The organism is Citrobacter amalonaticus, from assembly GCF_018323885.1.
Taxonomy (GTDB): Bacteria; Pseudomonadota; Gammaproteobacteria; order Enterobacterales; family Enterobacteriaceae; genus Citrobacter_A; species Citrobacter_A amalonaticus.
Genome location: NZ_AP024585.1, coordinates 3,570,674 through 3,626,544 on the forward strand (window position 1 = coordinate 3,570,674; position 55,871 = coordinate 3,626,544).

A 55,871-nucleotide genomic window follows, 5' to 3' on the forward strand; every position below is an offset into this window, starting at 1 on the left:
AGGACGGCGTTTATGAGCGCTTTGCGGAGAAGCTGCAACAGGCGGTGGAAAAACTGCATCTCGGTGACGGTCTGGCACCCGACGTCACTACCGGCCCACTGATTGATGAGAAAGCGGTCGCCAAAGTGCAGGAGCATATTGCCGATGCGCTGGAAAAAGGGGCGCGCATCATCACCGGCGGAAAACCGCACGCGCTGGGCGGTAATTTCTTCCAGCCCACCATTCTGGTGGACGTGCCAGACAACGCAAAGGTCGCCAAAGAAGAGACCTTCGGTCCATTGGCTCCGCTGTTCCGCTTTAGTGATGAAGCCGACGTGATCAGACAGGCCAACGACACCGAGTTTGGTCTGGCGGCCTATTTCTACGCCCGCGATTTGAGCCGCGTCTTTCGCGTTGGCGAGGCGCTGGAGTACGGCATCGTCGGCATTAATACCGGCATTATCTCGAACGAAGTCGCGCCGTTTGGCGGGATCAAAGCCTCCGGTCTTGGCCGTGAAGGTTCCAAATACGGCATCGAAGATTACTTAGAAATCAAATACCTGTGCATTGGCCTTTCATAATAAATCAACTGGAGAACACCTGATGAGCACCAATAACGAATTAATGCAGCGTCGCGCTCATGCCGTCCCGCGTGGCGTAGGACAAATTCATCCGATCTTTGCCGCGCGCGCGGAAAACTGCCGGGTCTGGGATGTGGAAGGCCGTGAATTCCTGGATTTTGCTGGCGGCATCGCGGTGCTGAACACCGGACACCTGCACCCGCAGATCGTCTCGGCAGTCGAAGCGCAACTGAAAAAACTGTCCCACACCTGCTTCCAGGTGTTGGCCTATGAGCCGTATCTGCAACTGTGCGAAATCATGAACCAGAAAGTGCCGGGCGACTTCGCCAAGAAGACCCTGCTGGTCACCACCGGTTCCGAAGCGGTAGAAAACGCTGTGAAGATCGCCCGCGCGGCAACGAAACGGACGGGGACGATCGCCTTTAGCGGTGCATACCACGGTCGCACTCACTACACCCTGTCGCTGACCGGGAAAGTGAACCCGTACTCCGCCGGAATGGGGCTGATGCCGGGTCACGTCTATCGCGCGCTCTATCCGTGCGCCTTGCACGGCATTAGCGAAGATGACGCCATCGCCAGCATTCACCGCATCTTTAAAAATGATGCCGCGCCGGAAGATATCGCCGCCATCGTGATTGAACCAGTACAGGGCGAAGGCGGTTTTTACGCCGCCTCTCCGGCCTTTATGCAGCGCCTGCGCGCGATTTGCGACGAACACGGGATCATGCTGATTGCCGATGAAGTACAGAGCGGTGCGGGGCGTACCGGTACGCTGTTTGCGATGGAGCAGATGGGCGTGGCACCGGACATCACCACCTTCGCCAAATCCATTGCCGGGGGCTTCCCGCTGGCGGGCGTCACCGGACGCGCCGACGTCATGGACGCCATCCCGCCGGGTGGACTGGGCGGCACCTATGCCGGTAACCCGATTGCCTGCGCCGCCGCGCTGGCGGTCCTGAACATTTTCGAGCAGGAAAATCTGCTGCAAAAAGCCAACGAACTCGGCAAAACCCTGCGCAACGGTCTGCTGGCGATTGCCGAAACGCATCGTGAAATCGGCGATGTCCGTGGAATGGGGGCGATGATCGCCATCGAACTGTTTGAAGACGGCGACCACAACAAGCCGGATGCAAAACTGACGGCAGAGATCGTCGCGCGCGCCCGCGACAAAGGTCTGATCCTGCTCTCCTGTGGGCCGTACTACAACGTGCTGCGCATCCTCGTTCCGCTCACCATTGAAGAGGCGCAAATCCGCCAGGGGCTGGACATTATCGCCCAGTGTTTTGATGAGGCGAAACACGGTTAACACGCCTGTAGCGCTGCCGGACAAGATGCCTCGGCGTCTTGTCCGGCCTGGAAAACCTCTCCTCTGAAGGTCGGATAAGGCGGAGCCGCCATCCGGCAAACGGTTCAATAACAATAAAGAGGTCATAAGATGGGGCAACTGTCGCAATCACATGATTTAGGGGGCGGGCTGAAATCACGCCACGTCACCATGCTGTCTATTGCCGGGGTTATCGGCGCAAGTCTGTTTGTGGGTTCCAGTGTGGCGATAGCCCAGGCCGGGCCCGCGGTCCTGCTGGCCTATCTGTTCGCCGGGTTACTGGTGGTGATGATTATGCGGATGCTGGCCGAAATGGCCGTCGCCACGCCGGACACCGGTTCCTTTTCCACGTACGCCGATAAAGCCATCGGACGCTGGGCAGGCTACACCATCGGCTGGTTGTACTGGTGGTTCTGGGTGCTGGTGATCCCGCTTGAAGCGAATATCGCCGCCATCATCCTCAATTCCTGGGTCCCCGGCGTCCCGATCTGGCTGTTCTCGCTGGTCATCACGCTGGCGTTAACCGGCAGTAATTTGCTGAGCGTCAAAAATTACGGTGAGTTTGAGTTCTGGCTGGCGCTGTGCAAAGTGATTGCCATCCTCGCCTTTATCGCGCTGGGTGCCGCGGCGATCAGCGGTTTTTACCCTTACGCTGAAGTCAGCGGTATTTCGCGCTTGTGGGATCACGGCGGCTTTATGCCGAACGGCTTTGGCGCGGTGCTAAGCGCCATGCTGATCACCATGTTCTCCTTTATGGGCGCTGAGATTGTTACCATCGCCGCTGCCGAATCCGACACGCCGGATAAGCACATCGTCCGCGCCACTAACTCGGTCATCTGGCGTATTTCGATCTTTTATCTGTGTTCGATCTTTGTCGTCGTCTCCCTGATTCCGTGGAACATGCCGGGTCTGAAAGAGGTAGGTTCCTATCAGTCGGTGCTGGAACTGCTGCATATTCCGCATGCCAAACTGATCATGGACTGTGTGATCCTGCTGTCGGTAACCAGTTGCCTGAACTCTGCGCTGTATACCGCGTCGCGAATGCTCTACTCCCTGAGCCGCCGTGGCGACGCGCCAGCCATGATGGGTAAAATCAATCGCAGCAAAACCCCCTGGGTGGCGGTGTTACTCTCGACAGGCGCGGCGTTTTTAACCGTAGTCGTGAACTATTATGCCCCGGCAAAAGTGTTTAAGTTCCTGATTGACAGCTCCGGCGCCATCGCCCTACTGGTATATCTGGTTATCGCCGTTTCTCAGCTGAGGATGCGCAAAATCCTGCTGGCGGAAGGCGGCGAGATCAAACTGAAAATGTGGCTCTATCCATGGCTGACCTGGCTGGTGATTGGCTTTATCATCTTTGTGCTGGTTGTGATGCTCTTCCGCCCGGCGCAACAGCTGGAAGTGATTTCCACAGGGTTGCTGGGGCTGGGGATTATTTGCACCGTGCCGATTATGTCGCGCTGGAAAAAACTGGTATTGTGGCAAAAGACACCGCTGCAAAATACCCGTTAAATGATTTCCCGGCGCAGGCCGGGAACACGATTCAGGAGTAAGACCATGACCGCCATTTCCCATCCGACGGCCATAGATGGATACCGCTGGCTGAAGAACGATATTATCCGTGGTGTTTATCAACCTGATGAAAAACTGCGCATGAGTTTATTAACTTCACGCTATTCTCTTGGCGTTGGGCCGCTCAGGGAGGCGCTTTCTCATCTGGTGGCGGAACGGCTGGTCACGGTGGTGAATCAAAAAGGGTATCGGGTGGCGTCCATGTCAGAGCAGGAACTGCTCGATATTTTCGACGCCCGGGCCAATATGGAAGCCATGCTGGTAAGTCTGGCGATTGAACGCGGCGGTGACGAATGGGAAGCTGAGATCCTCGCCCGCGCCCACATGCTCAGCAAGCTAGAGGCCAGCGACGCCAGCGAACACCTGCTGGATGAGTGGGATTTACGCCATCAGGCATACCATACCGCTATTGTTGCCGGATGCGGTTCGCAGTATCTGCTGCAAATGCGTGAACGGTTGTTTGATCTCGCGGCGCGCTATCGGTTTATCTGGCTGCGAAAAACGGTCTTGTCGGTTGAAATGCTGGAGGATAAACACATTCAGCATCAGACGCTAACGGAGGCAATTCTGGCGCGCGATGCGACGCGCGCCAGTGAACTCATGCGCCAACATTTACTGACGCCGATACCTATTATCCAGCAGGCCATGACCGGTAAACTACTGGCGCAAAAATCCTGACGGCGCTTATTCTTCCGGAATACGCAGCACCTGGCCGGGATATATTTTATCCGGGCTTTTAAGCATCGGCTTATTCGCCTCAAAAATTTTGTTATACAGGTTGGCATTGCCGTAAACCTGTTTCGAAATAGCGCTCAGGGTATCGCCGGATTTCACCGTGTAGAACTGACTCTCGGCGGCAGGCGCGTCGGTTTTAACCTGATCATCCACGCTGGCAATCCCGGAAATATTCCCGACCGCAATCAGGATTTTTTCTTTCGCTTCCTGACTTAATCCGTCACCCGTCACCGTCGCCTTGCCATCAGCAATTTGTACATTCACCTTGTCAGCGTCCGGAATACCGGTTTTATGCAGATGGTCCTGCACCTTTTTTGCTAAATCGTCTTTATCGTGATTACCGGTTACTGCATCCCACAGTTTTTCCCCGGCGTCTTTTACAAAGTTGAAAAGTCCCATATCCACCTCGATCGTTGACAATAAACACTCAGGAAGTGTAGCAGAAAGTTTCGCTTAAAATTCTGACGGCGCGGCGACCGGTGTGGCCCGATAACGTCACGCTATCGGGCGGTATCATGGCGGTTAAGAAAGAGATGAAGGACGGGTTTGCACCCAGAACGCGTGAATTAAACCCGGAATATAGCCCAGTAAGGTCAGAACGATATTAAGAATGAACGCCCAGCCGAATCCTTTACCCAACAGGACCCCCAGCGGCGGCAGAATGATCGTAAATACAATTCTCCAGAAACCCATATACACTCCAAAAAGAAAAATTACTCATTGTTTAAAAAGGGATTTTATCCCTAAGCGTAGCGAGCTTAGCGGAGATTGCCAGTTATCACTCTCGCTTTTACCCTCTTTTACGATTTTTACACTGGCAGTCGCTTCATTTTTATTTTAGACTTTACTTAATTTAGAAAACACTAAAATAAATATGAGCGAACTCGAACAACTCCAGGCCAGCGCGGAACAGGCGGCGGCCCTGCTGAAAGCAATGAGCAACCCTAAGCGACTGCTGATCCTGTGTATGCTTTGCGGCTCACCGGGCACCAGCGCGGGCGATCTGGCACGCGCCACCGGGTTAAGTCCCTCGGCCACTTCACAGCATCTGGCAAAAATGCGCGAAGAAGGGCTGATTGGCAGCCAGCGCGATGCTCAGCGCATCCTCTATTTCATTAAAAATGCAGCGGTGAATTCACTCATTGCCACATTGAAAAACGTCTATTGTCCATAAGGAGTGAACATGACCATCGGGACGATTTCCCCGCGCGACGCAAAGGCCCGTATTGAGCAAGGCGCCAGACTGATTGATATTCGCGATGCCGACGAATATCTGCGTGAACATATTCCGCAGGCCCATCTCGCACCGCTGAGTACGCTCGAACAGGGGGGCTTTCCTGCCAGGCTGCGAGGTGAATGCGTCATTTTCCATTGTCAGTCCGGAAAACGAACGCAAAACAATGCGGCTACCTTGCAGGCTCTTGCCGCACCGGCTGAAGCTTTGTTGCTGGAAGGGGGCATTGACGGCTGGAAAGCGGCGGGTTTCCCCACGGCAGAAGATAAATCACAGCCGCTTCCGCTGATGCGTCAGGTACAAATTGCCGCAGGCGGGCTGGCCTTACTGGGCGTAGTGTTGGGATATAGCGTCAACAGCGGCTTTTTCCTGCTCAGCGGTTTTGTAGGTGCGGGGTTGCTGTTCGCCGGACTGACTGGTTTTTGCGGCATGGCGCGATTGCTCGACAAAATGCCGTGGAATCGCCGTCCTCAATAATCACGGGAAATAAGCGGTGAGGAACACCTCACCGCTTACAGAATTAGATCAGAAAATCGTCCAGCGATTTACCTGCCGCCAGTGCCTGGGCAATCGGTTTTGGCGTACGCCCCTGACCGGTCCAGGTTTTACTTTCCCCGTTAAGATCGGTATAGCGATATTTCGCCGGACGCGGCTGGCGTTTTTTACCCACTCGCATGGCCGCGGCGTCATTACCGAACAACTCTTCCGGGCTAATTCCGTCGGCCTTCATCAGTTCCAGCAAAGTATTAATTTTCTGCTGCTGTTCAGCGCGCTGACGCTGTAACTGTTCTTCTTCTTCACGTCTTTCTTTAGTGACGACCCTGAATTTCTCCAGCATTTCTTCAAGAACGTCAATGGAGAATTCGCGAGCCATGGCGCGTAATTTACGAATATTATTTAAGTTCTGTAACATCAAATTCATAATAATTAAAATCCTTTAACGCAAAAAAATTATTACACTGTGCAGTCTATTATATTATTAGAACATTTTCCAGCCCCTGGAATATAACAGAGGAAATACCACCTCCCGTTAATATACGCTAAATAATATTCCGGCTCATTTTCTCATTCTCTGACGAATAACCTCCATACCGGCTCATCGAACATAGAATGCGGTTTTTGCCTTACAGGGAAATCCCTCAATCAGAACACCAACATAACATCTTGATTTTTAATGATTTAAAATACACAAACAACAAAAACTCTATCCGGTACAAAAATCAGGCGGTTACAGAGTATTTTATCGACAAAAAGCGTCAAAATAAAAATATTTCGCTAGTTGATAGTTACAATGCAGCAATATACTCTAGCATTAAGCAAAAACACCACAACAAAACACTAACACGAACTTATTTAACGGCAATTTTACCCCTTATTTACAAGGAGCATTAGCATGTTCTCACCACAGTCACGCTTGCGTCATGCTGTAGCAGACACGTTCGCGATGGTTGTTTATTGTTCTGTCGTGAACATGTTGATCGAGATCTTCCTCTCCGGAATGACCTTTGAGCAATCACTTTCGTCCCGATTGGTCGCCATTCCGGTCAACATTCTGATCGCCTGGCCCTATGGAATGTATCGTGATCTCTTTATGAAGGCGTCGCGTAAAGTGGGTTCTGCGGGGTGGCTGAAAAACCTGGCGGATGTACTGGCTTATGTCACCTTCCAGTCCCCGGTTTATGTCGCTATTCTGCTGACGGTGGGCGCTGACTGGCATCAAATTACCGCCGCAGTCAGTTCTAATATCGTAATATCGATGATGATGGGGGCGGTATATGGCTATTTCCTCGATTATTGCCGCCGCCTGTTTAAGGTGAGTCGCTACCAACAGGTTAAAGCCTGAAACGACTTTGCGACTGGCTGTGCCAGTCGCTTAATTAACTCGCCTCGCCAAACAGTCCATTCAAATAACGCTCAAGCGCAATACGCGAACTAAAGCCGTGAGGAATGCCGTAGTGTTCGTGGGTGTCCCCGGCTAAATAAAGCGGAAAATGCTGATAATGGTCGCAGGTTTTAATTTCAGATGCCGGTTCAGCCAGCGAAGAACTGCGCTCTTTTAATGTCGGATGAATCACCAGCGCAGTGCGTCCCATACGCGCTTCGCGATTAACATAGACATAATTCTCGCCACGTCGATAACCGTACGTTTTCTGTGTTACCACATCAACGGTAAACCCCACTTTTTCAAGTACGCGCGCCACCTCGTCAGGTCGTAAATACATATTTTTTCCTCGTTATCTTTTACTGCGGGCTTACCTTACCTGATTCAGCATTGGCAACGCTTTCAGAAAAGTCCATAAACGCGCAATAACGCCGTGAGGCGTCTCAGAAGTTAAAAATATCGACTAAACTGAAAGTCACATCGAAATCACTGGAGGATCATATGTTTAACCGACCGAACCGAAACGACGTAGATGATGGCGTGCAGGATATTCATAATGACGTCAATCAATTAGCCGACAGTCTGGAAGCCGTACTGAAGTCATTGGGCAGCGATGCGAAGGATGAAGCAGATACCGCACGGCGTAAAGCACAGGCCCTACTGAAAGAGACGCGTGCGAAAATGCATGGCCGGACGCGCGTGCAGCAAGCCGCCCGTGACGCCGTAGGCTGCGCCGATACGTTTGTGCGTGATAAACCCTGGTGTAGCATCGGTACGGCGGCGGCGGTGGGGATCTTCGTCGGTGCGTTGCTGAGTCTTCGTCGCTAAGGATGAGGCCGGTGCCGGATAGCGTTTACGTATATCCGGCCTGGCATAAACTCGACTAAAGCGCTGACTGAATGGCCTGTCGCAACCGCTTTGCCACCTGTCTTGCGATTTCAGGCGAAGCGATGTTAGTGAACGACAGCAAAATCCCTCCCATCCCCGATGTATTCAACCGCCAGCGACTCAGGGCCTGGACCGCCAGGCCCGCCTCATTGGCTTTGCGTACCGGCGCGATATCGTCACCGTCAACAGTAATCACCAGCTGTATCCCGCCCTGTTGGGGTACAACGTGAAATCCCTGTTCGCCGAGTGCCCTTTCCGTCCATTGCCTTCGCTGCGCATAGTGCTGACGCATTTTTTTCAGATGCCGCCAGAAATGCCCATCACGGATAAAATCCGCCAGCGTTTGCTGCCAGAGCAGCGGCACGCTACAGGCCATCCGTACCGCCTGCTGACGAAAACGACTCACCTGGTTTACTGGCACCACCAGCCATGCACAGCGCAAGGCGGGAAACAGCGATTTGCTGAACGTACCGGCGTAAATTACCCGCTGTGGCGCATCCAGACTTTTCAGCGGCGGCAGCGGTTTACCGTGATAACGAAACTCGCTGTCGTAATCATCTTCAATAATCCACGCCTGGGTATGTGATGCCCACTCCAGCAGTTGATGACGCCGGGCTAACGACAGCGCGACGCCAAGCGGGCTTTGATGGGCCGGAGTGAGTAGCGCAAAACGCGCATCCGGATAATCGCGGATCCCGGTCGCCACATTCAACCCGTCGTCATCGATCGGAACCGGCAGCAGCGCGACATTTTCCTGCTCAATCACCGGACGGATCAACGGAAAGCCGGGATCTTCAATCCACATGCCATCGCCCGGCTTGGCCAGCGCACACAGGATGAGGGTCATCGACGCCGCATAGCCTGAGGTGATAAAAATCTGCTCGGGCAGACAGTCAATACTGCGCGACACGCGCAGATAGTCCACGATTGCCTGGCGTAACACGGCTTCACCGCAGACGTCGCCGAGAGCCAGATCAAAACGCGTCTGCGTGCGCAGTCGTCGCCCCATCACCCGCGCCCAGATGTCTCGCGGGAAGAGATCCAGTGCAGGAAGCCCCATCTGAAAGGGCTGAGGAACGGTACTTTCTCCGGCAAAGACCACCGGTTCGCTGTACGTCTGTTCCGGATGCAACTGTGCGCTGACAAACGTTCCCGCCTGCCCTCGCCGCTCCAGCCAGCCCTGTGCCACCAGCTCCGCATAAGCGTTTTCCACCGTCGAGCGCGAAATACCCAGCTCCTGTGACCAGGTACGACTGGACGGTAGTCTGGCTCCGGGCTGGAGTTCCCCACGTTCAATGGCCGTTTTTAACTGACGGGCAATTTGCTGATAGCGCGGCATATGGTCTGCTTTTTTCGTAAAAATATGGCTCTCTTTTGCAGTCCATTATAGTGCTACATTGCCGGCCATCAACACGAGGAGAAGCACCATGACGACGTTACGCCAGCCCTACTATGAACTCAGCCCTGAAGTCTATAACGCCCTGGTACAAGCGAAAACGGCACTGGAAAACAGCGCGCTGGATACCACGCTGATGGAATTGATTTACCTGCGTATTTCGCAGATCAACGGCTGCGCATTTTGCCTGGAAATGCACAGCAAGGCGCTGCGTAAATCGGGTGTCACGCAAAGTAAACTGGACGCGCTGGCCGGCTGGCGAGTGAGTCATCATTTCAGCGCGCAGGAACAAGCGGCGCTGGCGTGGGCTGAATCGGTGACCGATATCGCCAGAACCCATGCTGAAGATGACGTTTATCTGCCGCTGCTTACGCATTTTAGCGCTCGCGAAATCAGCGACCTGACCTTTGCGATCGGTCTGATGAACTGCTTCAACCGCCTGGCCGTTAGCATGCGGATGTAATCCGGCGATTTTTCAGCACAAACTCCCGCTCCCCGCCAGGCTCATCGGTGGGGAGTAATTAATCGATAATTCCCATATCTTGTATGGTTGAAACTTATTTCAACTACATCTAGTATTCCCTCTATCAGTACACACCCAAACCGACGCGTCTTATCGCGCCGTTCTTTCATTTTAAATGGAAATACGAATCATGCGCATTACTATTTACACTAGAAATGATTGTGTTCAGTGCCACGCCACTAAACGGGCGCTGGAAAGCCGTGGATTTGAATTTGAGATGATAAACGTCGATCTGGTGCCGGAAGCAGCGGATACCCTGCGCGCAGAAGGTTTTCGCCAGTTGCCGGTGGTCATTGCCGGCGAAACCCGTTGGTCAGGATTTCGTCCGGATATGATCAACCGTCTGCATCCAGAGCCTCGGGTAGCCAGCGCATGAACCCGCTCGTCTACTTCTCCAGCAGCTCCGAAAATACGCACCGTTTTATGCAGCGTCTGGGGCTGCCCGCCATTCGCATTCCGCTGAATGAACGCGAACGGATCCGGGTAGACGATCCCTACATTCTGGTGGTGCCTTCCTACGGTGGCGGCGGCACGGCTGGCGCAGTGCCGCGACAGGTGATCCGCTTTTTAAATGATGCTCACAACCGGGCGTTAATTCGCGGCGTCATTGCCTCTGGCAATCGTAACTTCGGCGAGGCGTATGGTCGCGCAGGGGAAGTGATCGCCCAAAAATGTGCCGTACCCTGGCTCTATCGTTTTGAACTGATGGGAACCCCCGCCGACATCGACAACGTTCGAAAAGGAGTAAGCGAATTTTGGCAACGACAAACGCAGAACGCGTAACGCAGGAATCGCTGGATTACCATGCACTGAACGCCATGCTGAATCTGTACGATAAAGCAGGCCGTATTCAGTTCGATAAGGACCGGCAGGCGGTCGACGCCTTTTTTACCGCCCATGTTGGCCCCCACTCTGTCACGTTTAGCAGTCAGGAGGAACGTCTGCAAACGCTGGTACGCGAAGGGTATTACGACGAAAGCGTTCTGGCACGCTACGATCGCGCTTTCGTGGTGTCGCTGTTTGCCCGCGCTCACGCCAGCGGTTTTCGTTTCCAGACCTTCCTCGGTGCCTGGAAGTTTTACACCAGCTACACGCTGAAAACCTTTGATGGCAAACGCTATCTGGAACACTTTGAAGACCGGGTGGTGATGGTTGCGCTCACACTTGCGCAGGGGGATGAAGCGCTGGCGTCACAACTCACCGATGAGATGCTCTCAGGGCGTTTCCAGCCCGCCACGCCCACCTTCTTAAACTGCGGTAAACAGCAGCGCGGCGAACTGGTCTCCTGCTTCCTGCTGCGGATTGAAGATAACATGGAGTCGATCGGTCGGGCGGTGAACTCCGCGCTTCAGCTCTCCAAACGCGGCGGCGGCGTGGCGTTTTTACTCTCTAACCTGCGCGAAGCCGGTGCGCCCATCAAGCGCATCGAAAACCAGTCCTCCGGGGTGATCCCGGTGATGAAGATGCTGGAAGACGCCTTTTCCTATGCCAACCAGCTAGGCGCGCGTCAGGGGGCGGGGGCGGTCTATCTGCATGCGCATCATCCGGATATTCTGCGTTTCCTCGATACTAAACGCGAAAACGCCGACGAAAAGATCCGCATTAAAACGCTCTCACTAGGGGTAGTGATCCCGGACGTCACTTTCCGCCTGGCCAAACAGAATGCGCAGATGGCGCTGTTTTCACCGTATGACGTCGAGCGTCTTTACGGTAAGCCCTTCGGCGATATCGCCATAAGCGAACGATACGACGAACTGGTCGCCGACGAGCGAGTGCGCAAAAAATACATTAACGCCCGCGACTTTTTCCAGACACTGGCAGAAATTCAGTTTGAATCCGGCTATCCCTACATGATGTATGAGGATACGGTGAATCGCGCCAACCCGATTGCGGGTCGCATTAATATGAGCAACCTGTGCTCGGAAATTTTGCAGGTCAACAGCGCCTCTACCTACGAGGAGAATCTTGACTACGCCCAGACCGGGCATGACATCTCCTGCAACCTCGGCTCGCTGAATATTGCCCACACCATGGATTCTCCGGACATTGGCCGGACGGTCGAAACAGCGATTCGCGGGCTGACGGCGGTATCAGATATGAGCCATATCCACAGCGTCCCGTCGATTGTCGCCGGTAATGCCGCCTCCCACGCCATCGGACTGGGACAGATGAACCTGCACGGCTATCTGGCGCGCGAAGGCATCGCCTATGGTTCGCCAGAAGGACTGGATTTTACCAATCTCTACTTTTACACCATTACCTGGCATGCACTGCATACGTCGATGCTGCTGGCACGCGAGCGTGGGCAGACCTTTGCCGGATTTGCGCAGTCGCGCTACGCCAGCGGCGAGTTCTTCACGCAGTATCTGGAGCAGAACTGGACGCCGAAAACCGAGAAAGTCCGGACGCTGTTTGCCCGTAGCGGCATCACGCTGCCGACGCGTGAAATGTGGCTGTATCTGCGCGACGAAGTGATGCGCTATGGCATCTACAACCAGAATTTACAGGCGGTGCCACCGACCGGTTCGATCTCCTACATCAATCATGCGACGTCGAGCATTCATCCGATTGTCTCGAAAGTGGAGATTCGCAAAGAGGGCAAAACCGGGCGCGTCTACTATCCGGCCCCGTTCATGACCAATGAGAATCTGGATATGTATCAGGACGCGTATGAAATCGGCGCACAGAAAATCATTGATACCTACGCCGAAGCCACTAAACACGTCGATCAGGGCCTGTCGCTGACGCTGTTTTTCCCTGATACCGCCACCACCCGCGATATCAACAAAGCGCAGATCTACGCCTGGCGAAAAGGCATTAAGTCGTTATATTACATTCGCTTGCGACAGCTGGCGCTGGAAGGTACAGAAATTGAAGGCTGCGTTTCGTGCGCATTGTAAGGAGACCGGTATGACATTATCACGCGTGAGCGCCATCAACTGGAATAAGATTCAGGACGACAAAGATCTCGAAGTGTGGAACCGCCTGACCAGCAACTTCTGGTTGCCGGAGAAAGTACCGTTGTCTAACGATATTCCAGCGTGGCAAAACCTGAGCGCCGCCGAGCAGCAGCTGACCATCCGCGTCTTTACCGGCCTGACGCTGCTCGACACCATCCAGAATATCGCCGGAGCCCCGTCGCTGATGGCAGATTCCCTGACACCGCATGAGGAGGCGGTGCTGTCGAACATCAGTTTTATGGAAGCGGTGCACGCCCGCTCCTACAGTTCCATCTTCTCTACGCTGTGCCAGACGAAAGATGTCGATGCCGCTTATGCCTGGAGCGAAGAAAATGCGCCGTTACAACAAAAGGCGCAGATTATCCTCGCGCATTACGCCAGCGACGACCCTTTAAAGAAGAAGATTGCCAGTGTGTTTCTGGAATCCTTCCTGTTCTATTCCGGCTTCTGGTTGCCGATGTATTTCTCCAGCCGCGGTAAGCTCACCAACACCGCCGATCTGATCCGGCTAATCATTCGTGACGAAGCGGTTCATGGCTATTACATCGGCTATAAATACCAGAAAGGACTGGAAAAACGCTCTCAATCCGAGCGTGACGAGCTGAAGGATTTTGCCCTCGAGCTGCTGATGGAACTGTACGATAACGAAGTCCGTTATACCGAAGAACTGTATGCCGACACCGCCTGGGCAGAGGATGTCAATGCGTTCCTTTGCTACAACGCCAACAAGGCGTTGATGAACCTGGGCTATGAGGCGCTGTTCCCGGCGGAAATGGCGGAGGTGAACCCGGCGATACTTGCTGCGCTTTCGCCTAACGCCGACGAAAACCACGACTTTTTCTCTGGCTCAGGATCGTCATACGTAATGGGTAAAGCCGTCGAAACAGAAGACGAAGACTGGAATTTTTAACACAAATTAATATAGGGAATATCATTACAATATTTACGTTAATATTTTAAGCAGATCACGTTTTACTCACCCAACTATTTCAGGGTGTTCTACACTCAATAGCTGTTGTCATATTCGCCTGAATTTTCGAAATTCAGGCGCCTTTCCAGTGGTCCTTACAAAAAATATTCACCGGCCGTGGTTTGCTCTCAGCCCTTATATCATGGGAAGTCCCGGCAATTTGCCTTCCTCTCTATTTCCCCTCATATCGCATTCAGGGTTGTCTCAGATTCTCAGTATGTTAGGGTAGAAAAAGGTGACTATTTCTATCAGGTATCATATCGACATAAATAAATAACAGGAATCTTTCTATTGCATGGCAATTAAATTAGAAGTGAAAAATCTATATAAAGTATTTGGAGAGCATCCACAGCGCGCCTTCAAATATATTGAAAAAGGACTTTCGAAAGAACAAATTCTGGAAAAAACAGGGCTATCGCTTGGCGTTAAAGACGCCAGTCTGGCCATTGAAGAAGGCGAGATATTTGTCATCATGGGATTATCCGGTTCGGGTAAATCCACAATGGTACGCCTTCTCAATCGCCTGATTGAACCCACCCGCGGACAGGTACTGATCGACGGCGTCGATATCGCCAAAATATCGGATGCCGAACTCCTCGAGGTGCGCAGAAAAAAGATTGCGATGGTCTTCCAGTCATTTGCGCTGATGCCGCACATGACCGTTCTGGACAATACCGCATTCGGCATGGAATTAGCCGGTGTAAGTGCTGAGGAACGTCGCGAAAAAGCGCTGGATGCCCTGCGCCAGGTGGGACTTGAAAATTATGCGCACGGCTACCCGGATGAACTTTCCGGCGGCATGCGTCAGCGTGTCGGTCTCGCCAGAGCATTAGCCATTAACCCTGACATCTTATTAATGGATGAAGCCTTCTCTGCGCTCGATCCCTTAATTCGTACCGAGATGCAGGATGAACTGGTGAAACTGCAGGCGAAACATCAGCGCACCGTCGTCTTTATTTCCCACGACCTTGATGAAGCGATGCGTATTGGCGACCGAATTGCCATTATGCAAAATGGCGAAGTGGTTCAGGTCGGTACACCGGATGAAATTCTGAATAATCCGGCGAACGATTATGTGCGTACCTTCTTCCGTGGCGTCGATATTAGCCAGGTCTTTAGCGCGAAAGATATTGCCCGCCGTAGCCCGGTGGGACTGATTCGTAAAACGCCGGGCTTTGGCCCCCGTTCAGCCCTGAAATTATTACAGGACGAAGATCGGGAATACGGTTACGTCATCGAACGCGGCAATAAGTTTGTTGGCGTGGTCTCCATCGACTCATTAAAAGCGGCATTAGGTCAGGCTCAGGGCATTGAAGGGGCGTTAATCGACGAGCCGCTGGCCGTAGATGCACAAACCCCACTTAGCGAGCTGCTCTCTCATGTCGGACAAGCGCCGTGCGCGGTGCCGGTTGTCGATGAGGAACAACAGTATGTAGGCATTATTTCAAAACGCATGCTGCTACAGGCTTTAGATCGCGAGGGGACAAACAATGGCTGATCAATCTAATCCGTGGGATACCGCACCAGCGGCTGAGAGCGCCGCACCATCCGCTGACGCCTGGAGCACGCCGTCCGGGACGCCTGCCGATAGCGGCAGCGCAGACTGGCTGACCAGCGCACCTGCGCCAGCACCAGAACATTTCAACATTATGGATCCGTTCCATAAGACGCTGATCCCGCTCGACAGTTGGGTCACTGAAGGGATCGACTGGGTGGTTACCCATTTTCGTCCCGTCTTCCAGGGCATTCGTGTGCCGGTGGATTACATCCTTAACGGTTTTCAGCAATTGCTGCTGGGAATGCCGGCTCCGGTAGCGATCGTCGTTTTCGCCCTGATCGCCTGGCAGATTTCCGGCGTCGGGATGGGCGTTGCAACACTTGTTTCCCTGATTGCCATCGGCGCGATCGGCGCCTGGTCGCAGGCGATGATTACGCTGGCGCTGGTGCTGACCGCCCTGCTGTTCTGCGTGGTAATCGGCCTGCCGATGGGGATCTGGCTGGCGCGCAGCCCACGGGCGGCGAAGATCGTTCGTCCACTGCTCGACGCCATGCAGACAACGCCGGCGTTCGTCTACCTGGTGCCAATTGTGATGCTGTTCGGTATTGGCAACGTGCCGGGGGTGGTCGTGACGATCATCTTTGCGTTGCCGCCGATTGTGCGTCTGACGATCCTTGGGATTAACCAGGTTCCGGCTGATTTGATCGAAGCGTCACGTTCATTTGGAGCCAGTCCGCGTCAGATGCTGTTCAAAGTTCAGTTACCGCTGGCGATGCCCACCATTATGGCAGGGGTCAACCAGACGCTCATGCTTGCGCTCTCGATGGTCGTGATCGCCTCCATGATTGCCGTCGGTGGTCTGGGCCAGATGGTACTGCGCGGTATCGGTCGTCTCGATATGGGACTGGCCACCGTCGGCGGGGTCGGCATTGTGATCCTCGCCATCATTCTGGATCGTCTGACTCAGGCCGTGGGTCGCGACTCACGCAGCCGCGGTAACCGTCGCTGGTACACCACCGGTCCTGTCGGGCTCGTTACGCGCCCTTTCATTAAGTAATTCACCTGTTGCCCGGTGGCGCTGCGCTTACCGGGCCTACACGTCCCTCCAATAATTAAGGAACAACGATGCGACAGAAAATCATGATTGCCACAGCGTTTGCCACCCTTGTCTCTACCAGCGCTTTCGCTGCCGACCTGCCAGGCAAAGGCATTACCGTCCAACCGGTACAGAGCACCATCACCGAAGAAACCTTTCAGACGCTGCTGGTGAGCCGCGCGCTGGAGAAATTGGGTTACACCGTCAATAAACCGAGCGAAGTCGACTATAACGTGGGCTACACCTCTATTGCCTCCGGTGACGCTACCTTTACCGCCGTCAACTGGCAACCGCTGCACGACGATATGTTTTCTGCGGCAGGCGGGGACAAGAAGTTTTACCGCGAAGGCACATTCGTCACCGGGGCTGCGCAGGGTTACCTGATCGATAAGAAAACCGCTGAGCAGTACAAAATCACTAATATCGCCCAGTTAAAAGACCCCAACATCGCTAAAATCTTCGACACCAACGGCGACGGTAAAGCGGACATGATGGGCTGCTCACCAGGCTGGGGCTGTGAAGCGGTGATTAACCACCAGAACAAAGCGTTTGATCTGGAAAAAACCGTCGACGTCAGCCACGGTAACTATGCAGCGATGATGGCCGATACCATCACCCGCTTTAAAGAAGGTAAACCAATTCTGTATTACACCTGGACGCCTTACTGGGTGAGCGACGTGATGAAGCCAGGTAAAGATGTGGTCTGGTTACAGGTGCCGTTCTCCTCACTGCCGGGCGAACAGAAAGATATCGATACTAAACTGCCGAATGGCGCGAACTATGGCTTCCCGGTAAACACCATGCACATCGTTGCCAACAAGGCCTGGGCAGAGAAAAACCCGGCGGCGGCGAAACTGTTTGCCATCATGAAACTGCCGCTGGCGGACATTAACGCGCAAAACGCGATGATGCATGAGGGCAAAGCGTCGGAAGCTGACGTTCAGGGTCATGTTGACGGCTGGATCAAAGCCCACCAGCAGCAGTTTGACGGCTGGGTGAACGACGCGCTGGCGGCGCAGAAGTAATTGCCTCCTGAATGCCGGATGGCGCGCGATGCGCTTATCTGGCATACGATAGCCGGGAACGCGGTTCCCGGCCTGCTCCCTCCGTTCCCTCCCCTGATCGCACAATCCGGCACGCAACAAATCCCCAACATTCATAAATGTCCGCTATGATTGATTCCCAAAGAAATCATCACCTGACTCACGATTGCGAACATAATGACAAAAACCTCTCACGGGCTGAGCCCGGCACTGATCGTTCTCATGTCAGTGGCTACCGGTCTGGCCGTCGCCAGCAACTATTATGCACAGCCACTGCTCGAAACCATCGCACGCCACTTCTTACTTTCTGCCAGTTCAGCGGGGTTTATCGTCACCGCCGCTCAGCTTGGCTACGCCGCCGGTTTACTGTTTCTGGTTCCGCTTGGCGATATGTTTGAACGCCGGACGCTGATCGTCTCCATGACGCTGCTGGCGGCGGGCGGGATGCTGATTACCGCCAGCAGTCAGTCGCTGGCGATGATGATCCTCGGTACGGCGCTGACCGGACTTTTTTCCGTGGTTGCACAGATTCTGGTGCCGCTGGCGGCGACGCTTGCCACGCCGGATAAACGCGGCAAAGTGGTCGGGACCATCATGAGCGGCCTGCTGCTGGGCATTTTGCTGGCGCGAACCGTGGCGGGACTGCTGGCGAATCTCGGCGGTTGGCGCACTGTCTTCTGGGTCGCCTCCGTATTGATGGCGCTGATGGCTATCGCGCTGTGGCGCGGCTTGCCAAAGGTGAAGTCAGACACCCACCTGAACTACCCGCAGTTGCTGGGTTCGGTATTCAGTTTGTTTACCCGCGATAAACTGCTGCGCACGCGGGCACTGCTGGGCTGCCTGACCTTCTCCAATTTCAGCATTCTCTGGACGTCAATGGCCTTTTTACTGGCCGCCCCGCCGTTTAACTATTCTGAAGGGATGATTGGCCTGTTTGGGCTGGCGGGTGCCGCTGGTGCACTCGGCGCGCGTCCGGCTGGCGGTTTTGCGGATAAAGGACATTCTCACCTCACCACAACCTATGGCCTGCTGCTATTGCTGTTTTCCTGGCTCGCTATCTGGTTGGGACACACCTCAGTGCTGGCGCTGATTGTGGGGATTCTGGTTCTGGATCTTACCGTTCAGGGGGTTCACATCACTAATCAGACGGTGATTTACCGTTTGTATCCGGAGGCCCGAAACCGTCTGACCGCCGGGTATATGACCAGTTACTTTATCGGCGGGGCAGCAGGGTCATTGATCTCCGCCTCGGCCTGGCAGCATGCCGGATGGCTGGGCGTTTGTCTGGCAGGGACGACCGTTGCCGTACTGAACCTGCTGGTCTGGTGGCGAGGATTTCACCGACAAGACGCTGCAATTTAAGCGCCCGGCAAGCGTTTGGGCTCCTGAGGGTGTTAAGGAGCCCCCCAGTCTGTTAAGGTGATAGAGATTATTAACCCTGATAATTTTAACATTGGTGATAACGCGCAAAACTCTATGGAAAGGCCCGCATCTCTGCCCAATACCCCTCCGGCTACCTGTGCGGAAGGATTCAAAGACAGCTTACCCATCGTCATCAGCTATATTCCTGTTGCCTTTGCATTTGGTCTCAATGCCACCCGTCTCGGGTTTAGCCCGGTTGAGAGCGTGTTTTTCTCCTGCATTATTTATGCCGGTGCCAGCCAGTTCGTTATCACAACCATGCTCGCCGCAGGCAGCACATTATGGGTTGCCGCCCTGACCGTTATGGCGATGGATGTACGCCATGTTTTATACGGTCCTTCCCTGCGCAGTCGTATCGCCCAGAAACTCAGTAAACCGAAAACCGCCCTGTGGGCGTTTGGTCTCACCGACGAAGTCTTTGCCGCTGCCACTGCAAAGCTGGTGCGGGATAACCGTCGCTGGAGCGAGAACTGGATGATTGGCATCGCGTTTTGCTCCTGGGCCTCCTGGGTGCTGGGAACCGTACTCGGCGCCTTTTCCGGCAGCGGTTTATTGAAAGGATTCCCGGCGGTCGAAGCGGCGCTCGGTTTTATGCTCCCCGCGCTGTTTATGAGTTTTCTGCTGGCGTCATTCCAGCGTAAACAGTCCCTGTGCGTGACCGCCGCCTTAGCGGGCGCACTGGCGGGCGTGACGCTGTTTTCCATCCCCGCCGCGATTCTGGCGGGGATTGTGTGTGGTTGTCTGACCGCGCTAATTCAGGCTTTCTGGCAAGGAGTTCCCGATGCGCTATGAGGTGCTGCTGCTCGGATTGCTGGTCGGCTGTGTAAATTATGGGTTTCGCTATTTACCGCTGCGTCTGAAGATGGGAAATACCCGTCCAGGCAAGCGTGGTGCAACCGGCGTTTTACTCGACACCATCGGCATTGCATCAATTTGCGCCCTGCTGGTTGTGTCAACGGCCCCTGAGGTCATGCACGATGCCAGTCGCTTCGTGCCGACGCTCGTGGGCTTTGCTGTACTGGGTGCTAGTTTTTATAAAACGCGCAGTATCATCATTCCTACGCTATTAAGTGCTCTGGCCTATGGATTAGCGTGGAAAATGTTGGCGGTTTTATAGGTTGGAAAAATCATTTTAATTTAATAATACATTTACTTTATTTGTCACTGTCGTTACTATATCGGCTGAAATTAATGAGGTCATGCCCAAATGGATAGTTCGTTTACGCCCATTGAACAAATGCTAAAATTTCGCGCCAGCCGCCACGAGGATTTTCCGTATCAGGAAATCCTGCTGACTCGTCTTTGCATGCATATGCAAGGAAAACTGCTGGATAACCGCAATAAAATGCTGAAAGCTCAAGGGATTAACGAGACGTTGTTTATGGCGTTGATTACGCTGGAGTCTCAGGAAAACCACAGCATTCAGCCTTCTGAACTGAGCTGTGCCCTGGGATCATCCCGTACTAACGCGACACGTATCGCTGATGAGCTGGAAAAGCGCGGTTGGATCGAGCGCCATGAAAGCGACAACGATCGTCGTTGCCTGCATCTGCAGTTAACCGATAAAGGCCATGCATTTTTGCGCGAAGTATTACCGCCGCAGCATAACTGCCTGCATCAACTGTGGTCCGCTCTTAACACTGCAGAAAAAGAACAGCTTGAGCACATCACTCGTAAGCTTCTGACGCGTCTCGATCAGATGGACCAGGAGGGTGCTATCCTTGAGGCGCTGAGCTAACGCGTCGACTCGCTCAATAATCCAGATTACCAAAGAAAACTGACTGGCCAGCACCTGAACGTGCTGGCCTTTCTGATAAACAGCTCGGCTCAGCCGACGAAAAAATAAGATCGTGGAGAACAACATGAGCGCAAATGCGGAGACCCAAACCCCGCAGCAACCGGTTAAGAAGAAAAGCAAACGTAAAAGTACGCTACTCCTCCTGACCTTGCTCTTTATCATTATTGCCGTGGCATATGGAATTTATTGGTTTTTGGTACTGCGTCATGTCGAAGAGACCGATGATGCATACGTGGCAGGGAACCAGGTTCAAATCATGGCACAGGTATCCGGCAGCGTGACGAAAGTCTGGGCGGATAACACTGATTTTGTTAAACAGGGTGACGTTCTCGTCACGCTCGATCAGACGGATGCCAGACAGGCATTTGAAAAAGCGAAGACCGCGCTGGCCTCCAGCGTCCGTCAGACGCATCAGTTAATGATCAACAGCAAACAGTTGCAGGCGAACATTGCGGTGCAGAAAACGGCCCTTGCCCAGGCGCAAAGCGATTTTAACCGTCGCGTACCACTGGGTAACGCCAATCTGATTGGTCGTGAAGAGCTGCAACACGCACGGGATGCCGTGGCCAGCGCTCAGGCGCAGCTTGATGTTGCCATTCAGCAATACAATGCTAATCAGGCGATGATTCTCGACAGCAAGCTGGAAGATCAGCCCGCCGTCCAACAGGCCGCCACCGAAGTGCGTAACGCCTGGCTGGCGCTCGAGCGAACGAAGATCGTCAGCCCAATGACCGGCTACGTGTCGCGCCGCGCCGTGCAGCCTGGCGCGCAGATCAGCCCTACCACGCCGCTGATGGCTGTGGTTCCGGCCACCAATCTGTGGGTTGATGCTAACTTCAAAGAGACGCAGCTTGCCCATATGCGCATCGGCCAACCGGCAACGGTGATCAGTGATATCTACGGCGATGACGTTAAGTACACCGGTAAAGTGGTCGGTCTTGATATGGGGACCGGTAGCGCCTTCTCACTGCTGCCAGCACAGAACGCAACCGGTAACTGGATCAAAGTGGTTCAGCGTCTACCTGTACGTATCGAACTGGATGCACAGCAGCTGGCGCAACATCCGTTGCGGATTGGTTTATCGACGCTCGTCACCGTCGATACCGCGAACCGCGACGGTCAGGTGCTCGCCAGCCAGGTGCGCACTACGCCGGTGTCTGAGAGTAACGCCCGTGAAATCAGCCTTGCCCCGGTCAATAAACTGATCGAAGAGATTGTGCAGGCCAACGCAGGCTAATCTGAGGTGCGTGTGATGCAACAGCAAAAACCGCTGGAGGGCGCGCAGCTCGTCATTATGACGATTGCGCTGTCGCTGGCGACATTCATGCAGGTGCTGGACTCCACCATTGCTAACGTGGCGATCCCTACGATCGCCGGGAACCTGGGCTCATCGCTGAGCCAGGGGACGTGGGTGATCACCTCTTTCGGGGTGGCGAACGCCATCTCGATTCCCATTACCGGCTGGCTGGCAAAGCGCGTTGGGGAAGTGAAGCTCTTCATGTGGTCAACGGTGGCGTTTGCCATCGCCTCCTGGGCGTGCGGCGTCTCCAGTAGTCTGAACATGCTGATCTTCTTCCGCGTCGTTCAGGGGGTGGTTGCCGGGCCGCTGATCCCGCTTTCGCAAAGTCTGCTACTCAATAACTACCCTCCGGCAAAGCGCTCTATCGCGCTGGCGCTGTGGTCGATGACAGTGATTGTCGCGCCGATTTGCGGCCCGATTCTGGGCGGCTATATCAGCGATAACTATCACTGGGGCTGGATTTTCTTTATCAACGTGCCGATCGGTATTGCCGTCGTTCTGATGACGCTGCAAACCCTGCGTGGACGCGAAACACGCACGGAACAGCGGCGGATTGACGCCATCGGGCTGGCGTTGCTGGTCATTGGGATCGGTAGCCTGCAGATTATGCTCGACCGGGGGAAAGAGCTGGACTGGTTCGCCTCACAGGAGATCATCATTCTGACCGTGGTGGCGGTGGTCGCCATTAGCTTCCTGATTGTCTGGGAGCTTACCGACGATAACCCCATTGTCGATCTCTCACTGTTTAAGTCGCGAAACTTTACCATCGGCTGTTTGTGTATCAGTCTGGCTTATATGCTGTACTTCGGGGCTATTGTTCTGCTACCTCAGCTTTTGCAGGAGGTTTACGGCTATACCGCGACGTGGGCGGGTCTGGCGTCCGCGCCGGTGGGGATTATTCCGGTGATCCTGTCGCCGATTATTGGCCGCTTTGCCCATAAGCTGGATATGCGCAGGCTGGTGACGTTCAGCTTTATTATGTATGCCGTCTGCTTTTACTGGCGCGCGTGGACGTTTGAACCGGGAATGGACTTCGGCGCCTCCGCCTGGCCACAGTTTATTCAGGGCTTCGCGGTGGCGTGCTTCTTTATGCCGCTAACAACCATCACGCTGTCTGGCTTACCGCCTGAGCGTCTGGCGGCGGCATCGAGTTTGTCTAACTTTACGCGAACGCTGGCGGGGTCAATCGGGACATCGATCACCACCACCATGTGGACCAACCGGGAATCGATGCACCATGCACAGTTAACCGAGTCGGTGAATCCGTATAACCCGAATGCGCAGGCAATGTACGATCAGCTACAGGGACTGGGCATGACGCAGCAACAGGCGTCTGGCTGGATAGCCCAGCAGATAACGAATCAGGGGCTGATTATTTCAGCCAACGAGATCTTCTGGATGTCGGCGGGGATCTTCCTGGTGTTGCTCGGTCTGGTCTGGTTCGCCAAACCCCCGTTTGGTGCGGGCGGTGGCGGTGGTGGCGCGCACTAAGGTTTGATTTAAAGGGATCCGCGGATCCCTTTTTTATTGCCTGAAAATGCAGGTGGTTGTTTTATCATCATAAGAGGTGTATCTTTACGCCGCCCCAAATACTTCCATTAACAACTAGCCGGTTCTGAGCGCTTCGCTCAGGTTGTCAATCCTCTTTATCTACACCCTCGCCTTGATGGGTGAAATTCACACTATCCCTTTAAACCCGTTAACCTCACAACTCGCCTCCCCGCGGGCGTAACTTTATAACAACATAAATAATGAATTATCATGAATACGCAACGAAAATACGGGAGAACCTGGCACTATCCTTTCTCCCCCGGCACTACTAGCGATGACCGTATCAACGCCGACTACTGGCGAGATTTGCAGGTTATTCCTCTACTGGTGCACACCGAAAAGCTGGATGGTGAAAATAACTGCCTGAATCGCCACGGCGTTTTTGCCCGCTCTCATGCAGCCCCAACGCAATCCGCGTGGACGCATAAAATTCGCCAGCGCTGGCAATTGCTAAAAAACGATCTTGGCGATTTAGAGCTTTTCGGCGAGAACCTCTATGCCGTCCACTCGATTGAATATCACGCGCTGGAGCAGGACTTTTTCCTGTTTGCCATCCGCTGCCAGGATATGTGGCTAAGCTGGGAAGAAGTGCAGTTCTATGCCGCGCTGTTTGATTTTCCCTGCGTCCCGGAAATCCCAGGACCGCAGCCTGGTCAGGATGAAAAAGCGTGGCAGCGAGAATTTCTTGCGCTAACCAACGGACGCGGCGCGTTCGACCCATGGGATATCCAGGCCGGTCAGCCCTGCACCCTTGAAGGCATCGTGAGCCGTAATCGCAACGAATTTCCTGTGGATGATTTCGCCCACCAAGTGTTTAAGTTTGTCCGTAAGAATCATGTCAAAACAACGGAACACTGGAAGCGCAACTGGCGACGGGCTCGTCTGGCCCATGAATTTGCCTTTGGAGGCCAGTTATGATCTGGCAGCTTACTGGTGACAAAAGCTGGTCGGCGCTGCGACAACAATTCCGCTGGGTAGAAGAGATGCACGATGTACCACAGGATCCCGTCCATCATGCCGAGGGTGACGTTGGCATTCATACTGAAATGGTGCTCAACGCGCTATCAACCATGCCTGACTTTCAGCGATGCTCACCACAGCAACAAGAGCTGCTATGGGCTGCGGCGCTGCTACACGATGTGGAAAAGCGCAGCACCACGCAGCGTGATGAACACGGTCGCATCCAGTCATTGGGCCATGCGCGCAAAGGTGAACTCACGACACGGCAGATCCTGTGGCGAGATATTCCCACACCCTTTATTCTGCGTGAGCAAATCGCGGCGCTGGTTCGCCTGCACGGACTGCCGTTGTGGCTACTCGAACGTCCCGCCCCTGAGCGCCTGCTGCTTAGCGCGGCTATGCGGATTGACACCCGCCTGCTGACGCTGCTCGCCCGTGCCGATATAGAAGGGCGACGCTGTCAGGATAGGGAAGAGATGCTCGACCGGATCGCCCTGTTTGAGCTTTTCTGTCAGGAACAACAGTGCTGGGGACATGCCCGTCACTTCGTTTCCGATGCGGCTCGCTGGCATTATCTGACGCATTCGAACAGTTCAGCCGATTTCATCCCCTGGGAAACAGAAAGCTTTGAAGTGATTATAATGAGTGCGCTGCCCGGAATGGGTAAGGATCGCTATATCAGCGAACACTGTCCCGGCATACCGGTAGTAAGTCTTGATGATATCCGCCGTCGCCTTGGTGTTAGCCCGGAAGACAGGTCGGCAACCGGTCGCGTCGTCCAGCAGGCAAAAGAAGATGCACGGGCTTTGCTGCGACAAAAAACGGCTTTTGTCTGGAATGCGACCAATATTACCCGACAGCTACGAAGCCAGCTCATCGACCTTTTTACTGCCTACGGTGCACGGGTAAAAATTGTCTACATTGAAGTTCCATGGGCGCAATGGAAGCAGCAAAATGCAAACCGCCAATATGCGGTTCCGGACGCGGTTATAATGAGAATGGCGTCAAAGCTGGAAGTACCTCAGTCTGATGAAGCGCACTGCGTGGAATATCAGGTGAGAGATGAGTGAACAAACCGGACAGAGCCACCTCTGTCCGGCTACAGCACTAACTAGATATGCAGTTCCTGCAACTTCTCTTTTGGCAGCGCCAGCTCTTCATTGCTGTTGACGCGAACGTCGCGCTCCAGAATATGACGCGCGATATCCTGTGCTTCACTCAGGGAATGCATCTGATATGTACCGCACTGGTAGACGTTCAGTTCCGGGATCTGATTCTGATCCTGAACTTTCAGCACGTCGGCCATCGCCGCTTTCCATGCATCTGCCACGCGCTGCTCATCCGGCGTACCTATCAGGCTCATATAGAAACCGGTACGGCAACCCATCGGGGAGATATCGATAATCTCGACGCCGTTACCGTTGAGGTGATTACGCATAAAGCCTGCGAACAGATGCTCCAGCGTGTGAATCCCTTTCTCCGGCATCACCTCTTTATTTGGAATGCAGAAACGCAGATCAAACACGGTGATGGCGTCACCGTGTGGAGTGTTCATCGTTTTCGCCACACGGACTGCAGGTGCTTCCATCCGGGTATGATCGACAGTGAAGCTATCTAACAACGGCATTTAGCCACCTCCGATAATTTTTTATAAATAAACTGAACTCTTTGTTCCGGTGCGAGTCTGAGTATATGAAAGACGCGCATTTGTTATCATCATCCCTGTTTTCAGAGATGAAATTTTGGCCACTCCCGAGTGGCCTTTTTCTTTTCTGTCAGGCCTGCTGCTTTGCCAGCCAGCTGTCAAACGGTTCCGAATCTGCCGCTTCAACTTCGCGCTGACGACGTTTTGAGGCGTCACGTTCAGCCACAAAGTCTTCTTCCTGCAAAATTTCCAGCGGCTCTTCACGCAGCAGATTGCGGTAAGCTTCGCCCAGCGCCCTGCCCGTACCGCCAATACCCGTATCAATCATAGACCGCAGAATACGTGCAGAGAACGTTAATTCCGGGTTATCAAAGCAGGCAACCAGTTCGTCACAGACTTTCTGATAATCCTCTCCGCCGTGGATGCTGTCCAGCGTTTGTGCCACACGCTTCAGATCGCGGAACAGATCTTTACCCACTTCGGGCAGCGGGAACTGTGCAGTTTCACAACCAATCCCTAACGTCAGGCCCGGCTTACGCCCTTCCAGAATCACCCGATTCCAGTTGGTACGCGTACATAGCAGCTCACTGCTGCTCATCTCCGGTGCATCGGCCAGCACACACCAGACCATAAACAGGTCAAGGAAACGCACCTGTTGCTCGTCCACGCCAATTGGCGAGAACGGATTGATATCCAGCGAGCGGACTTCGATGTATTCGATACCGCCACGCAGAAGCGCATCTGAAGGCGACTCACCGCTACGCGTAACGCGTTTCGGACGAATCGGCGCGTACAGCTCATTTTCAATCTGCAGCACGTTGCTGTTGATTTGCAGACGCTTACCGCCTTTTTCCAGCCCTACTGCCGCATACTCTTCAGAAGGCGTTTTAATCGCCCGCTTCAATCCTGCCACATACTCGTAGAGATCGTTAAACGTAATTCCGAGATTGCTTTGCGACTTATTGGTATAACCCAGATCGCTCAGTCGCAGCGAGGTCGCGTACGGCAGGTAGTACATTCCGCAGTCGGTTTTCTCAAACGGCAGCGTGGTCGGTTTGCCCTGCAGGAAGGAAGCGCAAATCGCCGGGGACGCACCAAACAAATAAGGAATGACCCAGCCAAAGCGGTAATAGTTACGGATCAGGCGGAAATAGCCGGCAGAGATTTTCTCTTTTGCCTCTTCGCCTTCCACTACGCCACATTTCGCCTGCCAGAATGCCATCGGCAGTGAAAAGTTGTAGTGCACACCGGAAATAGTTTGCATCAACGCACCGTAACGGTTTTTCAACCCTTCACGGTACAGCGTTTTCATACGACCAATATTTGAAGTGCCATATTGCGCCAGTTCAATGTCCTGACCTTCGGCAATGTAGCAAGGCATGCTCAGTGGCCACATGCGCTCATCACCCATATTTCTGGCGGTATAACGATGCAGGTCACGCATGAAGGTCAGCATATGCTGGATATCGCCGTCTACCGGTGTGATAAACTCCAGCAGCGCTTCCGCGAAATCCGTGGTAATCCATTTATGCGTCAGCGCTGAGCCTAACGCTTCAGGATGCCCCGTTGTCGCCAACGTGCCATCCGCATTCACGCGCAATGTCTCGCGCTCCAGCCCGCGCTGTATCCCCTGTAATGCCTGAGGATGCTTTTCCAGCCAGGCCAAAGCCTGTGATACGTCCGGGATCAAATTGACCTCCCGCCTGTCAAAATCGTATTAATTAGCATAATTGTAGTGGTTAACCTAAAGGCTAATCCCCAGGCACAATTAGTGCCACCAGGTAATGCCCTGAACGGTAGCAGCTGCGACAACAATATAGCGCAGCGCTTTGCCAAGGCATAAAAAAAAGAGCACCGGCCCCCACGAGAGGCGCATCCATCCCGCTAACAGGCACAGTAAATCACCCACAACCGGCATCCAGCTTAATAATAGTGTGACCGCGCCATAGCGTTTAAGCCAGCCTGTGGCTTTCTCCTGCCAGCGCGATGTCTTGCGCAGCGGGAAGAAACGCCCAAGGATAACGTTAGTTAACCCTCCAAGGCTATTACCCATTGTTGCTGTTAAAACTAAGACCCAGGGATGACTGAGTCCGGCCAGTAACATGGCAATCAGAACGACTTCCGAGTTGCCGGGCAACAGCGTAGCGCTGAGGAAACTGCTGGCGAACAATGAAAGGAGCGACAGTCCGTCACTCACAGGAGTCGAACGTCCACAGCATCCATTCCGGCGGCGCGTGCTGCCTGGATACCAAAGTCCGCATCTTCAAATACCACGCACTGCGCCGGAGGCACGCCCATACGCTCCGCACAAAGCAGGAAAGTATCTGGCGCGGGTTTATGGTGCTGGACATGATCGGCAGCAACGACGGCATCAAAATAGCGACGCAGCCCCAGATGAGCCAGCAGCGCTTCCGCTACTGCGCTTTCACTGCCGGTTCCGACGGACATCGGGCGACGACCATGCCACGCTTTTACCACCTCAACCAGCGGCAACGGCTCGACGCTGTCGAGGAGCATGATTTTTACCGCGTCGGTTTTTTCACGGGCTAACGCGTGAGGATCGAGATCCGCATGATTCAACTCAATAATGGACTGAGCAATACGCCATGTGGCTGAGCCGTTAAGGGCAATCATCGCCTGAAGATCAAAATGCATACCGTAACGACCTAATACTTCAACCCACGCCTTACGGTGCGTCGGTTCAGTATCCAGAAGGGTACCATCCATATCGAAAATCAGACCCGCATAACGTTCGTACATAGCGCTCTCACCGGCAAGTAAACAGACGTTACTTTATCGTAATTGCTGGATTTTGTCGCTGACGACGATGCTGAGGATTGTTCAGGAGATGAATGCAAAGGAGTAAGGAAAAGAAAAAAATGGTGCATCCGGGAAGATGACTCGGCGAAGCCTCGCCCTTCGGGCCGTTGCTGGCGCAACGCTATCCCCCCTGGTACTCGCGATACTCTCGCAGACCATGAAACAACAAACTCGCTGTTATCCGGGAGAAGATGGTGCATCCGGGAGGATTCGAACCTCCGACCGCTCGGTTCGTAGCCGAGTACTCTATCCAGCTGAGCTACGGATGCATCGGGAAACTTATTTTACTGCTGATACTGATACTGCACAAAAGCGGTATCAAATAAGAGATGGTACATCCGGGAGGATGTACTCGGCGAAGCCTCGCCCTTCGGGCTGTTGCTGGCGCAACGTTATCCCCCTGGTGCTTACGATGCTCTCGCAGACCATGAAACAACAAACTCGCTGTTATCCGGGAGAAGATGGTGCATCCGGGAGGATTCGAACCTCCGACCGCTCGGTTCGTAGCCGAGTACTCTATCCAGCTGAGCTACGGATGCATCGGAAAACTTATTTTACTGCCGATATTGATACTGCACAAAAGCGGTATCAAGTAAGAGATGGTGCATCCGGGAGGATTCGAACCTCCGACCGCTCGGTTCGTAGCCGAGTACTCTATCCAGCTGAGCTACGGATGCATCGGGAAACTTACTTTACTGCAGATTTTGATACCGCTACTAAAGCCGTATCAAGTAAGAGATGGTGCATCCGGGAGGATTCGAACCTCCGACCGCTCGGTTCGTAGCCGAGTACTCTATCCAGCTGAGCTACGGATGCAAATGGCGGTGAGGCGGGGATTCGAACCCCGGATGCAGCTTTTGACCGCATACTCCCTTAGCAGGGGAGCGCCTTCAGCCTCTCGGCCACCTCACCACACGCCTCTTACGAGTGCTTCGAAGAACTTGTTTCTGCTCATCGTCGCTGCGTGGCGCACATATTACTTTCTGGGACTTATAAGTCAAACAATTTTTCCTGAGCTTTTATCGTTTGCACACTTCACGTTCAATTAGTCTGCAAAAACGGCAAAAAGAGTGTTTTATCAACAGATAAATTGGACTCTGGGCAACGGACTACCTCAATGGAAAAGACATACGGATGCAGTAGCGCCAGGCGAAACTGGAAAAAGAGTCACAGAAAAACGAAACAGAGTGGGATATTGCGACGATGTCAGGTTGCGCCTCACCCGGTCAGGTGAGACGCGGAAACCTTAGTAACTGGACTGCTGGGATTTTTCAGCCTGGATACGCTGGTAGATCTCTTCACGATGGACAGATACTTCTTTCGGGGCGTTTACGCCGATGCGTACCTGGTTGCCCTTCACCCCTAAAACTGTCACGGTGACCTCATCTCCAATCATGAGGGTCTCACCAACTCGACGAGTCAGAATCAGCATTCTTTGCTCCTTGAAAGATTAAAAGAGTCGGGTCTCTCTGTATCCCGGCATTATCCATCATATAACGCCAAAAAGTAAGCGATGACAAACACATTACATGTAAGCAGTCACGGCATCACATTCTGTTAAACCTAAGTTTAGCCGATATACACAACTTCAACCTGACTTTATCGTTGTCGACAACGTTGATGCAAACGCCGCGGAATGCTTATCCGCGGCATCGGCTAACGCTTATAGTTATTACAATTTTGCGCTGACCCAGGCTTGCACACTGGCTAACGCCGCAGGCAGAGCAGAAGCATCCGTACCACCGGCTTGCGCCATGTCCGGACGACCACCACCCTTACCGCCCACCTGCTGAGCGACCATACCTACCAGTTCCCCTGCTTTGACACGGTCGGTCACGTCCTTAGACACACCAGCAATCAGAGAAACCTTACCTTCCGCTGCCGTTGCCAGCACGATAATTGTCGACCCCAGTTGATTTTTCAGATCATCAACCATGGTGCGCAACATTTTCGGCTCAACACCCGCAAGCTCACTCACCAACAGCTTAACGCCATTGATATCAACCGCTTTGCTGGAAAGATTCGCACTTTCCTGCGCCGCAGCATGTTCTTTCAACTGCTGAAGCTCTTTCTCAAGCTGACGAGTACGTTCCAGTACTGAACGCACTTTGTCGCCCAGATTCTGGCTATCGCCCTTCAACAGATGTGCAATATCGGCTAAGCGATCGCTTTCTGCATGCACAGTCGCAATGGCACCCTCACCGGTTACCGCTTCAATGCGACGAACCCCGGCGGCGGTTCCGGACTCAGAGACAATACGGAACAGGCCGATGTCACCGGTACGGCTGGCGTGCGTCCCGCCGCACAGTTCGGTAGAGAAATCACCCATGCTCAGCACGCGAACGCGTTCGTCATATTTCTCGCCGAACAGCGCCATTGCGCCTTTTGCTTTCGCCGCTTCCAGATCCATCACGTGGGTTTCAACCGGCAGGTTACGACGAATCTGCGCGTTCACCAGATCTTCAACCGCCCGGATTTCCGCCGGCTTCATTGCTTCATTATGCGAGAAATCGAAGCGCAGCATTTTGTCGTTAACCAGCGACCCTTTCTGCGCCACGTGCTTGCCCAGAATCTGGCGCAACGCCGCGTGCATCAGGTGCGTTGCGGAGTGATTCAGACGAATACGCGCACGACGCGCCTCATCCACATCAGCCTGGACCGCATCGCCCACTTTCAGAGAGCCCGCAGACAGCTTGCCGAGGTGACCAATCGCCTGACCATATTTTTGCGTATCGCTTACGACAAACGCAAAGCCCGCGCCTTTCAGTTCACCTTTATCGCCGACCTGACCACCGGATTCCGCATAGAATGGGGTCTGATCCAGTACGACAACGGCTTCCTGACCGACACTGATCGCATCAACCGCTTTACCATCAACAAACAGCGCGGTCACTTTACCGTTCAGTTCCAGATGGTCGTAGCCTTTAAATTCAGAGGCGCTATCCACGCGAATCATCGCGTTATAGTCCGCACCGAAACCGCTGGCTTCACGCGCACGACGGCGCTGCTCTTCCATGGCGGCTTCAAAACCGGCTTCATCCACTTTGATGTTGCGCTCACGGCAAACGTCAGCCGTCAGATCAACCGGGAAACCGTAGGTATCGTACAGACGGAATGCTGTTTCGCCGTCCAGCGTATCGCCGGACAGTTTCGCCAGTTCTTCGTCCAGCAGCGCCAGGCCACGCTCGAGCGTACGGGCAAACTGCTCTTCTTCGGTTTTCAGAACTTGCTCAACCTGAGCCTGCTGACGCTTCAGTTCTTCGCCCGCCGATCCCATGACGTCAATCAGTGGACCCACCAGTTTATAGAAGAAGGTCTCTTTCGCGCCCAGCATGTTGCCATGACGTACCGCACGACGAATGATACGACGCAAAACATAGCCACGGTTTTCGTTCGACGGAACCACGCCGTCGGCAATCAGGAACGCACAGGAACGAATGTGATCCGCAATCACGCGCAGTGACTTGTTGCTCAGATCGGTTGCACCGGTCACTTTCGCTACTGCTTCAATCAGCGTAAGGAACAGGTCAATTTCGTAGTTGGAGTTGACGTGTTGCAGCACAGCCGCAATACGTTCCAGACCCATACCGGTATCCACGGAAGGCTTAGGCAGCGGCTCCATCGTACCGTCAGCCTGACGGTTGAACTGCATAAAGACGATGTTCCAGATCTCAATGTAGCGATCGCCGTCCTCTTCCGGGCTTCCCGGAGGGCCGCCCCAGATGTGATCGCCATGATCGTAGAAAATTTCGGTGCACGGACCGCACGGACCGGTGTCGCCCATCTGCCAGAAGTTGTCGGACGCATAAGCCGCACCTTTGTTATCACCGATGCGGATAATACGCTCGCGAGGAATACCGACTTCTTTTTCCCAAATTTCATAGGCTTCATCGTCTGTTTCGTAGACGGTCACCCACAGACGCTCTTTCGGCAGGGCAAACCAGTTTTCACCGGTCAGCAATTCCCATGCGTACTGGATTGCATCATGCTTGAAATAGTCGCCGAAGCTGAAGTTACCCAGCATTTCGAAGAAGGTATGGTGACGTGCAGTGTAACCAACGTTTTCCAGATCGTTGTGCTTACCACCCGCCCGCACGCAGCGTTGAGATGTGGTTGCGCGGGAATAATTACGCTTGTCGAGCCCAAGGAAAACGTCCTTGAACTGGTTCATCCCGGCGTTGGTAAACAACAAAGTGGGGTCATTGTTTGGAACCAGGGAGCTGCTGGCAACTACCTGATGTCCCTTACTATGGAAAAAGTCGAGAAACGCCTGACGGATCTCAGCGGTGCTCTTGCTCATAATTATCCTGAAATCTTGCTAACGAAAAATCATTACCAGCAACAACTCTTGATTGACTGGGCCGCCGGCAACTGAAAAGTGGGAATAAGATAAGTTTTCTTTACGGGGAAGTAAAATCCCGTATGCGCTCAATCGTCAAAATTTCGCCATATTTCCTGGATATCCTCCATCAGATATCCACGATAGAGCAAAAATCGCTGTATCTTAACCTTTTCTGAAAATGCGCCAGGCAGCGGTTCACCATATTTACGACAGGCCTGATCGCGTGCGAGGACGCTCCAGTCAATCTCACATTCCCGCATTGCTTTTTCCGTCGATTCACGGGCAATGCCCTTTTGATTCAACTCCTGGCGAATGCGCGCCGGACCATAGCCTTTACGGCTGCGGCTGGCGATAAAGCGGGCGATAAACCGATCGTCATCGAGATACTGATGCTCGTAACACCAGGCAATCACTCGTTCATAATCTTCCGCAGTCGCATCAATCTCTTCCGGTCCATTTTTCCCCATCACCGGGGCGGCAAGTTTACGTCGCAACTCTTGTTCGCTGTGGTCACGAACCGCGAGGATACGTATTGCGCGATCTAACAGCCGGGAATACGCGGGTCGGCGCGGTGTGGGTTCACTCATAACAACCTTCGAAATCAGAAATGCAAAAAGGGCTGCATCAATGCAGCCCTTGAGTGTAATTCAACTTTTTGCCGGATGGCAGTGTTGCGTTATCCGGACGGACGACACCTGACGATTAAAAATCTTCGTTGGTTTCCGCAACGCCTTCACCGTCATCAACAGCGAAGTCAGGTTTGGCATCCTGGTTATTGAGCAGCATTTCGCGAACTTTCTTCTCAATTTCCTTCGCAGTCGCCGGGTTGTCTTTCAGCCAGGTGGTTGCATTCGCTTTACCCTGACCAATTTTCTCGCCGTTGTAGCTGTACCAGGCGCCCGCTTTCTCGATCAGCTTCTCTTTCACGCCCAGGTCAACCAGTTCGCCATAGAAATTGATGCCTTCACCGTAAAGGATCTGGAATTCAGCCTGTTTAAACGGTGCCGCAATTTTGTTTTTCACCACCTTCACGCGGGTTTCGCTGCCCACCACGTTATCGCCCTCTTTCACCGCGCCAATACGACGGATATCCAGACGAACAGAAGCGTAGAATTTCAGTGCGTTACCACCGGTCGTGGTTTCCGGGTTACCGAACATCACACCAATTTTCATACGGATCTGGTTGATGAAGATCAGCAGCGTGTTGGACTGCTTCAGGTTACCGGCCAGTTTACGCATCGCCTGGCTCATCATACGCGCCGCGAGGCCCATGTGAGAGTCACCGATTTCGCCTTCGATTTCCGCTTTCGGCGTCAGTGCCGCTACGGAGTCAACAACGATAACGTCGACAGCGCCAGAACGCGCCAGCGCATCACAGATTTCCAGCGCCTGTTCACCGGTGTCCGGCTGAGAACAGAGCAGATTGTCGATATCAACGCCCAGCTTACGTGCATAGATCGGGTCCAGCGCGTGTTCTGCATCGATAAACGCACAGGTTTTACCTTCGCGCTGCGCCGCGGCAATCACCTGCAGCGTCAGCGTGGTTTTACCGGATGATTCCGGCCCGTAGATTTCGACGATGCGGCCCATCGGCAGGCCGCCTGCGCCCAGCGCGATATCCAGTGAAAGCGAACCTGTGGAGATCGTTTCCACATCCATAGAACGGTCTTCACCCAGGCGCATGATGGAGCCTTTACCGAATTGCTTTTCGATCTGGCCCAGCGCTGCCGCCAACGCTTTCTGTTTGTTTTCGTCGATAGCCATTAATTACTCCTGTCATGCCGGCTGAAACCGGATAGTGATTCTGTACTGTTGTCGCAATTATACTGTATAGTCATACAGTATCAAGTATTTTGTAGAAATTGTTGCCACAGGGTTTGCAGCGCATAAACCGTGGCTTGCCGACGCACCGCCTCACGGTCGCCGTGAAAGCATTCCCGGCGGGTAATCCCTTCTCCGCGCGCGCTGGCGAAGGCAAACCAGACGGTGCCGACCGGTTTCTCTTCGCTGCCGCCATCCGGCCCGGCGATCCCGCTGATGGAAACCGCAAAATCGGCACGTGCCGCTTTCAGTGCGCCAATCGCCATCTCAACCACTACCGGTTCACTGACCGCGCCATGCTGCGCCAGCGTCTCTTCCCGCACGCCGATCATCTGCGATTTTGCTTCGTTACTGTAGGTGACAAAACCGCGCTCAAACCAGGCGGAGCTGCCAGCAATATCGGTAATGGCTTTCGCCACCCAACCGCCGGTGCAGGACTCTGCGGTAGTCACCGTCGCACCACGCGCTTTCAGCGCCAGCCCGACCTGTTCACTTAACTGCATCAGTTCACTGTCAGTCATATCAGCCTCTGTCAGTTAAAAAATATGCCGGACAAGATAACACTTTCCCAACGGAGATGGGGATGAGGTAACAATTTTACGAGGGGGATTCCGAAAAAACGAGTGAGGCCCAGGGAAGCCGAAGCAACCCTGGGTAAAAACCATTATTGCACGCGCGCCAGCGCCACTGCCTGACCTAACTGCCACACCGCCATCGCGTAATGGGTGCTGTGGTTGTAGCGGGTAATAGCATAGAAGTTCGGCAAACCGTACCAGTACTGGTAGCCGGTACCAATATCCAGGCGCAGCAGGCTCACCTGCTGATGGTTGCCCAGCGGTTGTTGCGGCGTGAGTCCGGCGGCCGCCAGTTGAGAAAGGCTGTACTGCGTTTTAAAGCCATTCGCCAGTCCCGGTGCCTGACCGTTCGCCATCACCGCCACCGCGTCGCCCTTCACCCAACCGTGCGCTTTGAAGTAATTCGCCACGCTACCGATAGCATCGACCGGATCCCACAGGTTGATGTGGCCGTCGCCGTTGAAATCTACCGCGTACTCTTTATAAGACGACGGCATGAACTGTCCGTAACCCATCGCGCCAGCAAAGGATCCTTTCAAATCTAACGGGTCATCCTGTTCGTTACGCGCCATCAGCAGGAACGTCTCCAGCTCGCCGGAGAAGTACTCCGCACGACGTGGGTAGTTAAACGACAGCGTCGCCAGCGCGTCCAGAATGCGCGTTTTTCCCATCACGCGGCCCCAGCGGGTTTCCACGCCAATAATGCCCACGATGATCTCCGGCGGAACGCCGTAAACCTGCCAGGCACGGTTGAGCGCATCTTCATACTGATTCCAGAATGCCACGCCGTTTTGCACGTTATCCGGGGTAATGAACTGTTTGCGATAGCGTAGCCATGCGCCGTTAGGTCCGGCCGGCGGCTGCGTGGTCGGCGCCTGCCTGTCCATCAGACGCAAAACGTAATCCAGGCGCTTCGCCTGTGACAGGATCTCCTGCAACTGCTGACGATTAAAACCGTGCTTGTTCACCATCTTATCGATGAACTGCTGCGCATTCGGGTTATTGGCAAAGTCGCCCCCCATCTGCATAACGTTGTGCTGGGGCTCAAGCAGGAAGCCGCCGGAAGGCGTGCCCGTTGTCGTTTGAGGCTCTTGAGGTTTCGGTTTGCTACTACAGGCAGCAAGTAACACAAACAGGGGAAGTAATGCTACATAACGACGCTTGAACATGAGACATCCATTAAACAGATTCAGCCAGAGAGAAGTATGGTAAAGCATCCCCCGTCATACAAGGAAGCACCAGACGCGCTCCGTCACACAATTTACGTATCACGTCCCCTCGTTTGATCGTCAGTACATTCTTTCCTTTCCACAAAAACTTTCAACTTAAAATATTTTACTTTCATTTTGAGATCAAAATAACACTTTTATTTCTTTCAATCTGATTAAAATAAGTCACCCATTCGCAAGATAACTAAAAATCCCTACAGGAGAGAACAATGATCGAAACCATTACACATGGAGCAGAGTGGTTCATCGGGCTGTTCCAGAAAGGTGGAGAGGTGTTTACCGGGATGGTCACCGGCATTCTTCCACTGCTGATCAGCCTGCTGGTCATCATGAATGCGCTGATCAACTTTATCGGCCAGCAGCGAATCGAACGCTTCGCCCAGCGCTGCGCCGGGAATCCGTTGTCCCGCTACCTGATTTTGCCTTTTATTGGCACGTTTGTGTTTTGTAACCCCATGACCCTGAGTCTGGGCCGCTTCATGCCAGAGAAATACAAGCCCAGCTATTACGCAGCCGCTTCTTACAGCTGTCACTCAATGAACGGTCTGTTCCCGCATATCAACCCTGGCGAACTGTTCGTTTACCTCGGCATTGCCAGCGGCCTGACCACGTTAGGTCTCCCGCTCGGGCCACTGGCCGTGAGCTATCTGCTGGTCGGAGTGGTCACCAACTTCTTTCGTGGCTGGGTCACGGACCTCACAACCGCCATCTTTGAGAAAAAGATGGGTATCCAACTTGAGCAGAAAGTCCACCTTGCAGGAGCAGCATCATGACGCGTATTCGAATTGAACGAGGAACTGGCGGCTGGGGTGGCCCGTTAGAGCTGGACGTGACCGCCGGAAAGAAAATTGTCTATATCACCGCAGGCACTCGCCCGGCGATTGTCGACAAACTGGCGCAGTTAACCGGCTGGAAGGCTGTCGATGGCTTTAAAGAGGGAGAACCGCCTGAAGACGAAATTGGCGTTGCCATCATTGACTGTGGCGGGACGCTGCGTTGTGGCATCTATCCTAAACGCCGTATTCCGACCGTGAACATTCACTCAACCGGGAAATCCGGCCCGCTGGCCCAGTATATTGTTGAAGACATTTATGTCTCTGGCGTCAGGGAAGACAATATCACCGTCATCAGCGACGCGTCTGCTGCACCGCAGCCGCAATCACAACCGGCAAGCGCTACCGCCGGGCGTGATTACGACAGCAGCAAAAAAATCACCGAACAGAGCGATGGCCTGTTAGCAAAAGTCGGCATGGGGATGGGGTCGGCGGTGGCCGTGCTGTTCCAGTCCGGTCGCGACACCATCGATACGGTTCTGAAAACCATTCTGCCGTTCATGGCATTCGTCTCGGCACTGATCGGCATCATCATGGCCTCGGGTCTGGGTGACTGGATCGCCCATGGCCTGGCGCCGCTTGCCAGCCATCCGTTGGGTCTGGTGACGCTGGCGCTGATCTGTTCGTTTCCACTGCTGTCGCCGTTCCTCGGCCCAGGTGCGGTCATTGCGCAGGTTATCGGCGTTCTGATCGGCGTGCAAATTGGCCTGGGCAACATCCCGCCGCATCTGGCGCTGCCCGCCCTGTTTGCCATTAACGCCCAGGCAGCCTGTGACTTTATTCCGGTCGGTCTGTCGCTGGCAGAAGCCCGTCAGGACACCGTTCGCGTCGGCGTGCCGTCGGTACTGGTGAGCCGCTTCCTGACGGGGGCGCCCACCGTTCTCATCGCCTGGTTTGTTTCCGGCTTTATCTATCAATAAGAGGTGTCGACATGACCGTTATTTATCAGACCACCATCACCCGTATCGGCCAGAGCGCACCGAATGCGCTCTGCGACCAGATGCTGATTACCTTTCGTGAAGGCGCGCCTGCGGATATCGAGGAGTTTTGCTTTATCCATTGTCATGGCGAACTGAACGGCCCGCTGCAGCCCGGCGCCCAGTTCGAACTGGGTCAGCATCGTTATCCGGTCACTGCCGTTGGCAGTGTGGCCGAGCAGAATTTACGTGAACTGGGGCATATAACCCTGCGCTTCGATGGGCTGAGCGAAGCGGAATTTCCCGGCACCGTGCATGTCGCGGGGCCTGTACCGGACGATATCGCACCGGGCTGTATTTTGAAGTTTGTCGCTTAAGGAGAGAAAAATGAATCAGGTTGCCGTTGTCATTGGTGGAGGACAGACCCTGGGGGCGTTCCTCAGCCGTGGGCTTGCAGCAGAAGGGTATCGCGTTGCGGTGGTAGATATTCAGAGTGATAAAGCCGCAAACGTTGCACAGGAGATTAACGCAGAATTTGGCGAAGGCATGGCCTACGGTTTCGGCGCCGACGCCACCAGCGAACAGAGCGTGCTCGCACTCTCTCGCGGTGTGGATGAAATCTTTGGCCGCGTGGATCTGCTGGTTTACAGCGCCGGGATTGCGAAAGCAGCATTTATCAGTGATTTCCAGCTCGGTGATTTTGACCGCTCGCTGCAGGTGAATCTGGTCGGCTACTTCCTCTGCGCACGTGAATTCTCCCGTCTGATGATCCGCGATGGTATTCAGGGACGTATTATTCAGATCAACTCCAAATCCGGTAAAGTGGGCAGCAAGCACAATTCCGGCTATAGCGCGGCGAAGTTTGGCGGCGTGGGGTTAACGCAGTCGCTGGCGCTGGATCTGGCGGAATATGGCATTACCGTGCATTCGCTGATGCTCGGCAACCTGTTAAAGTCACCGATGTTCCAGTCGTTGCTGCCGCAGTACGCCACCAAGCTGGGTATCAAGCCAGACGAAGTGGAGCAGTATTACATTGATAAGGTTCCGCTGAAGCGCGGCTGCGACTATCAGGATGTGCTGAACATGTTGTTATTCTATGCCAGCCCGAAAGCGTCGTACTGCACCGGGCAGTCAATCAACGTTACCGGTGGACAAGTAATGTTTTAATGGGTATCGCCCGGTGGCGATACGCTTACCGGGCCTACCCGCTGGCCGGATAAAGTAAAACCGCCGTCTGGCAAAATAAAAGGAGCAACATATGGTATCTGCACTCGTTACTGTCGCCGTCATTGCCTGGTGTGCACAACTGGCGCTGGGATACTGGCAAATATCGCGCTTTAACAATGCATTTGACCGGCTTTGCCAACAGGGACGTGTCGGCGTAGGGCGTTCAGGAGGACGTTTTAAACCGCGCGTCGTGGTCGCCGTCGCTGTCGATGACAATCAGCGAGTCACCGATACGTTATTTATGAAAGGTCTCACCGTATTCGCCAGACCAGGAAAAATCGCCGACATTCAGGGCAAACATCTTAATGAATTACAGCCTGATGTGATCTTTCCCCATGATCCGCTATCGCAGAATGCACTATCATTGGCGCTTAATCTGAAACATGGGTAATTTCGTTGTGAATGCTATTAGCTTGCGAAATTATCATTTCGCAAATTTAATTCAGGGTTATTTCGCCTATGAAACCTCGTCAGCGTCAGGCCGCCATTCTGGAGCATCTGCAAAAACAGGGTAAAAGCTCTGTGGAAGAACTGGCCCAGTACTTTGACACCACGGGCACGACCATTCGCAAAGATCTTGTCGTTCTGGAAAATGCCGGTACCGTCATTCGCACCTATGGCGGCGTGATGTTAAATAAAGATGAGTCCGATCCGCCTATCGATCACAAAACGCTGATCAATACGCATAAGAAAGAGCGTATTGCTGAAGCTGCGGTCCGCTTTATCCATGATGGCGACTCCATCATTCTGGATGCCGGGAGTACCGTGCTACAAATGGTGCCGATGCTTACCCGCTTTAGCAATATCACCGTCATGACCAACAGCCTGCACATTGTCAACGCGCTGTCCGAGTTAGACAACGAACAAACCATCCTGATGCCTGGCGGAACATTTCGTAAAAAATCGGCCTCATTTCACGGACAACTGGCCGAAAACGCCTTTGAGCAGTTCAGTTTTGATAAACTCTTCATGGGCACCGACGGTATTGATCTCAGTGCCGGCGTGACCACCTTTAATGAGGTTTACACCGTCAGCAAAGCGATGTGTAACGCCGCTCGCGAAGTCATTCTGATGGCGGACTCATCAAAGTTTGGCCGCAAGAGTCCGAATGTTGTGTGCAGTCTGGAAAGCGTCGACAAACTGATTACCGACGCGGGTATTGATCCCGCATTTCGTCAGGCGCTGGAAGAGAAAGGGATTGAAGTGATCATAACCGGAGAAACCAATGAGTGATGCACTACTGAACGCGGGCCGTCAGACGTTAATGCTGGAATTACAGGAAGCAAGCCGTCTGCCGGAACGTCTGGGCGATGATTTTATCCGCGCCGCCAATACCATTATCCACTGTGAAGGCAAAGTGATTGTCTCAGGTATCGGCAAATCGGGCCATATTGGTAAGAAAATCGCCGCGACGCTCGCCAGTACCGGCACCCCGGCCTTTTTTGTTCACCCTGCCGAAGCGCTGCATGGCGATCTGGGGATGCTCGAAAGCCGTGACGTGATGTTGTTTATCTCCTATTCCGGCGGCGCAAAAGAGCTGGATCTCATCATCCCGCGTCTGGAAGATAAATCCATCGCCCTGCTGGCAATGACCGGCAAACCCAATTCACCGCTGGGTCTGGCGGCGAAGGCTGTTCTGGATATCTCCGTTGAGCGCGAAGCCTGCCCGATGCACCTGGCGCCGACCTCCAGCACCGTCAATACCCTGATGATGGGCGACGCGCTGGCGATGGCGGTTATGCAGGCACGCGGCTTCAATGAAGAAGATTTTGCCCGCTCGCATCCGGCCGGTGCGTTGGGCGCGCGTTTGCTTAATAAAGTGCATCACCTGATGCGCCGTGACGATGCTGTCCCGCAGGTTCAACTTGCCACCAGCGTGATGGACGCGATGCTGGAATTAAGCCGTACCGGTCTGGGTCTGGTCGCCGTTTGCGACGACCAGATGCAGGTGAAAGGCGTCTTTACCGACGGCGACCTGCGTCGCTGGCTGGTTGGCGGCGGCGCGCTCACCACGCCGGTCAGTGAAGCGATGACCCACAACGGCATCACCTTGCAGTCAGAAAGCCGGGCGATTGATGCCAAAGAGATCCTGATGAAACGCAAAATTACCGCCGCGCCGGTGGTGGATGAAACCGGTAAGCTCACCGGCGCCATCAACCTGCAGGATTTCTATCAGGCCGGGATACTCTAATCCTTCAGCCCCAGACGCTTCGCCAGCCGGTGCAGGTTGGCGACATCCGTTTCAAGTGCCCGGGCGCTGGCCGCCCAGTTGTGATTATTTTGCGCCAGCGCCTGGCGAATCATTTCCCGCTGGAACGCCTCCGTCGCATCACGCAGATTGTGATTGCGCGGTAAACCCGCTGTCACTTCCGGCTGCGGCGTCATGGCCTCCTCCTGCAACGCGAAATGCTTCGCTTCCAGTACCACTTCGTCTCCGGATCGGGTCGCGCGCGCCAGCACTACCGCCCGATGAATCGCATGTTCCAGTTCACGCACGTTACCCGGCCAGCCGTAATTCAGCAGATGGCTACGCGCCCCAGGACTGAGCACCACGCGGGAAAGCCCCAGTCGTAATCGACACTGCTCGCAAAAATAACCCGCCAGCAACACCACATCTTCCCCACGCTCCCGTAGCGGGGGAACCAAAAGCGGAAACACGCTCAGACGATGAAACAGATCGGCACGAAAACGTCCCGCCAGCACCTCTTCACGCAGATCGCGATTCGTTGCTGCCAGCACGCGCACATCCACGCGCAGGCTGCGGTCATCGCCGACGCGCTGAATATCGCCATACTGCAATACGCGCAGCAGTTTGGCTTGCAGAGCCAGCGACAGTTCACCAATTTCATCGAGGAATAACGTGCCGTTATCGGCCATTTCAAATTTGCCGCTACGGTTGCTGATGGCCCCGGTGAATGCCCCTTTCACATGACCAAACAGTTCGCTCTCCGCCACGCTTTCCGGCAGCGCGGCGCAGTTCAGGTAGACCAACGGGTTGACCGCGCGAGGTGAACCTTCGTGAATCGCCTTCGCCACCAGTTCTTTCCCGGTACCAGTTTCGCCGCTGATTAACACGTTAAGATCGGAGCCTGCCACAATCTCGATCTCTTTTTTCAACTGCATCATGTTCGGCGAGAGACCAATCATCTGCGTCTCTTTTATCTGTTCGAAATCGGTACTCGACCCCGGCAACATATTCTGGCTTTCCAGTTGTTCAATCAGCAGCGCATTGCTCAATGCACCAGCGGCCAGCGCGGCGATGAGCCGTAACTCCTCATCGCTGAAAACATCAAACTGATCCGGCGCCATGCCATCGAGGGTCAGCGCGCCGATCAGGTTCTGCCCGGCAAAAAGCGGCAACCCAATACAGGCATGCACTTTCAGACTCTCCTGCCCCGGGATCAATCCGTCATACGGGTCAGGCAAATCGCTGTCTGCCGGAAAGCGCACCACGTCTCCGGCGCGGGCGATGGCCTCCAGTCGGGGATGCCCTTCGAGGGTAAAACGCCTGCCGAGCACATCACGTGCAAGACCATCAATCGCCAGCGGGATAAACTGGCGCGCCTCATAACGCAGCAACGCAGAAGCATCGCATTCCAGCACCTGGCGCAGCGTAGTAATCAGACGCTGAAAACGATCCTGATGGCCCACTCCGCGCTGTAATTCAATGGCGATCCCCGCCAGAACATCAACAGAAAAACTCATGCTGTCCTCACTGTCATTTTGACAATCCATACTGTCATATTGACTGTGTTATGAATAGTCTTTTTGACTACCACCTAATGGATATAAAATTTTAAATCAATAAAAATCAAATAGATAAAAAATTGGCACGCGACCTGCAATAAGCGAAACAACTTATTTGAACAACGCTAAATGAATTGAGGTTGCTATGTCTATTCTGGTTAAAAATAATATCCATTGGGTTGGCCAACGTGACTGGGAAGTACGTGATTTCCACGGAACCGAATACAAAACGCTGCGCGGCAGCAGCTACAACAGCTATCTCATCCGTGAAGAAAAAAATGTCCTGATCGATACCGTCGATCATAAATTCAGCCGTGAGTTTGTGCAGAACCTGCGTAATGAAATCGACCTCGCAGACATCGATTACATCATTATCAACCATGCGGAAGAAGATCACGCCGGGGCGCTGACCGAGCTGATGACGCAGATCCCGGATACCCCTATCTACTGCACCGCCAACGCGATTGACTCAATTACCGGTCATCATCACCATCCGGAGTGGAATTTTAACGTCGTGAAAACCGGCGACACGCTGGATATTGGTAACGGCAAACAGTTGATCTTCGTGGAAACGCCGATGCTGCACTGGCCGGACAGCATGATGACCTACATGACCGGCGATGCCGTCCTGTTCAGTAACGACGCTTTCGGTCAGCACTACTGCGACGAACGTCTGTTTAACGATGAAGTGGATCAGGCCGAGCTGTTCGAACAGTGCCAGCGTTACTACGCCAATATCCTGACCCCGTTCAGTCGTCTGGTGACGCCAAAAATTACCGAAATCCTCGGCTTCAACCTGCCGGTCGATATGATTGCCACCTCCCACGGCGTGGTCTGGCGCGATAATCCGACCCAGATTGTTGAGCTGTATCTGAAATGGGCGGCGGATTATCAGGAAGATCGCATCACAATTTTCTACGACACCATGTCCAATAACACCCGCATGATGGCGGATGCGATTGCGCAGGGAATTAACGAAGTCGACCCGAACGTGGCAGTGAAAATTTTTAACGTCGCCCGCAGCGATAAAAACGAAATCCTGACCAACGTTTTCCGCTCTAAAGGTGTGCTGGTCGGCACCTCCACGATGAACAATGTGATGATGCCGAAAATCGCCGGTCTGGTGGAGGAGATGACCGGTCTGCGTTTTCGTAACAAACGCGCCAGCGCTTTTGGTTCCCACGGCTGGAGTGGCGGAGCGGTCGACCGCTTATCCACCCGTTTACAGGATGCCGGTTTTGAAATGTCGCTGAGCCTGAAGGCCAAATGGCGCCCGGACCTGGATGCGCTGGAACTGTGCCGCCAGCACGGTCGTGAAATCGCGCGTCAATGGGCGCTCGCGCCGTTGCCGGACGCGACAGTGAAAGCGACAACCAAAGAAGAAGCATGCGCCTGCGCCGCCGCCGCAGCCGACCTCGGTCCGAGCATGCAGTGCAGCGTGTGCCAGTGGATTTACGATCCGGCAAAAGGTGAACCGTTGCAGGATGTCGCGCCAGGTACGCCGTGGAGCGATGTGCCGGACAACTTCCTCTGTCCGGAATGTTCATTAGGCAAAGATGTCTTCGACGTGCTGGCAACGGAGGCAAAATGAGCCGGGGAATTGTCATCATTGGTTCGGGCTTTGCTGCCCGCCAGTTAGTCAAAAACATTCGCAAGCAGGACGCGGATGCCCCGTTAACTCTGATTGCGGCTGACAGCATGGATGAGTATAACAAACCCGATCTCAGTCATGTGATAAGCCAGGCGCAGCACGCCGACGACCTCACCCGTCAGTCGGCGGGAGAGTTTGCTGAACAGTTTGCTCTGCGTCTCTTTCCCCACACCTGGGTCACCGACATTGATGCCGATGCCCACGTGGTAAAAAGCCAGGACAAGCAGTGGCAGTACGACAAACTGGTGCTGGCTACGGGCGCTGCGGCCTTTGTTCCACCGATAGCAGGACGTGAGTTAATGCTCACATTGAACAGCCAGCAGGAGTACCGTGCCTGCGAAACACAGCTACGCGATGCCCAACGGGTGCTGATTGTCGGCGGCGGGTTGATTGGAACCGAACTGGCGATGGATTTCTGCCGCGCAGGTAAAGCGGTCACGCTGATAGATAACGCAGCCAGCCTGCTTGCTTCGCTGATGCCGCCGGAAGTGAGCAGTCGCTTACAGCATCGTCTTACCGATATGGGCGTACACCTGTTGCTGAAATCACAGTTACAAGGGCTGGAGAAAACCGCATCCGGTATTCGTGCAACGTTCGATCGCGAGCGCAGCATTCACGTCGATGTGGTGATTGCCGCCACGGGTCTGCGCCCGGAAACGGCGCTGGCGCGTCGCGCCGGTTTAACCCTCAACCGCGGCGTTTGTGTCGACAGCTACCTGCAAACCAGCCACCCGGATATTTATGCCCTCGGCGACTGCGCGGAGATCAACGCTCAGGTGCTACCATTCCTGCAGCCTATTCAGCTCAGTGCGATGTACCTGGCGAAAAATCTGCTCGGCGGCAACGCGCCGCTGAAGCTGCCTGCCATGTTAGTCAAAATCAAAACGCCAGAACTGCCGCTGCATCTGGCAGGGGAAACCCAGCGTCGCGATCTGAACTGGCACATTGCCGCAGAATCTGACGGCATGGTAGCCAAAGGGATGAACGGTGAAGGACAGCTCTGCGCCTTCGTGGTAAGTGAAGACAGAATGAAGGAGGCTTTCGCCCTGCTGAAAACGTTGCCTCGGCAGGCCGGATAAGACGCTCTGCGTCGCCATCCGGCGCTATCGCCACTGATTGATTAACCTCATGCACACGGAAGTGCGATATTGCTTGTCGTTTCGCCCCGCCTGCCCCGGGGCTTTTTTATGCTTCCGCCATCCCACGCGCCGCAGCAATCACCCCCTGTCCCAGCGACAGTCCACCGTCACCGGCTGGTAACTGCTGCGGGAACAACAGCGTGAAATCCGCCAGATAATAAGCCAGGCGAGCCGACAGTAACCGGTTGTGCATCACCCCACCGCTGAACACCAGCGTGTTGATACCGCGTGCCGTGGCCTGCTCGCGCAGCATCGCGGCAAACCCTTGTGCCAGCACATCGTGGAAAGCCCATGCGCGTTCAGCGGGCGTTGCCTGCCAGTTCAGCCACTGCGACCAGAAGGTTGCCAGATCCAGTTGATTCCCCGTCAAGGGAAGCGTGACCGGATGCTTAACCCCCGCGCATTGCGACGCCAGCGCCTCTAGTGTGCAGGCGGCTTCCCCTTCATAACTGAGCGATTCTGGCGCGCAGTTCAGTGCTGCGGCAACCGCATCGAACAGACGCCCGCAGGACGAGGCCAGCGGTGCGTTAATCCCACGCTCAATCGCTCGCGCCAGCACGTTCCAGTTCTGTCGCTGTAAGTATCGCGTTTCCGGATAGCGCTGCCAGTCCGGCACAAAGCGCAAACACTGCGCTAACAGGTTACGCCAGGGCTGCTTCGCGGCGAGATCGCCACCGGCAAGCGCCACGGCGGGCAATCCACCAAGATGTTCACACTCACGGTAGTTCACCCGCAGACACTCTCCTCCCCACAGCGCGCCCGCGTCACCCATTCCAATGCCGTCCAGCGTCAGGGCGATAACATCGCCACCGTCCAGCGGCCAGCCGTGCTCGGCCAGACAGGCTGCGGCATGAGCATGATGATGCAACACGATCTCCGTTGGCAGGTTCATCTCACTGGCCCACTGGCTGGAGACATACCCCGGATGGGCATCGCGAACAAGGCACTGTGGCGTGAAGTCATAGATAGTCTGGATTAACCGCAGTGCGTCACGCCACTGATGTTGGATCCCATCGTCGCTGAGATCGCCAAGATGCTGGCTGATCACCGCCTGCTCACCGCGAACCAGGCAGAAGGTGTTTTTCAGATCCGCCCCCAGACAGAGTATCGGTGGTATATGATGAAATCCCGGCGGCAACGCCAGCGCGTCCGGGACATATCCCCGCGAGCGACGCAGCATTTCACCGCTTTCACGTACCACGGAATCGTCCATGCGCTGCACGATGTCGCGATTGTGTAACAGGAAACCCTCGGCAATATCCTGCAAATCCTTAATTGCCTGTTCGTTGCTGATGGCCGGCGGTTTACCGCTAAGATTGCCGGAGGTCATTACCAGCGGGCGCTTCAGTGCCTGGAGCAACAGGTGCTGAAGTGGATTGGCGGGCAACATCACGCCAACCTCCGCAAGCCCTGGGGCAATACCGTCACACAGCGAGGAAACATGTTGCTTATCCACCAGCACAATCGGGGCGGCGGGCGTTTTCAGCAGTCGGGTCGCCGCATCCGACAGGCCCGACGCATCCGGCAGCATAACCGCCAGCGGTTTTGCCGGACGGCGCTTACGCGCACGAAGCCGCGCCACGGCATCGCTGTTTCCCGCATCGCAGGCCAGATGAAATCCGCCGATCCCCTTAACGGCAACAACACCTCCGGTCTGTAGCATTTCAACCGCAGCCTGTAATGCCGCCTCTTTTTCCGCCAGGTGTCCGCCGCTCAGCCAGCGCAGATGCGGACCACACGCCGGGCACGCCACCGGCTGGGCGTGAAAACGTCGGTCACTGGGATCGCGATATTCGCTGTCGCATTGCGGGCAGAGCGGAAATGACGCCATCACGGTAAACGGACGATCGTAGGGCATCGCCCGGATAATGGTAAAACGCGGGCCGCAATGGGTGCAGTTGATGAAGGGATAGCGATAACGCCGCTCTCCGGGCGTATTCATTTCGGCAAGACATTCCGGGCACGTCGCGGCATCGGGCACAATCTGGGTGTTCATCGTGCCGCCCGCACTCTGGCGAATGCTGAACTCCGCGGGCGGCTGCGCCCAGCGAAAAGGCTCACTTTCTACGCTGTCGATACGCGCCAATGGCGGACAATGGACATGCAGTTCACGGATAAACAGCGCGGGATCTTCCAGCAATCGAACCACCACGCCATCGCCATCATTACAGACGTCGCCATGCAACTGAAGCTGCTGCGCCAGTTGCCAGACGAAAGGACGAAAGCCGACGCCCTGAACTTTGCCGCGAATACGGAGCTGTATGCCAGAGGGGGTATTTGTTGCCATTGAGTCATTCTCGCCATCATCATTCCCGGAAAGGTATTTTACGAAAATTTCCGGGAATTCCCTTGATACCAGCGCATTTCCTGAGTGATTTTTGCGGCAGGAATCAGAAAAGCAAAGAAGCGGAAGAATCCAGCGCCGCACGACGACGCTTTTCCGCGCTGAGTTGCTCGAGCTTATTACGGTCAACGCAAATCAGGGCATGCGTCGGACAGGCTTCCATACAGGCCGGACCGGCATCGCGGTGATAACAGAGATCGCACTTGTTAGCTTCCGCTTTTTCTGCCCGTACGTTCAGGCCGGCACCGCTATTACGCACAACCGGACGCACCACGACTTCCATTGCACCATATGGACAGGCCACCACGCAGGTTTTGCAGCCAATGCAACGTTCCTGAATGACATGAACAAAACCTTTATCACGGCTGATGGCACCGTTCGGACAGACGTTCGCACACGGCGCGTCCTCGCACTGGCGGCACAGCGTCGCCGTCGAGACATTCACACCTTTGATTACATGAATACGGGGTAAAAAGGTTTCAGGGGTCAGTGACGCGCAGTCCTGGTTTTCCTGATGGGAGACCACGCAGGCCACTTCACAGGTACGGCAACCAATGCACTTATTGGCGTCTGCAATGATGAAACGGTTCATCAAATTCTCCAGCAATGACAGATAATGTGCCGAAACATTCACAAATCATGCCAGTTTTTATCTTGCTGTAATTTAACGATATTTAAAAACAGAGGGTGACCGTTATGGTGTCATCGTCACGAATGACGATGACGGGTGACAATGTTACTGCGCCGCCAACGACATAACGGAATCTCGGCGAATCAACGTGCCGGTGAAGCTTTTCGGTGGCGTAAACGCCCCGCCGTCCAGCATGAAAATGAGTCGGCCAATGGTCTCCTGAATCATCTCCGTCACCGGAATTTTGACGCTGGAAAGCGCCGGTATGGTGTAGGGCGCCATCGCGATATCGTCAAAACCAATCACCGACACCTGCGATGGCACGGCGACCCCTTTGTCATGCAACTGTTTGATGGCCCCAATCGCCATGTCGTCATTGCTGGCCACCAGCGCGCTGAACGTCACGTCGCGAGAAAGCAGCACGTCCACCCCTGCGGCACCGCAGGCCGGCGTCCATTTGCCTTTGACGATCAGGTCGTCATTAACGGCGATGCCATGTCGGGTCAGAGCCTCTTTGTACCCCGACAGGCGTTCAACCCCGGTGGGTGAGTCCATCGAACCGGTGATAAAGGCAATCTGCTGATGGCCTGCGGCAATCAGTTCCGCCACAGCGTTAAAACTGGTCTGCTTTTGATCGCACCAGACGCAGTGGCTACTGTTTTTCCGTAACCGGCGGTTAAGCACCATAATCGGCTGCGAATGGCTGTCGATTATTTTATCGATCTCATCCACGCTGAGAAAACGCGGGTAGATCATGATCGCGTCGCAGCGCAAATCCAGCAGATACTGGATCGCCTGGCGTTCCTCCTCCGCGCTGTGTTTGCCATCGGCAAGCAGAAGCTGACGCCCCTGATCTTCCGCCATCCGCGCGGTATGAAACAGCAATTCGCTAAAATAGACGCCGTGGTAGAGGGTGTTAGTCACCACCAGCCCCAGCGTCTGACTGGTTTTCGCCGCAAGGCTACGCGCCAGCAGGTTAGGCCGATAGCCGCTCTCCTCAATCGCCTGAAATACACGATCCTTCGTCTCCTGGCTGACGTAGCCATTCCCTGAAAGCACCCTGGAGACCGTCGCCTTCGACACCCCGGCCCGCTGCGCTACCTCCAGCATCGTCGTCATAAGTTTTCTTCCTTTTCTCGCAATGAGATGCAGTGTACTTCACTGCCGCGTGGTTGTCCCCGATGCTAAATCACCCCAGAAAACCGTGAGTGATATGAATCACATTTTACGAAAATGAATAAAATTAAATATTGCCCAAATCGAATAAACTATTCATGATTTTGTGGAACCGGTTTCTCATCAGCGTTTCATCACCGACGATCGCTCAGGCGAATGTGCGGCAAAAATAAAACGTACCCTACTGATAAAACAGGATAAAAATCCTATGTCCAAGAATTATGCAGCGCTGGCGCGCTCCGTGGTGACGGCTCTGGGCGGCGTCGACAATATCACCGCAGTGACACACTGCATGACGCGTCTGCGTTTCGTTGTGAAAGATGACACGCTGGTCGACAGTGCCACGCTCAAAACCCTCAGCGGTGTACTCGGCGTCGTTCGCAGCGACAACCAGTGCCAGGTGATTATCGGCAATACCGTCTCCCAGGCGTATCGTGAGGTCGTCAACCTGTTGCCGGGCGATATGCAACCCGCCGAGCCCATTGGCAAACCCAAGCTGACGCTCAGACGCATTGGCGCGGGGATCCTTGATGCGCTAATCGGTACCATGTCGCCGCTGATCCCGGCGATTATCGGCGGATCGATGCTCAAACTGTTGGCAATGATCCTTGAAATGACCGGCGTGCTGGAAAAAGGCTCCTCCACGTTAACGATCCTGACCGTGATCGGCGATGGCGCCTTCTTCTTCCTGCCGTTAATGGTGGCGGCCTCGGCGGCGATTAAATTTAAAACCAACATGTCGCTGGCGATCGCCATTGCCGGGGTGCTGGTGCATCCAAGCTTTATCGACCTGATGGCGAAAGCGGCACAGGGTGAGCACGTTGAATTCGCCCTGATCCCGGTCACCGCGGTGAAATACACCTATACGGTTATTCCGGCGCTGGTGATGACCTGGTGTCTGTCGTACATCGAACGCTGGGTGGATCGCATTACGCCCGCGGTCACCAAAAACTTCCTCAAGCCTATGCTGATCGTGCTAATCGCCGCGCCGCTGGCCATCGTCCTGATTGGGCCGATTGGCATCTGGATTGGTAGCGCGATATCCGCGCTGGTCTATACCATTCACGGTTATCTCGGCTGGCTGTCTGTTGCCATCATGGGCGCGCTGTGGCCGCTATTGGTAATGACCGGGATGCACCGCGTCTTTACGCCAACCATCATTCAGACCATTGCCGAAACGGGCAAAGAAGGGATGGTCATGCCGTCCGAAATTGGCGCCAACCTGTCGCTCGGCGGTTCCTCGTTGGCGGTAGCCTGGAAAACGAAAAACCCGGAACTGCGCCAGACTGCGCTGGCAGCGGCGGCCTCGGCCATCATGGCCGGAATTTCGGAACCCGCGCTCTACGGTGTGGCTGTGCGCCTGAAACGGCCACTGATTGCCAGCCTGATCAGCGGCTTTATCTGTGGCGCGGTCGCCGGGATGGCTGGACTCGCCAGCCACTCAATGGCGGCGCCGGGCCTGTTTACCAGCGTTCAGTTCTTCGATCCGGCGAATCCCATGACTATTGTCTGGGTATTTGGCGTCATGGCGCTGGCGGTGGTGTTGTCATTTGTCCTGACGCTGCTGCTGGGCTTTGAAGATATCCCCGTCGAAGACGCAGCCGCACAGGCACGCAAAAACCAGGCTGCACAACCGTCTACGGTAAAAAGCGCCAGCGTCTGACTGTTATTCACTGAGGTTATTATGGCTGTATTTCCGCAAGGATTTTTATGGGGCGGCGCACTGGCCGCCAACCAGGCTGAAGGCGCATACCGGGAGGGCGGCAAAGGGCTGACCACTGTCGATATGATCCCGCACGGCGAGCATCGCATGCCGGTCAAACTGGGACAGGAGAAACGTTTCCAGCTGCGGAATGATGAATTTTATCCCAGCCATCAGGCGATCGATTTTTACCATCGCTATAAGGACGATATCGCCCTGATGGCGGAAATGGGCTTCACCGTCTTTCGCACCTCGATTGCCTGGAGCCGTATTTATCCCAACGGCGACGAACTGACGCCTAACGAGGAAGGCATTGCCTTCTATCGCTCGGTGTTTGCCGAGTGCAAAAAGTACGGTATTGAACCGCTGGTTACACTGTGCCACTTCGACGTGCCCATGCACCTGGTTACCGAATACGGCTCCTGGCGTAATCGCAAGATGGTGGAGTTTTTCACCCGCTATGCGCGTACCTGTTTTGAAGCTTTTAACGGGCTGGTGAAATACTGGCTGACCTTCAATGAAATCAACATCATGCTGCACAGCCCGTTCTCCGGCGCGGGGTTGGTGTTTGAAGAGGGGGAAAATCAGGATCAGGTGAAATATCAGGCCGCGCACCATGAGCTGATTGCCAGCGCGCTGGCGACGAAAATCGCCCATGAGATTAACCCGCAGAACCAGGTGGGCTGCATGCTGGCGGGCGGTAATTTTTATCCGTACTCCTGCAAACCGGAAGATGTCTGGACAGCGCTGGAAAAAGATCGTGAAAACCTGTTCTTCATTGACGTACAGGCGCGCGGCGCATATCCAGCTTACTCTGCCCGTGTGTTTCGTGAAAAAGGTGTGGTGATTGAGAAAGCCCCGGCAGATGATGCAATCCTGAAAAACACCGTCGATTTTGTCTCTTTCAGCTATTACACGTCGCGCTGCGCGTCGGCTGAGATGAACACAAAGAACAGCAGTGCCGCGAACGTGGTGAAGTCAATGCGCAACCCGTACATCCAGGTCAGCGACTGGGGCTGGGGGATCGACCCGCTTGGACTGCGCATCACGATGAATATGATGTACGACCGCTACCAGAAACCGCTGTTCCTGGTGGAAAACGGTCTCGGGGCAAAAGATGAAATCGATGCCGATGGCCACATTAATGACGATTATCGTATTAGCTATTTGCGCGAACACATCCGTGCGATGGCTGACGCCATTGAGGACGGCGTGCCGCTGATGGGTTACACCACCTGGGGCTGTATTGATCTGGTGGCCGCGTCGACGGGTGAGATGAGCAAACGGTACGGGTTCGTCTATGTCGACCGCGATGATGCCGGCAACGGTACGCTTGCGCGAACGCGTAAAAAATCGTTCTGGTGGTACAAAAAAGTGATCGCCAGCAACGGCCAGGATCTGGCGTAAACAGGATGGCGGATGGCGCTCGCGCTGTCCGCCCCTCCCTTCCCTCGTTACATCATTTGCATTTCGTTTCCGCTATCTCCCTTCCAGTTTTCGGTTTGCCCCTTCCCTTTTTTACTGGCATTTTATACAGGTATTTTCATCTACTCGTGGGCAACAAGGAATCGTTTATGACTATTGAGGCTGGCAGTCCTGAAATCGCTATCATCAGGCCGTTTCGTCGTTTAAAGGTGAGCTATGTCAGAAAGCGCCATGAAGATCCAAAAACCGGCAACACGCGCCGCTATAGCCGGCATGCGTCGTTAACCATTAATGGCGACTGGCTGGAACAGGCGGGTTTTCCGACCGGCACCCTTGTCAATGTGGCGGTAATGCAGGGGAAATTAGTGATCGAACAGGTGAGAGAGGAACAGGCCGGATGAGGTCATAGCGTCATCCGGCATGAATGTCACGACGCCGCTAATTCCGCAAAGCCGCCGTGGCCCTCCCAGCCGTCGAGACGCTGGTAAACGGTGTCGACGGCATCCTTAATGGGTTGAGTCATAGGATAATAGAACCCGACGATATCCGGCTGAATCCCGAGGAAGATCACCTCGCCGACGTCTTCTTTAAGCTGATCAACCAGATAATTCAGCGGCATATTGTGGGTCGTCATCATGAACATCTCGGCGATATCGTCAGGATCGACAATGCGGATCTCGCCGGGATTCAACCCCATGTCGGTAGCGTCCACGATCAGCAGACGATCCGGGCGCAGTTCGCGAATGGCCACGATGTCATTTTCCGGCGCACAGCCTCCGTCAATGACCACCCAGTGACCTTTCGCCTGCGCCGCGCATTTTTCTGCCAGCAGCGGACCCGCGCCGTCATCCCCCATCATGCTGTTGCCAACACACAATAAAACGTCAGTCACGGTGTCTCCTTACCATCAGGTAAATCGCGCTCTCCTGATGAATATCGTGCAACATGCTGAGCATCTGTTTGCTCCATGCCTGCTGCTCCGGGGTCTGTACCGCGAGCGCACGATCAAACGCGTGCGCCAGCATTTGCACATGATTAAAATCGATGACGATCTCGCCATACTTCGGCACACCTTCCATCTTCCGACGGGCCTCGCTGCCCTCTTCCAGCGTGGCAATCCACGCCAGATACGCCTCCCACGGGCAGATCAGCGCGGCTTCCAGGCAGTCGATGATCCCAAGGTGGTGACCAATCGCCAGGCTGTAATAGACAACCTGCTGCGCCTCGGCGGGCGTCGCATCGTTCTCATCAATAAACTTACGGCTCAGTTGACTGAACACCACCGTTTCACTCATCGGATTCGCGCCTCTTCGACAACCTGATTCAGGTGCGTGACAATCTCGGTCAGGCGCGGATCGCTTTCCGCTTCCAGCCAGCGCGCCACCTGATGTTCACCCTGGCCGAGTTGACGCAGGTAATCATCCGCAATCTGACGCCCATAGCGATAACCGGCCAGTCGACGCGCCTCGCGATCGACCTTCACACGCAGCGGCTGCACCATGTCCGGATGCAGGATTTCCGCTGGCTGATCGTCCAGTTCTCCCGGTGCACGAGCATGAATTTTCTGCTCCAGCAGGCCCAGCGCCATCGCAAAGCCGTACAGCGTTGCCGCAGGCGTCGGCGGGCATCCTGGAATATACACATCCACCGGCACAATTTTGTCAGTGCCGCCCCAGACGCAGTACAAGTCATGGAAGATACCGCCGCTGTTGCCGCAGGCGCCGTAAGAGATGCAGATTTTCGGATCGGGCGCAGACTGCCAGGCACGCAGCGCCGGGGAGCGCATGGCACGGGTAACCGCGCCGGTGAATAGCAGTATGTCCGCATGACGCGGCGACGGTACGACTTTGATACCGAAGCGTTCGGCGTCAAACAATGGTGATAAGGTCGCGAAAATTTCAATTTCACAGCCGTTACAGCCGCCGCAGTCCACGC

General features: G+C 54.4%; 58 protein-coding genes and 5 tRNA genes (2 of these 63 running past the window's edge). 36 read left to right on the forward strand and 27 right to left on the reverse strand.

From position 1 onward, the window contains the following. The 4 genes from gabD to csiR form a co-directional block, all read left to right on the forward strand. Positions 1 to 560 carry the end of an NADP-dependent succinate-semialdehyde dehydrogenase gene (gene gabD, locus KI228_RS16885; protein WP_042999647.1) on the forward strand. The gene continues 892 nt to the left of window position 1, outside the view, so only the last 560 of its 1,452 coding nucleotides appear in the window; its start codon lies beyond the left edge, outside the window; the stop codon is at positions 558 to 560. Between the two features lie 22 nt (positions 561 to 582). Then, the gene (gene gabT, locus KI228_RS16890; protein ID WP_058586992.1) at positions 583 to 1,866 is read left to right on the forward strand and encodes a 4-aminobutyrate--2-oxoglutarate transaminase; all 1,284 of its coding nucleotides are present in this window, start codon (positions 583 to 585) and stop codon (positions 1,864 to 1,866) included. Positions 1,867 to 1,995: 129 nt separating this feature from the next. Further along, the gene (gabP, locus tag KI228_RS16895) at positions 1,996 to 3,396 is read left to right on the forward strand and encodes a GABA permease (protein WP_044327460.1); all 1,401 of its coding nucleotides are present in this window, start codon (positions 1,996 to 1,998) and stop codon (positions 3,394 to 3,396) included. A gap of 45 nt (positions 3,397 to 3,441) precedes the next feature. Next, entirely contained in the window at positions 3,442 to 4,134 is a 693-nt protein-coding gene (csiR, locus tag KI228_RS16900) for a DNA-binding transcriptional regulator CsiR (protein ID WP_042999644.1), read from the forward strand. 6 nt (positions 4,135 to 4,140) lie between these two features. On the opposite strand, the gene lysM is transcribed toward csiR, so the two are convergent. Together lysM and KI228_RS16910 are read right to left on the reverse strand one after the other, a co-directional pair. Further along, positions 4,141 to 4,590, reverse strand: coding sequence for a peptidoglycan-binding protein LysM (lysM, locus tag KI228_RS16905; RefSeq protein WP_061069696.1), 450 nt, complete (start codon positions 4,588 to 4,590; stop codon positions 4,141 to 4,143). A 123-nt stretch (positions 4,591 to 4,713) separates the two neighbouring features. Further along, positions 4,714 to 4,884 (reverse strand): YqaE/Pmp3 family membrane protein, encoded by a 171-nt coding sequence (locus KI228_RS16910; protein WP_042999642.1) that lies wholly within the window; start codon positions 4,882 to 4,884, stop codon positions 4,714 to 4,716. A 181-nt stretch (positions 4,885 to 5,065) separates the two neighbouring features. Between KI228_RS16910 and KI228_RS16915 the strand changes: the two genes are divergently transcribed. Both KI228_RS16915 and KI228_RS16920 read left to right on the forward strand, forming a co-directional pair. Then, entirely contained in the window at positions 5,066 to 5,365 is a 300-nt protein-coding gene (locus KI228_RS16915; protein ID WP_042999641.1) for an ArsR/SmtB family transcription factor, read from the forward strand. Positions 5,366 to 5,374: 9 nt separating this feature from the next. Beyond that, positions 5,375 to 5,902: a rhodanese family protein gene (locus KI228_RS16920; protein ID WP_044255122.1), complete on the forward strand. Its 528-nt coding sequence runs from the start codon at positions 5,375 to 5,377 to the stop codon at positions 5,900 to 5,902. Between the two features lie 43 nt (positions 5,903 to 5,945). Here the strand turns inward: KI228_RS16920 and stpA are convergent, their stop codons facing one another. After that, positions 5,946 to 6,347 carry a DNA-binding protein StpA gene (stpA, locus tag KI228_RS16925; protein WP_061069695.1) on the reverse strand — a complete coding sequence of 134 codons (402 nt, stop codon included), beginning with the start codon at positions 6,345 to 6,347 and terminating at the stop codon, positions 5,946 to 5,948. A gap of 471 nt (positions 6,348 to 6,818) precedes the next feature. On the opposite strand from stpA, the gene alaE reads away from it, so the two are divergent. After that, positions 6,819 to 7,268, forward strand: a complete 450-nt coding sequence (gene alaE / locus KI228_RS16930) for an L-alanine exporter AlaE (RefSeq protein ID WP_042999638.1) — start codon at positions 6,819 to 6,821, stop codon at positions 7,266 to 7,268. A 34-nt stretch (positions 7,269 to 7,302) separates the two neighbouring features. Here alaE and KI228_RS16935 read toward each other — a convergent pair whose 3' ends face one another. Then, complete coding sequence (locus tag KI228_RS16935; protein WP_042999637.1) at positions 7,303 to 7,647, reverse strand: DUF2002 family protein; 345 nt, start codon at positions 7,645 to 7,647, stop codon at positions 7,303 to 7,305. Positions 7,648 to 7,808: 161 nt separating this feature from the next. Between KI228_RS16935 and KI228_RS16940 the strand changes: the two genes are divergently transcribed. Further along, positions 7,809 to 8,135, forward strand: a complete 327-nt coding sequence (locus tag KI228_RS16940; protein ID WP_042999636.1) for an ElaB/YgaM/YqjD family protein — start codon at positions 7,809 to 7,811, stop codon at positions 8,133 to 8,135. Positions 8,136 to 8,190: 55 nt separating this feature from the next. On the opposite strand, the gene pdxR is transcribed toward KI228_RS16940, so the two are convergent. Continuing rightward, entirely contained in the window at positions 8,191 to 9,534 is a 1,344-nt protein-coding gene (pdxR, locus tag KI228_RS16945; RefSeq protein ID WP_061069693.1) for a MocR-like pyridoxine biosynthesis transcription factor PdxR, read from the reverse strand. 88 nt (positions 9,535 to 9,622) lie between these two features. Between pdxR and KI228_RS16950 the strand changes: the two genes are divergently transcribed. The 16 genes from KI228_RS16950 to KI228_RS17025 all read left to right on the forward strand — a co-directional run bounded on the left by KI228_RS16950 (position 9,623) and on the right by KI228_RS17025 (position 25,782). Then, positions 9,623 to 10,054, forward strand: coding sequence for a carboxymuconolactone decarboxylase family protein (locus KI228_RS16950; RefSeq protein WP_044255114.1), 432 nt, complete (start codon positions 9,623 to 9,625; stop codon positions 10,052 to 10,054). Between the two features lie 190 nt (positions 10,055 to 10,244). Beyond that, complete coding sequence (gene nrdH, locus KI228_RS16955; protein ID WP_044266583.1) at positions 10,245 to 10,490, forward strand: glutaredoxin-like protein NrdH; 246 nt, start codon at positions 10,245 to 10,247, stop codon at positions 10,488 to 10,490. After that, the gene (gene nrdI / locus KI228_RS16960; protein ID WP_044326900.1) at positions 10,487 to 10,897 is read left to right on the forward strand and encodes a class Ib ribonucleoside-diphosphate reductase assembly flavoprotein NrdI; all 411 of its coding nucleotides are present in this window, start codon (positions 10,487 to 10,489) and stop codon (positions 10,895 to 10,897) included. Before nrdH ends, nrdI begins: the two co-directional genes overlap by 4 nt. Next, positions 10,870 to 13,014, forward strand: a complete 2,145-nt coding sequence (nrdE, locus tag KI228_RS16965; RefSeq protein WP_061069692.1) for a class 1b ribonucleoside-diphosphate reductase subunit alpha — start codon at positions 10,870 to 10,872, stop codon at positions 13,012 to 13,014. Before nrdI ends, nrdE begins: the two co-directional genes overlap by 28 nt. Before the next feature lie 10 nt (positions 13,015 to 13,024). Beyond that, positions 13,025 to 13,984: a class 1b ribonucleoside-diphosphate reductase subunit beta gene (nrdF, locus tag KI228_RS16970; protein ID WP_042999630.1), complete on the forward strand. Its 960-nt coding sequence runs from the start codon at positions 13,025 to 13,027 to the stop codon at positions 13,982 to 13,984. A gap of 355 nt (positions 13,985 to 14,339) precedes the next feature. Further along, positions 14,340 to 15,542, forward strand: coding sequence for a glycine betaine/L-proline ABC transporter ATP-binding protein ProV (proV, locus tag KI228_RS16975; protein ID WP_061069691.1), 1,203 nt, complete (start codon positions 14,340 to 14,342; stop codon positions 15,540 to 15,542). Next, positions 15,535 to 16,599, forward strand: a complete 1,065-nt coding sequence (gene proW / locus KI228_RS16980; RefSeq protein WP_042999628.1) for a glycine betaine/L-proline ABC transporter permease ProW — start codon at positions 15,535 to 15,537, stop codon at positions 16,597 to 16,599. Before proV ends, proW begins: the two co-directional genes overlap by 8 nt. A gap of 68 nt (positions 16,600 to 16,667) precedes the next feature. After that, complete coding sequence (proX, locus tag KI228_RS16985) at positions 16,668 to 17,663, forward strand: glycine betaine/L-proline ABC transporter substrate-binding protein ProX (protein WP_042999627.1); 996 nt, start codon at positions 16,668 to 16,670, stop codon at positions 17,661 to 17,663. Between the two features lie 195 nt (positions 17,664 to 17,858). Further along, positions 17,859 to 19,043 carry an MFS transporter gene (locus KI228_RS16990; protein ID WP_061069690.1) on the forward strand — a complete coding sequence of 395 codons (1,185 nt, stop codon included), beginning with the start codon at positions 17,859 to 17,861 and terminating at the stop codon, positions 19,041 to 19,043. A gap of 114 nt (positions 19,044 to 19,157) precedes the next feature. After that, positions 19,158 to 19,895, forward strand: a complete 738-nt coding sequence (locus KI228_RS16995) for an AzlC family ABC transporter permease (protein ID WP_043001836.1) — start codon at positions 19,158 to 19,160, stop codon at positions 19,893 to 19,895. Beyond that, positions 19,885 to 20,220, forward strand: a complete 336-nt coding sequence (gene ygaH / locus KI228_RS17000; RefSeq protein ID WP_042326037.1) for an L-valine transporter subunit YgaH — start codon at positions 19,885 to 19,887, stop codon at positions 20,218 to 20,220. The genes KI228_RS16995 and ygaH overlap by 11 nt, the downstream gene beginning before the upstream one ends. A 90-nt stretch (positions 20,221 to 20,310) precedes the next feature. Continuing rightward, positions 20,311 to 20,841, forward strand: coding sequence for a transcriptional repressor MprA (gene mprA, locus KI228_RS17005; RefSeq protein WP_042999625.1), 531 nt, complete (start codon positions 20,311 to 20,313; stop codon positions 20,839 to 20,841). 124 nt (positions 20,842 to 20,965) lie between these two features. After that, positions 20,966 to 22,138 carry a multidrug efflux MFS transporter periplasmic adaptor subunit EmrA gene (gene emrA / locus KI228_RS17010; RefSeq protein WP_042999624.1) on the forward strand — a complete coding sequence of 391 codons (1,173 nt, stop codon included), beginning with the start codon at positions 20,966 to 20,968 and terminating at the stop codon, positions 22,136 to 22,138. A gap of 15 nt (positions 22,139 to 22,153) precedes the next feature. Further along, the gene (emrB, locus tag KI228_RS17015) at positions 22,154 to 23,692 is read left to right on the forward strand and encodes a multidrug efflux MFS transporter permease subunit EmrB (RefSeq protein WP_042999623.1); all 1,539 of its coding nucleotides are present in this window, start codon (positions 22,154 to 22,156) and stop codon (positions 23,690 to 23,692) included. A gap of 270 nt (positions 23,693 to 23,962) precedes the next feature. Next, on the forward strand, positions 23,963 to 24,670 hold the full coding sequence (locus tag KI228_RS17020; protein WP_042999622.1) for an RNA ligase family protein: 708 nt from the start codon (positions 23,963 to 23,965) through the stop codon (positions 24,668 to 24,670). Then, positions 24,667 to 25,782 (forward strand): ATP-binding protein, encoded by a 1,116-nt coding sequence (locus KI228_RS17025; protein ID WP_044266597.1) that lies wholly within the window; start codon positions 24,667 to 24,669, stop codon positions 25,780 to 25,782. Before KI228_RS17020 ends, KI228_RS17025 begins: the two co-directional genes overlap by 4 nt. Positions 25,783 to 25,823: 41 nt before the next feature. Here KI228_RS17025 and luxS read toward each other — a convergent pair whose 3' ends face one another. The 15 genes from luxS to mltB all read right to left on the reverse strand — a co-directional run bounded on the left by luxS (position 25,824) and on the right by mltB (position 37,084). Further along, a complete protein-coding gene (gene luxS, locus KI228_RS17030) occupies positions 25,824 to 26,339 on the reverse strand; it encodes an S-ribosylhomocysteine lyase (RefSeq protein WP_003037312.1) in 516 nt (171 codons plus the stop codon). A gap of 148 nt (positions 26,340 to 26,487) precedes the next feature. After that, positions 26,488 to 28,047 carry a glutamate--cysteine ligase gene (gshA, locus tag KI228_RS17035; RefSeq protein WP_044255102.1) on the reverse strand — a complete coding sequence of 520 codons (1,560 nt, stop codon included), beginning with the start codon at positions 28,045 to 28,047 and terminating at the stop codon, positions 26,488 to 26,490. Positions 28,048 to 28,125: 78 nt separating this feature from the next. Further along, positions 28,126 to 28,554 carry a YqaA family protein gene (locus tag KI228_RS17040; RefSeq protein ID WP_042999619.1) on the reverse strand — a complete coding sequence of 143 codons (429 nt, stop codon included), beginning with the start codon at positions 28,552 to 28,554 and terminating at the stop codon, positions 28,126 to 28,128. Beyond that, entirely contained in the window at positions 28,551 to 29,117 is a 567-nt protein-coding gene (gene yqaB, locus KI228_RS17045) for a fructose-1-phosphate/6-phosphogluconate phosphatase (protein ID WP_042999618.1), read from the reverse strand. Before yqaB ends, KI228_RS17040 begins: the two co-directional genes overlap by 4 nt. Positions 29,118 to 29,369: 252 nt before the next feature. Continuing rightward, a tRNA-Arg gene (locus tag KI228_RS17050) sits at positions 29,370 to 29,446 on the reverse strand. 193 nt (positions 29,447 to 29,639) lie between these two features. Further along, a tRNA-Arg gene (locus tag KI228_RS17055) sits at positions 29,640 to 29,716 on the reverse strand. 61 nt (positions 29,717 to 29,777) lie between these two features. Continuing rightward, positions 29,778 to 29,854 (reverse strand) — tRNA-Arg (locus tag KI228_RS17060). Between the two features lie 62 nt (positions 29,855 to 29,916). After that, positions 29,917 to 29,993 (reverse strand) — tRNA-Arg (locus KI228_RS17065). A 3-nt stretch (positions 29,994 to 29,996) separates the two neighbouring features. Then, positions 29,997 to 30,089: transfer RNA gene (locus KI228_RS17070), tRNA-Ser, on the reverse strand. Between the two features lie 334 nt (positions 30,090 to 30,423). Beyond that, a complete protein-coding gene (csrA, locus tag KI228_RS17075; protein ID WP_000906486.1) occupies positions 30,424 to 30,609 on the reverse strand; it encodes a carbon storage regulator CsrA in 186 nt (61 codons plus the stop codon). 240 nt (positions 30,610 to 30,849) lie between these two features. Further along, positions 30,850 to 33,477, reverse strand: a complete 2,628-nt coding sequence (alaS, locus tag KI228_RS17080; RefSeq protein WP_141227635.1) for an alanine--tRNA ligase — start codon at positions 33,475 to 33,477, stop codon at positions 30,850 to 30,852. A gap of 128 nt (positions 33,478 to 33,605) precedes the next feature. After that, positions 33,606 to 34,106, reverse strand: coding sequence for a recombination regulator RecX (gene recX / locus KI228_RS17085; RefSeq protein ID WP_061069688.1), 501 nt, complete (start codon positions 34,104 to 34,106; stop codon positions 33,606 to 33,608). A 115-nt stretch (positions 34,107 to 34,221) separates the two neighbouring features. Next, positions 34,222 to 35,283, reverse strand: coding sequence for a recombinase RecA (recA, locus tag KI228_RS17090; protein WP_044255092.1), 1,062 nt, complete (start codon positions 35,281 to 35,283; stop codon positions 34,222 to 34,224). 80 nt (positions 35,284 to 35,363) lie between these two features. Beyond that, a complete protein-coding gene (gene pncC, locus KI228_RS17095) occupies positions 35,364 to 35,861 on the reverse strand; it encodes a nicotinamide-nucleotide amidase (RefSeq protein ID WP_044266604.1) in 498 nt (165 codons plus the stop codon). 143 nt (positions 35,862 to 36,004) lie between these two features. Then, a complete protein-coding gene (gene mltB, locus KI228_RS17100) occupies positions 36,005 to 37,084 on the reverse strand; it encodes a lytic murein transglycosylase B (protein WP_042999611.1) in 1,080 nt (359 codons plus the stop codon). Positions 37,085 to 37,353: 269 nt separating this feature from the next. On the opposite strand from mltB, the gene srlA reads away from it, so the two are divergent. The 7 genes from srlA to gutQ all read left to right on the forward strand — a co-directional run bounded on the left by srlA (position 37,354) and on the right by gutQ (position 42,312). Then, the gene (srlA, locus tag KI228_RS17105) at positions 37,354 to 37,917 is read left to right on the forward strand and encodes a PTS glucitol/sorbitol transporter subunit IIC (protein ID WP_042999610.1); all 564 of its coding nucleotides are present in this window, start codon (positions 37,354 to 37,356) and stop codon (positions 37,915 to 37,917) included. Then, positions 37,914 to 38,897, forward strand: a complete 984-nt coding sequence (srlE, locus tag KI228_RS17110) for a PTS glucitol/sorbitol transporter subunit IIB (RefSeq protein WP_042999609.1) — start codon at positions 37,914 to 37,916, stop codon at positions 38,895 to 38,897. The genes srlA and srlE overlap by 4 nt, the downstream gene beginning before the upstream one ends. 11 nt (positions 38,898 to 38,908) lie before the next feature. Beyond that, a complete protein-coding gene (srlB, locus tag KI228_RS17115) occupies positions 38,909 to 39,271 on the forward strand; it encodes a PTS glucitol/sorbitol transporter subunit IIA (RefSeq protein WP_061069687.1) in 363 nt (120 codons plus the stop codon). Positions 39,272 to 39,281: 10 nt separating this feature from the next. After that, positions 39,282 to 40,061: a sorbitol-6-phosphate dehydrogenase gene (srlD, locus tag KI228_RS17120; protein ID WP_042999607.1), complete on the forward strand. Its 780-nt coding sequence runs from the start codon at positions 39,282 to 39,284 to the stop codon at positions 40,059 to 40,061. 91 nt (positions 40,062 to 40,152) lie between these two features. Further along, positions 40,153 to 40,512, forward strand: a complete 360-nt coding sequence (gene gutM / locus KI228_RS17125) for a transcriptional regulator GutM (RefSeq protein WP_042999606.1) — start codon at positions 40,153 to 40,155, stop codon at positions 40,510 to 40,512. Between the two features lie 68 nt (positions 40,513 to 40,580). Then, positions 40,581 to 41,354: a glucitol operon DNA-binding transcriptional repressor SrlR gene (gene srlR / locus KI228_RS17130; RefSeq protein WP_042999605.1), complete on the forward strand. Its 774-nt coding sequence runs from the start codon at positions 40,581 to 40,583 to the stop codon at positions 41,352 to 41,354. After that, complete coding sequence (gene gutQ, locus KI228_RS17135; RefSeq protein WP_042999604.1) at positions 41,347 to 42,312, forward strand: arabinose-5-phosphate isomerase GutQ; 966 nt, start codon at positions 41,347 to 41,349, stop codon at positions 42,310 to 42,312. The genes srlR and gutQ overlap by 8 nt, the downstream gene beginning before the upstream one ends. On the opposite strand, the gene norR is transcribed toward gutQ, so the two are convergent. Beyond that, the gene (gene norR / locus KI228_RS17140) at positions 42,309 to 43,826 is read right to left on the reverse strand and encodes a nitric oxide reductase transcriptional regulator NorR (protein WP_054176945.1); all 1,518 of its coding nucleotides are present in this window, start codon (positions 43,824 to 43,826) and stop codon (positions 42,309 to 42,311) included. The genes gutQ and norR overlap by 4 nt on opposite strands. A gap of 187 nt (positions 43,827 to 44,013) precedes the next feature. Here norR and norV point away from each other — a divergent pair, with 187 nt between their 5' ends. Both norV and norW read left to right on the forward strand, forming a co-directional pair. After that, positions 44,014 to 45,459, forward strand: coding sequence for an anaerobic nitric oxide reductase flavorubredoxin (gene norV, locus KI228_RS17145; RefSeq protein WP_061069685.1), 1,446 nt, complete (start codon positions 44,014 to 44,016; stop codon positions 45,457 to 45,459). Next, positions 45,456 to 46,598 (forward strand): NADH:flavorubredoxin reductase NorW, encoded by a 1,143-nt coding sequence (gene norW / locus KI228_RS17150; protein WP_061069684.1) that lies wholly within the window; start codon positions 45,456 to 45,458, stop codon positions 46,596 to 46,598. The genes norV and norW overlap by 4 nt, the downstream gene beginning before the upstream one ends. A gap of 106 nt (positions 46,599 to 46,704) precedes the next feature. On the opposite strand, the gene hypF is transcribed toward norW, so the two are convergent. From hypF to KI228_RS17165, 3 genes are all read right to left on the reverse strand, one after another. Continuing rightward, positions 46,705 to 48,945, reverse strand: a complete 2,241-nt coding sequence (gene hypF / locus KI228_RS17155; protein WP_061069683.1) for a carbamoyltransferase HypF — start codon at positions 48,943 to 48,945, stop codon at positions 46,705 to 46,707. A gap of 103 nt (positions 48,946 to 49,048) precedes the next feature. Further along, positions 49,049 to 49,594 (reverse strand): electron transport protein HydN, encoded by a 546-nt coding sequence (gene hydN, locus KI228_RS17160; RefSeq protein ID WP_061069682.1) that lies wholly within the window; start codon positions 49,592 to 49,594, stop codon positions 49,049 to 49,051. Positions 49,595 to 49,738: 144 nt separating this feature from the next. After that, positions 49,739 to 50,752: a LacI family DNA-binding transcriptional regulator gene (locus KI228_RS17165; protein ID WP_054176948.1), complete on the reverse strand. Its 1,014-nt coding sequence runs from the start codon at positions 50,750 to 50,752 to the stop codon at positions 49,739 to 49,741. 265 nt (positions 50,753 to 51,017) lie between these two features. Here KI228_RS17165 and ascF point away from each other — a divergent pair, with 265 nt between their 5' ends. The 3 genes from ascF to KI228_RS17180 all read left to right on the forward strand — a co-directional run bounded on the left by ascF (position 51,018) and on the right by KI228_RS17180 (position 54,337). Further along, entirely contained in the window at positions 51,018 to 52,472 is a 1,455-nt protein-coding gene (gene ascF, locus KI228_RS17170; RefSeq protein ID WP_061069681.1) for a PTS cellobiose/arbutin/salicin transporter subunit IIBC, read from the forward strand. A gap of 21 nt (positions 52,473 to 52,493) precedes the next feature. Beyond that, complete coding sequence (locus KI228_RS17175; RefSeq protein WP_061069680.1) at positions 52,494 to 53,918, forward strand: 6-phospho-beta-glucosidase; 1,425 nt, start codon at positions 52,494 to 52,496, stop codon at positions 53,916 to 53,918. A 167-nt stretch (positions 53,919 to 54,085) separates the two neighbouring features. Next, positions 54,086 to 54,337, forward strand: coding sequence for a SymE family type I addiction module toxin (locus KI228_RS17180; RefSeq protein ID WP_042999595.1), 252 nt, complete (start codon positions 54,086 to 54,088; stop codon positions 54,335 to 54,337). Positions 54,338 to 54,363: 26 nt separating this feature from the next. Here KI228_RS17180 and hycI read toward each other — a convergent pair whose 3' ends face one another. The 3 genes in view from hycI to hycG are tightly spaced (each overlapping or abutting the next) and all read right to left on the reverse strand, a layout consistent with a single transcriptional unit that may run on beyond the window. Beyond that, positions 54,364 to 54,828 (reverse strand): hydrogenase maturation peptidase HycI, encoded by a 465-nt coding sequence (hycI, locus tag KI228_RS17185; RefSeq protein WP_044266632.1) that lies wholly within the window; start codon positions 54,826 to 54,828, stop codon positions 54,364 to 54,366. Beyond that, on the reverse strand, positions 54,821 to 55,231 hold the full coding sequence (locus tag KI228_RS17190) for a formate hydrogenlyase maturation HycH family protein (RefSeq protein WP_044266634.1): 411 nt from the start codon (positions 55,229 to 55,231) through the stop codon (positions 54,821 to 54,823). The genes hycI and KI228_RS17190 overlap by 8 nt, the downstream gene beginning before the upstream one ends. Continuing rightward, on the reverse strand, positions 55,228 to 55,871 hold the 3' portion of the coding sequence (gene hycG / locus KI228_RS17195; RefSeq protein ID WP_042999592.1) for a formate hydrogenlyase subunit HycG. It continues 124 nt past the right edge of the window; the window shows 644 of its 768 coding nt (coding positions 125-768); its start codon lies off the right edge, out of view; it ends in the stop codon at positions 55,228 to 55,230. Before hycG ends, KI228_RS17190 begins: the two co-directional genes overlap by 4 nt.

What these genes read in the sequence shown, in the direction of transcription:
- ascF (WP_061069681.1), top strand. Translation starts at nt 51,018, where the DNA reads ATGTCCAAGAATTATGCAGCGCTGGCGCGCTCCGTGGTGACGGCTCTG.
- gutM (WP_042999606.1), top strand. Translation starts at nt 40,153, where the DNA reads ATGGTATCTGCACTCGTTACTGTCGCCGTCATTGCCTGGTGTGCACAA.
- proV (WP_061069691.1), top strand. Translation starts at nt 14,340, where the DNA reads ATGGCAATTAAATTAGAAGTGAAAAATCTATATAAAGTATTTGGAGAG.
- emrB (WP_042999623.1), top strand. Translation starts at nt 22,154, where the DNA reads ATGCAACAGCAAAAACCGCTGGAGGGCGCGCAGCTCGTCATTATGACG.
- ygaH (WP_042326037.1), top strand. Translation starts at nt 19,885, where the DNA reads ATGCGCTATGAGGTGCTGCTGCTCGGATTGCTGGTCGGCTGTGTAAAT.
- alaS (WP_141227635.1), bottom strand. Translation starts at nt 33,477, where the DNA reads ATGAGCAAGAGCACCGCTGAGATCCGTCAGGCGTTTCTCGACTTTTTC.
- recX (WP_061069688.1), bottom strand. Translation starts at nt 34,106, where the DNA reads ATGAGTGAACCCACACCGCGCCGACCCGCGTATTCCCGGCTGTTAGAT.
- KI228_RS17190 (WP_044266634.1), bottom strand. Translation starts at nt 55,231, where the DNA reads ATGAGTGAAACGGTGGTGTTCAGTCAACTGAGCCGTAAGTTTATTGAT.
- srlR (WP_042999605.1), top strand. Translation starts at nt 40,581, where the DNA reads ATGAAACCTCGTCAGCGTCAGGCCGCCATTCTGGAGCATCTGCAAAAA.
- nrdF (WP_042999630.1), top strand. Translation starts at nt 13,025, where the DNA reads ATGACATTATCACGCGTGAGCGCCATCAACTGGAATAAGATTCAGGAC.
- luxS (WP_003037312.1), bottom strand. Translation starts at nt 26,339, where the DNA reads ATGCCGTTGTTAGATAGCTTCACTGTCGATCATACCCGGATGGAAGCA.
- KI228_RS17180 (WP_042999595.1), top strand. Translation starts at nt 54,086, where the DNA reads ATGACTATTGAGGCTGGCAGTCCTGAAATCGCTATCATCAGGCCGTTT.
- KI228_RS16995 (WP_043001836.1), top strand. Translation starts at nt 19,158, where the DNA reads ATGGAAAGGCCCGCATCTCTGCCCAATACCCCTCCGGCTACCTGTGCG.
- KI228_RS16920 (WP_044255122.1), top strand. Translation starts at nt 5,375, where the DNA reads ATGACCATCGGGACGATTTCCCCGCGCGACGCAAAGGCCCGTATTGAG.
- KI228_RS17025 (WP_044266597.1), top strand. Translation starts at nt 24,667, where the DNA reads ATGATCTGGCAGCTTACTGGTGACAAAAGCTGGTCGGCGCTGCGACAA.
- csiR (WP_042999644.1), top strand. Translation starts at nt 3,442, where the DNA reads ATGACCGCCATTTCCCATCCGACGGCCATAGATGGATACCGCTGGCTG.
- gabT (WP_058586992.1), top strand. Translation starts at nt 583, where the DNA reads ATGAGCACCAATAACGAATTAATGCAGCGTCGCGCTCATGCCGTCCCG.
- KI228_RS17175 (WP_061069680.1), top strand. Translation starts at nt 52,494, where the DNA reads ATGGCTGTATTTCCGCAAGGATTTTTATGGGGCGGCGCACTGGCCGCC.
- mprA (WP_042999625.1), top strand. Translation starts at nt 20,311, where the DNA reads ATGGATAGTTCGTTTACGCCCATTGAACAAATGCTAAAATTTCGCGCC.
- KI228_RS16910 (WP_042999642.1), bottom strand. Translation starts at nt 4,884, where the DNA reads ATGGGTTTCTGGAGAATTGTATTTACGATCATTCTGCCGCCGCTGGGG.
- proX (WP_042999627.1), top strand. Translation starts at nt 16,668, where the DNA reads ATGCGACAGAAAATCATGATTGCCACAGCGTTTGCCACCCTTGTCTCT.
- srlE (WP_042999609.1), top strand. Translation starts at nt 37,914, where the DNA reads ATGACGCGTATTCGAATTGAACGAGGAACTGGCGGCTGGGGTGGCCCG.
- nrdI (WP_044326900.1), top strand. Translation starts at nt 10,487, where the DNA reads ATGAACCCGCTCGTCTACTTCTCCAGCAGCTCCGAAAATACGCACCGT.
- norW (WP_061069684.1), top strand. Translation starts at nt 45,456, where the DNA reads ATGAGCCGGGGAATTGTCATCATTGGTTCGGGCTTTGCTGCCCGCCAG.
- pdxR (WP_061069693.1), bottom strand. Translation starts at nt 9,534, where the DNA reads ATGCCGCGCTATCAGCAAATTGCCCGTCAGTTAAAAACGGCCATTGAA.
- yqaB (WP_042999618.1), bottom strand. Translation starts at nt 29,117, where the DNA reads ATGTACGAACGTTATGCGGGTCTGATTTTCGATATGGATGGTACCCTT.
- nrdH (WP_044266583.1), top strand. Translation starts at nt 10,245, where the DNA reads ATGCGCATTACTATTTACACTAGAAATGATTGTGTTCAGTGCCACGCC.
- proW (WP_042999628.1), top strand. Translation starts at nt 15,535, where the DNA reads ATGGCTGATCAATCTAATCCGTGGGATACCGCACCAGCGGCTGAGAGC.
- srlB (WP_061069687.1), top strand. Translation starts at nt 38,909, where the DNA reads ATGACCGTTATTTATCAGACCACCATCACCCGTATCGGCCAGAGCGCA.
- mltB (WP_042999611.1), bottom strand. Translation starts at nt 37,084, where the DNA reads ATGTTCAAGCGTCGTTATGTAGCATTACTTCCCCTGTTTGTGTTACTT.
- hypF (WP_061069683.1), bottom strand. Translation starts at nt 48,945, where the DNA reads ATGGCAACAAATACCCCCTCTGGCATACAGCTCCGTATTCGCGGCAAA.
- KI228_RS16950 (WP_044255114.1), top strand. Translation starts at nt 9,623, where the DNA reads ATGACGACGTTACGCCAGCCCTACTATGAACTCAGCCCTGAAGTCTAT.
- hydN (WP_061069682.1), bottom strand. Translation starts at nt 49,594, where the DNA reads ATGAACCGTTTCATCATTGCAGACGCCAATAAGTGCATTGGTTGCCGT.
- recA (WP_044255092.1), bottom strand. Translation starts at nt 35,283, where the DNA reads ATGGCTATCGACGAAAACAAACAGAAAGCGTTGGCGGCAGCGCTGGGC.
- stpA (WP_061069695.1), bottom strand. Translation starts at nt 6,347, where the DNA reads ATGAATTTGATGTTACAGAACTTAAATAATATTCGTAAATTACGCGCC.
- srlA (WP_042999610.1), top strand. Translation starts at nt 37,354, where the DNA reads ATGATCGAAACCATTACACATGGAGCAGAGTGGTTCATCGGGCTGTTC.
- gutQ (WP_042999604.1), top strand. Translation starts at nt 41,347, where the DNA reads ATGAGTGATGCACTACTGAACGCGGGCCGTCAGACGTTAATGCTGGAA.
- gabP (WP_044327460.1), top strand. Translation starts at nt 1,996, where the DNA reads ATGGGGCAACTGTCGCAATCACATGATTTAGGGGGCGGGCTGAAATCA.
- emrA (WP_042999624.1), top strand. Translation starts at nt 20,966, where the DNA reads ATGAGCGCAAATGCGGAGACCCAAACCCCGCAGCAACCGGTTAAGAAG.
- KI228_RS17165 (WP_054176948.1), bottom strand. Translation starts at nt 50,752, where the DNA reads ATGACGACGATGCTGGAGGTAGCGCAGCGGGCCGGGGTGTCGAAGGCG.
- norV (WP_061069685.1), top strand. Translation starts at nt 44,014, where the DNA reads ATGTCTATTCTGGTTAAAAATAATATCCATTGGGTTGGCCAACGTGAC.
- norR (WP_054176945.1), bottom strand. Translation starts at nt 43,826, where the DNA reads ATGAGTTTTTCTGTTGATGTTCTGGCGGGGATCGCCATTGAATTACAG.
- KI228_RS17020 (WP_042999622.1), top strand. Translation starts at nt 23,963, where the DNA reads ATGAATACGCAACGAAAATACGGGAGAACCTGGCACTATCCTTTCTCC.
- lysM (WP_061069696.1), bottom strand. Translation starts at nt 4,590, where the DNA reads ATGGGACTTTTCAACTTTGTAAAAGACGCCGGGGAAAAACTGTGGGAT.
- KI228_RS16940 (WP_042999636.1), top strand. Translation starts at nt 7,809, where the DNA reads ATGTTTAACCGACCGAACCGAAACGACGTAGATGATGGCGTGCAGGAT.
- pncC (WP_044266604.1), bottom strand. Translation starts at nt 35,861, where the DNA reads ATGACTGACAGTGAACTGATGCAGTTAAGTGAACAGGTCGGGCTGGCG.
- KI228_RS16935 (WP_042999637.1), bottom strand. Translation starts at nt 7,647, where the DNA reads ATGTATTTACGACCTGACGAGGTGGCGCGCGTACTTGAAAAAGTGGGG.
- srlD (WP_042999607.1), top strand. Translation starts at nt 39,282, where the DNA reads ATGAATCAGGTTGCCGTTGTCATTGGTGGAGGACAGACCCTGGGGGCG.
- csrA (WP_000906486.1), bottom strand. Translation starts at nt 30,609, where the DNA reads ATGCTGATTCTGACTCGTCGAGTTGGTGAGACCCTCATGATTGGAGAT.
- KI228_RS16915 (WP_042999641.1), top strand. Translation starts at nt 5,066, where the DNA reads ATGAGCGAACTCGAACAACTCCAGGCCAGCGCGGAACAGGCGGCGGCC.
- alaE (WP_042999638.1), top strand. Translation starts at nt 6,819, where the DNA reads ATGTTCTCACCACAGTCACGCTTGCGTCATGCTGTAGCAGACACGTTC.
- KI228_RS16990 (WP_061069690.1), top strand. Translation starts at nt 17,859, where the DNA reads ATGACAAAAACCTCTCACGGGCTGAGCCCGGCACTGATCGTTCTCATG.